This window comes from Acinetobacter schindleri CIP 107287, from assembly GCF_000368625.1.
GTDB classification, from domain to species: domain Bacteria; phylum Pseudomonadota; class Gammaproteobacteria; order Pseudomonadales; family Moraxellaceae; genus Acinetobacter; species Acinetobacter schindleri.
Window position 1 is genome coordinate 517,822 of sequence record NZ_KB849576.1, and the last position, 57,671, is coordinate 575,492.

50 protein-coding genes, 1 tRNA gene and 2 pseudogenes (2 of these 53 only partly in view) are annotated in these 57,671 nt (G+C 42.7%); 40 read left to right on the plus strand and 13 right to left on the minus strand.

The genetic code is table 11. The annotated features are described in order from the left end of the window. The 10 genes and pseudogenes from F955_RS10025 to F955_RS10070 form a co-directional block, all read left to right on the plus strand. Positions 1 to 1,092, plus strand: the 3' portion of a protein-coding gene (locus F955_RS10025; protein WP_004894100.1) for a carbon starvation CstA family protein. The gene continues 1,008 nt to the left of window position 1, outside the view; 1,092 of the gene's 2,100 nt are visible here — the last part of the coding sequence; the start codon falls outside the window, past its left edge; the stop codon is at positions 1,090 to 1,092. A 10-nt stretch (positions 1,093 to 1,102) separates the two neighbouring features. Further along, positions 1,103 to 1,405, plus strand: a complete 303-nt coding sequence (locus F955_RS10030) for a YbdD/YjiX family protein (protein ID WP_004894103.1) — start codon at positions 1,103 to 1,105, stop codon at positions 1,403 to 1,405. A 462-nt stretch (positions 1,406 to 1,867) separates the two neighbouring features. Next, a complete protein-coding gene (locus F955_RS10035) occupies positions 1,868 to 2,827 on the plus strand; it encodes an AAA family ATPase (protein WP_004894105.1) in 960 nt (319 codons plus the stop codon). Between the two features lie 10 nt (positions 2,828 to 2,837). Then, positions 2,838 to 3,743, plus strand: coding sequence for a DUF58 domain-containing protein (locus F955_RS10040; RefSeq protein ID WP_004894108.1), 906 nt, complete (start codon positions 2,838 to 2,840; stop codon positions 3,741 to 3,743). A gap of 10 nt (positions 3,744 to 3,753) precedes the next feature. Then, positions 3,754 to 5,763, plus strand: a complete 2,010-nt coding sequence (locus F955_RS10045; RefSeq protein WP_004894110.1) for a transglutaminase TgpA family protein — start codon at positions 3,754 to 3,756, stop codon at positions 5,761 to 5,763. Between the two features lie 32 nt (positions 5,764 to 5,795). After that, a tRNA-Val gene (locus F955_RS10050) sits at positions 5,796 to 5,872 on the plus strand. 677 nt (positions 5,873 to 6,549) lie between these two features. Further along, complete coding sequence (locus F955_RS10055) at positions 6,550 to 8,277, plus strand: NAD-dependent malic enzyme (RefSeq protein ID WP_004894113.1); 1,728 nt, start codon at positions 6,550 to 6,552, stop codon at positions 8,275 to 8,277. A 314-nt stretch (positions 8,278 to 8,591) separates the two neighbouring features. Continuing rightward, a pseudogene (locus F955_RS10060) lies at positions 8,592 to 9,815 on the plus strand (efflux RND transporter periplasmic adaptor subunit). Further along, positions 9,812 to 11,035, plus strand: coding sequence for an ABC transporter permease (locus F955_RS10065; RefSeq protein ID WP_005221575.1), 1,224 nt, complete (start codon positions 9,812 to 9,814; stop codon positions 11,033 to 11,035). The pseudogene F955_RS10060 and the gene F955_RS10065 overlap by 4 nt, the downstream one beginning before the upstream one ends. Then, positions 11,028 to 11,759: an ABC transporter ATP-binding protein gene (locus F955_RS10070; RefSeq protein ID WP_004894119.1), complete on the plus strand. Its 732-nt coding sequence runs from the start codon at positions 11,028 to 11,030 to the stop codon at positions 11,757 to 11,759. Before F955_RS10065 ends, F955_RS10070 begins: the two co-directional genes overlap by 8 nt. Positions 11,760 to 11,952: 193 nt before the next feature. Here the strand turns inward: F955_RS10070 and F955_RS10075 are convergent, their stop codons facing one another. After that, positions 11,953 to 12,144: a hypothetical protein gene (locus F955_RS10075; RefSeq protein WP_004894121.1), complete on the minus strand. Its 192-nt coding sequence runs from the start codon at positions 12,142 to 12,144 to the stop codon at positions 11,953 to 11,955. 424 nt (positions 12,145 to 12,568) lie between these two features. Between F955_RS10075 and F955_RS10080 the strand changes: the two genes are divergently transcribed. From F955_RS10080 to F955_RS10090, 3 genes are all read left to right on the plus strand, one after another. Continuing rightward, on the plus strand, positions 12,569 to 13,222 hold the full coding sequence (locus tag F955_RS10080; protein ID WP_004894123.1) for a YitT family protein: 654 nt from the start codon (positions 12,569 to 12,571) through the stop codon (positions 13,220 to 13,222). 988 nt (positions 13,223 to 14,210) lie between these two features. Continuing rightward, a complete protein-coding gene (locus F955_RS10085) occupies positions 14,211 to 16,448 on the plus strand; it encodes an NADP-dependent isocitrate dehydrogenase (protein ID WP_004894125.1) in 2,238 nt (745 codons plus the stop codon). A 307-nt stretch (positions 16,449 to 16,755) separates the two neighbouring features. Further along, positions 16,756 to 17,796, plus strand: coding sequence for a metallophosphoesterase (locus tag F955_RS10090; protein ID WP_004894128.1), 1,041 nt, complete (start codon positions 16,756 to 16,758; stop codon positions 17,794 to 17,796). Between the two features lie 79 nt (positions 17,797 to 17,875). Here the strand turns inward: F955_RS10090 and F955_RS10095 are convergent, their stop codons facing one another. After that, entirely contained in the window at positions 17,876 to 18,298 is a 423-nt protein-coding gene (locus tag F955_RS10095; RefSeq protein ID WP_004812288.1) for an OsmC family protein, read from the minus strand. Between the two features lie 147 nt (positions 18,299 to 18,445). Here F955_RS10095 and crp point away from each other — a divergent pair, with 147 nt between their 5' ends. From crp to clpB, 3 genes are all read left to right on the plus strand, one after another. Further along, positions 18,446 to 19,150, plus strand: coding sequence for a cAMP-activated global transcriptional regulator CRP (gene crp / locus F955_RS10100; RefSeq protein WP_004894131.1), 705 nt, complete (start codon positions 18,446 to 18,448; stop codon positions 19,148 to 19,150). A gap of 181 nt (positions 19,151 to 19,331) precedes the next feature. Then, positions 19,332 to 20,381: an NADP(H)-dependent aldo-keto reductase gene (locus F955_RS10105; RefSeq protein ID WP_004894133.1), complete on the plus strand. Its 1,050-nt coding sequence runs from the start codon at positions 19,332 to 19,334 to the stop codon at positions 20,379 to 20,381. Positions 20,382 to 20,631: 250 nt separating this feature from the next. Further along, a complete protein-coding gene (gene clpB, locus F955_RS10110) occupies positions 20,632 to 23,211 on the plus strand; it encodes an ATP-dependent chaperone ClpB (protein WP_004894136.1) in 2,580 nt (859 codons plus the stop codon). A 150-nt stretch (positions 23,212 to 23,361) separates the two neighbouring features. Here the strand turns inward: clpB and rlmKL are convergent, their stop codons facing one another. Further along, positions 23,362 to 25,566 carry a bifunctional 23S rRNA (guanine(2069)-N(7))-methyltransferase RlmK/23S rRNA (guanine(2445)-N(2))-methyltransferase RlmL gene (gene rlmKL, locus F955_RS10115; RefSeq protein ID WP_004894138.1) on the minus strand — a complete coding sequence of 735 codons (2,205 nt, stop codon included), beginning with the start codon at positions 25,564 to 25,566 and terminating at the stop codon, positions 23,362 to 23,364. A gap of 248 nt (positions 25,567 to 25,814) precedes the next feature. On the opposite strand from rlmKL, the gene F955_RS10120 reads away from it, so the two are divergent. From F955_RS10120 to F955_RS10150, 7 genes and pseudogenes are all read left to right on the plus strand, one after another. Continuing rightward, complete coding sequence (locus tag F955_RS10120; protein WP_004894140.1) at positions 25,815 to 26,141, plus strand: hypothetical protein; 327 nt, start codon at positions 25,815 to 25,817, stop codon at positions 26,139 to 26,141. 225 nt (positions 26,142 to 26,366) lie between these two features. Next, positions 26,367 to 27,383 carry an aspartate carbamoyltransferase catalytic subunit gene (locus tag F955_RS10125; protein ID WP_004812299.1) on the plus strand — a complete coding sequence of 339 codons (1,017 nt, stop codon included), beginning with the start codon at positions 26,367 to 26,369 and terminating at the stop codon, positions 27,381 to 27,383. 10 nt (positions 27,384 to 27,393) lie between these two features. Next, positions 27,394 to 28,632 (plus strand): dihydroorotase, encoded by a 1,239-nt coding sequence (locus F955_RS10130; RefSeq protein WP_004812302.1) that lies wholly within the window; start codon positions 27,394 to 27,396, stop codon positions 28,630 to 28,632. Positions 28,633 to 28,816: 184 nt separating this feature from the next. Continuing rightward, entirely contained in the window at positions 28,817 to 30,310 is a 1,494-nt protein-coding gene (locus F955_RS10135) for an OmpA family protein (protein WP_004894141.1), read from the plus strand. A 126-nt stretch (positions 30,311 to 30,436) separates the two neighbouring features. After that, positions 30,437 to 31,216 (plus strand): Rossmann-like and DUF2520 domain-containing protein, encoded by a 780-nt coding sequence (locus F955_RS10140; protein ID WP_004894145.1) that lies wholly within the window; start codon positions 30,437 to 30,439, stop codon positions 31,214 to 31,216. 137 nt (positions 31,217 to 31,353) lie between these two features. Beyond that, positions 31,354 to 32,963, plus strand: a pseudogene (locus F955_RS10145) (GMC family oxidoreductase). Between the two features lie 42 nt (positions 32,964 to 33,005). Beyond that, complete coding sequence (locus F955_RS10150) at positions 33,006 to 34,433, plus strand: coniferyl aldehyde dehydrogenase (protein ID WP_004894151.1); 1,428 nt, start codon at positions 33,006 to 33,008, stop codon at positions 34,431 to 34,433. 167 nt (positions 34,434 to 34,600) lie between these two features. Here F955_RS10150 and trmB read toward each other — a convergent pair whose 3' ends face one another. Together trmB and F955_RS10160 are read right to left on the minus strand one after the other, a co-directional pair. After that, positions 34,601 to 35,317, minus strand: coding sequence for a tRNA (guanosine(46)-N7)-methyltransferase TrmB (gene trmB, locus F955_RS10155; protein WP_004894155.1), 717 nt, complete (start codon positions 35,315 to 35,317; stop codon positions 34,601 to 34,603). 158 nt (positions 35,318 to 35,475) lie between these two features. Then, complete coding sequence (locus tag F955_RS10160) at positions 35,476 to 36,921, minus strand: SulP family inorganic anion transporter (protein WP_004894158.1); 1,446 nt, start codon at positions 36,919 to 36,921, stop codon at positions 35,476 to 35,478. A 218-nt stretch (positions 36,922 to 37,139) separates the two neighbouring features. Between F955_RS10160 and F955_RS10165 the strand changes: the two genes are divergently transcribed. Next, positions 37,140 to 37,751 (plus strand): glutathione binding-like protein, encoded by a 612-nt coding sequence (locus tag F955_RS10165; protein WP_004894159.1) that lies wholly within the window; start codon positions 37,140 to 37,142, stop codon positions 37,749 to 37,751. A gap of 72 nt (positions 37,752 to 37,823) precedes the next feature. Here the strand turns inward: F955_RS10165 and F955_RS10170 are convergent, their stop codons facing one another. From F955_RS10170 to F955_RS10190, 5 genes are all read right to left on the minus strand, one after another. Beyond that, the gene (locus tag F955_RS10170) at positions 37,824 to 38,606 is read right to left on the minus strand and encodes a thiazole synthase (protein ID WP_004894161.1); all 783 of its coding nucleotides are present in this window, start codon (positions 38,604 to 38,606) and stop codon (positions 37,824 to 37,826) included. A gap of 14 nt (positions 38,607 to 38,620) precedes the next feature. After that, a complete protein-coding gene (thiS, locus tag F955_RS10175) occupies positions 38,621 to 38,818 on the minus strand; it encodes a sulfur carrier protein ThiS (protein ID WP_004812315.1) in 198 nt (65 codons plus the stop codon). A gap of 28 nt (positions 38,819 to 38,846) precedes the next feature. Continuing rightward, positions 38,847 to 39,212 carry a DUF423 domain-containing protein gene (locus F955_RS10180; protein WP_004894164.1) on the minus strand — a complete coding sequence of 122 codons (366 nt, stop codon included), beginning with the start codon at positions 39,210 to 39,212 and terminating at the stop codon, positions 38,847 to 38,849. Between the two features lie 118 nt (positions 39,213 to 39,330). Beyond that, positions 39,331 to 40,200 carry an RNA polymerase sigma factor RpoH gene (gene rpoH / locus F955_RS10185; RefSeq protein ID WP_004894167.1) on the minus strand — a complete coding sequence of 290 codons (870 nt, stop codon included), beginning with the start codon at positions 40,198 to 40,200 and terminating at the stop codon, positions 39,331 to 39,333. A gap of 141 nt (positions 40,201 to 40,341) precedes the next feature. Continuing rightward, complete coding sequence (locus F955_RS10190) at positions 40,342 to 40,575, minus strand: sulfurtransferase TusA family protein (protein ID WP_008306543.1); 234 nt, start codon at positions 40,573 to 40,575, stop codon at positions 40,342 to 40,344. A gap of 383 nt (positions 40,576 to 40,958) precedes the next feature. On the opposite strand from F955_RS10190, the gene F955_RS10195 reads away from it, so the two are divergent. Further along, positions 40,959 to 41,174 carry a cold-shock protein gene (locus tag F955_RS10195; protein ID WP_004894173.1) on the plus strand — a complete coding sequence of 72 codons (216 nt, stop codon included), beginning with the start codon at positions 40,959 to 40,961 and terminating at the stop codon, positions 41,172 to 41,174. Positions 41,175 to 41,272: 98 nt separating this feature from the next. Next, on the plus strand, positions 41,273 to 42,424 hold the full coding sequence (gene rhlB / locus F955_RS10200; RefSeq protein WP_004894176.1) for an ATP-dependent RNA helicase RhlB: 1,152 nt from the start codon (positions 41,273 to 41,275) through the stop codon (positions 42,422 to 42,424). Positions 42,425 to 42,482: 58 nt separating this feature from the next. Here rhlB and F955_RS10205 read toward each other — a convergent pair whose 3' ends face one another. After that, complete coding sequence (locus tag F955_RS10205; protein ID WP_004812322.1) at positions 42,483 to 42,863, minus strand: hypothetical protein; 381 nt, start codon at positions 42,861 to 42,863, stop codon at positions 42,483 to 42,485. A gap of 259 nt (positions 42,864 to 43,122) precedes the next feature. Between F955_RS10205 and F955_RS10210 the strand changes: the two genes are divergently transcribed. The 13 genes from F955_RS10210 (at position 43,123) to F955_RS10270 (ending at position 56,031) form a co-directional block, all read left to right on the plus strand. Next, positions 43,123 to 43,704: a nitroreductase family protein gene (locus F955_RS10210; RefSeq protein WP_004894177.1), complete on the plus strand. Its 582-nt coding sequence runs from the start codon at positions 43,123 to 43,125 to the stop codon at positions 43,702 to 43,704. A 28-nt stretch (positions 43,705 to 43,732) separates the two neighbouring features. Beyond that, the gene (locus tag F955_RS10215) at positions 43,733 to 44,806 is read left to right on the plus strand and encodes an NAD(P)H-dependent glycerol-3-phosphate dehydrogenase (protein WP_004812326.1); all 1,074 of its coding nucleotides are present in this window, start codon (positions 43,733 to 43,735) and stop codon (positions 44,804 to 44,806) included. Between the two features lie 78 nt (positions 44,807 to 44,884). After that, positions 44,885 to 45,340, plus strand: coding sequence for a phosphoglycerate mutase family protein (locus tag F955_RS10220; RefSeq protein ID WP_004894181.1), 456 nt, complete (start codon positions 44,885 to 44,887; stop codon positions 45,338 to 45,340). Positions 45,341 to 45,369: 29 nt separating this feature from the next. Further along, positions 45,370 to 46,509, plus strand: a complete 1,140-nt coding sequence (gspL, locus tag F955_RS10225; protein WP_004894184.1) for a type II secretion system protein GspL — start codon at positions 45,370 to 45,372, stop codon at positions 46,507 to 46,509. Continuing rightward, a complete protein-coding gene (gene gspM, locus F955_RS10230; RefSeq protein ID WP_004812331.1) occupies positions 46,509 to 46,988 on the plus strand; it encodes a type II secretion system protein GspM in 480 nt (159 codons plus the stop codon). Before gspL ends, gspM begins: the two co-directional genes overlap by 1 nt. Positions 46,989 to 47,078: 90 nt before the next feature. After that, a complete protein-coding gene (locus tag F955_RS10235) occupies positions 47,079 to 48,080 on the plus strand; it encodes a quinone-dependent dihydroorotate dehydrogenase (RefSeq protein ID WP_004812335.1) in 1,002 nt (333 codons plus the stop codon). 5 nt (positions 48,081 to 48,085) lie between these two features. Continuing rightward, positions 48,086 to 48,667 carry a CvpA family protein gene (locus F955_RS10240; RefSeq protein WP_004812336.1) on the plus strand — a complete coding sequence of 194 codons (582 nt, stop codon included), beginning with the start codon at positions 48,086 to 48,088 and terminating at the stop codon, positions 48,665 to 48,667. A 24-nt stretch (positions 48,668 to 48,691) separates the two neighbouring features. Continuing rightward, positions 48,692 to 50,227, plus strand: a complete 1,536-nt coding sequence (gene purF / locus F955_RS10245) for an amidophosphoribosyltransferase (RefSeq protein ID WP_004894187.1) — start codon at positions 48,692 to 48,694, stop codon at positions 50,225 to 50,227. Between the two features lie 88 nt (positions 50,228 to 50,315). Beyond that, positions 50,316 to 52,205 (plus strand): M48 family metalloprotease, encoded by a 1,890-nt coding sequence (locus F955_RS10250; RefSeq protein ID WP_026056720.1) that lies wholly within the window; start codon positions 50,316 to 50,318, stop codon positions 52,203 to 52,205. 200 nt (positions 52,206 to 52,405) lie between these two features. Then, the gene (locus F955_RS10255; RefSeq protein ID WP_004894190.1) at positions 52,406 to 53,056 is read left to right on the plus strand and encodes a hypothetical protein; all 651 of its coding nucleotides are present in this window, start codon (positions 52,406 to 52,408) and stop codon (positions 53,054 to 53,056) included. Between the two features lie 6 nt (positions 53,057 to 53,062). After that, a complete protein-coding gene (locus tag F955_RS10260) occupies positions 53,063 to 54,031 on the plus strand; it encodes a 2-hydroxyacid dehydrogenase (RefSeq protein ID WP_004894192.1) in 969 nt (322 codons plus the stop codon). An 86-nt stretch (positions 54,032 to 54,117) separates the two neighbouring features. Further along, the gene (locus tag F955_RS10265; protein WP_212749365.1) at positions 54,118 to 55,560 is read left to right on the plus strand and encodes a M48 family metalloprotease; all 1,443 of its coding nucleotides are present in this window, start codon (positions 54,118 to 54,120) and stop codon (positions 55,558 to 55,560) included. 114 nt (positions 55,561 to 55,674) lie between these two features. Further along, a complete protein-coding gene (locus F955_RS10270; RefSeq protein WP_004894196.1) occupies positions 55,675 to 56,031 on the plus strand; it encodes a hypothetical protein in 357 nt (118 codons plus the stop codon). A gap of 89 nt (positions 56,032 to 56,120) precedes the next feature. Here F955_RS10270 and F955_RS10275 read toward each other — a convergent pair whose 3' ends face one another. Together F955_RS10275 and rpsU are read right to left on the minus strand one after the other, a co-directional pair. Further along, a complete protein-coding gene (locus tag F955_RS10275; protein ID WP_004812350.1) occupies positions 56,121 to 56,567 on the minus strand; it encodes a GatB/YqeY domain-containing protein in 447 nt (148 codons plus the stop codon). Positions 56,568 to 56,601: 34 nt separating this feature from the next. After that, complete coding sequence (rpsU, locus tag F955_RS10280; protein ID WP_001136722.1) at positions 56,602 to 56,817, minus strand: 30S ribosomal protein S21; 216 nt, start codon at positions 56,815 to 56,817, stop codon at positions 56,602 to 56,604. Between the two features lie 146 nt (positions 56,818 to 56,963). Between rpsU and tsaD the strand changes: the two genes are divergently transcribed. Further along, on the plus strand, positions 56,964 to 57,671 hold the 5' portion of the coding sequence (tsaD, locus tag F955_RS10285; RefSeq protein WP_004894198.1) for a tRNA (adenosine(37)-N6)-threonylcarbamoyltransferase complex transferase subunit TsaD. It continues 309 nt past the right edge of the window; the window shows 708 of its 1,017 coding nt (coding positions 1–708); the start codon lies at positions 56,964 to 56,966; its stop codon lies beyond the right edge, outside the window.

Sequence of the window (57,671 nt, forward strand, 5' to 3'; positions counted from 1 at the left end):
ATTACCATTGCCTGTGGTGCGATTTCCGGTTTCCATGCACTGGTTTCATCAGGAACCACACCAAAGCTGGTCAACAACGAACGTGATATCCGCATGATCGGTTATGGCGGTATGTTAATGGAATCTTTTGTGGCGATCATGGCCTTGATCTGTGCTGCGATTCTGGATCCAGGCATTTACTTCGCGATTAACTCGCCAGTCGCATTACTTGGTACTACGGCAGAAAGTGCAGCAGAAGCAGTACGAACCCTTGGTTTCGTAGTAACCCCTGAAGCCTTGACTTTGCTGGCGCAGGAAGTCGGTGAAAACTCGATTCTGTCGCGTACTGGTGGTGCACCGACTTTCGCGATTGGTATGGCGCATATCATTACCGAAATCTTCAATAGCCGTGAAATGATGGCATTCTGGTATCACTTTGCGATTCTGTTTGAAGCATTATTCATCCTGACTGCTGTTGACGCCGGTACTCGTGCCTGTCGCTTTATGGTTCAAGATACCGTAGGTATCGTGATTCCTGCAGTAAAACAGTCACATAATTTCTTTGGTAATTTATTAGGTACAGCTGTCGCTGTCGCTGGTTGGGGCTTCTTCGTTTATCAAGGCGTGGTCGATCCACTCGGTGGGATTAACAGTTTATGGCCACTGTTTGGTATCGGTAACCAGATTCTGGCTGCAATGGCACTCATTCTGGGTACCGTCATCCTGTTTAAGATGAAAAAACAGAAATACGTTTGGGTGACGATTATTCCAACTGTATTCCTGTTCATTACCTCAATGACTGCAGGCTGGCAAAAGATTTTCCACGAAAATCCGAAGATCGGTTTCCTTGCGCAAGCTGACCGCTTTAACACGGCAATTGCCAATAATGAAATTCTGGCACCAGCAAAAACCGTGGCTGAGATGCACACAGTGGCATTGTCGAATCAGATCAATGCGGGTCTATGTGCTTTCTTTATGATTGTTGCTTTCGTCATGCTATTTGCTGCAATTGGTGTGATTCGCCGTGCTTTGGCAAATCCGGAACCAACTGTACATGAAGCTGAAGCGATTTATCGCGATCCTGCTGAGATCAAACCTACAGCACATCACTAAGGAGACTGGTATGAATCTGAAATTTGCCAAAGGCGGAAAAGCGGTGATCTACAAGATCATTAAAATGACCGTCATGTCGCAAAAGGATTTAATCCTGAACCCGAAAAACTGGTCACGTATTGCGACCCTGTGGCAACGTTTGCAGCAGAGTTTCCGTTTGATGGTCGGAGTGCCTGATTATCAGACCTATCTGGAACATATGAAAAAACATCATCCAGATTTGGAAGCGATGGATGCTAAAACTTTCTATCGTCATTGTGTGGATGCACATTATCCCTCTGCTGGCGGTGGCATGAAAAAATGTCCATGTTAATGAATCAATAAAAAAAGTGCCTTTCGGGGCACTTTTTACATTTTACGAAAGCTAGAGAGATTAAATATTAGATGGTTATACAAGTCTATGCGCTGATTTATATTTATCATCAAGTTTAAACTTTATACAAATAACTTAAAAATATACTTTTAAGATATGGCTTTTATACCTGTAAAAAATATGAATAATCAATTCATTTCATAACTTTGAAAATGTAGAGCAACCCAATTAGATTGCTTGAGGCAATTTATCTTTATTGAAGGATTAAACTATATTTCAATCAGCTTCTAACTTGAGAAAAGTTAATTTCCGAGATTGAAACTTTTAAATGAACCACTTTTTATTGGATATTTCTGATGATTAGGTAAATGACTCAGTGTAAAGATATATTATTGGTCTTTAGTGTGGTTTAAATTCAGTGTATGTTAATCACAAGTATCTATTTTAATGAGAAAATTTGTGATGTGGGGCGTAAAGCAAAAAGCAAATCATGATATAGCGCACATAAATACTCAGCTTGAACAGCAAATTGCCAGCTATGCTCCCAGCATTGAAAAATTCCTTAAAGAAATTAATGCAATTGTGCTGGATAAACAGGCACAAACCCGGCTGGCATTGTGTTGCCTGATTGCTGGTGGACACGTTCTGTTTGAAGATTTGCCGGGTTTAGGTAAAACCACATTGGCAAGCAGTCTATCTCATCTTGCCGGCTTAAAGTTTCAACGGATTCAGTTTACCAATGACATGCTGGCCAGCGATGTAATTGGCATCAACATGTTTAATCAGAAAGAACATCAATTTGAGTTTAAGCAGGGTCCAATCTTTACCCAGATTCTTCTGGCAGATGAAATTAACCGTTGCAGCCCCAAAACCCAAAGTGCTTTGCTGGAAGCGATGGAAGAAGGTTATGCGACAGTCGATGGAGTACGTTATGCCTTGCCTAAACCATTTTGGGTGATTGCAACACAGAATCCATTATTCCAGAGCGGAACGTATGCTTTGCCAGAATCCCAGCTAGATCGGTTCTTGATGCGTTTATCTTTAGGTTATCCATCCCGACATGCAGAAAAACTGTTATTGCAGCAAGAATCCCGCTTTGCCCTGATTGCCACCTTGGCGCATGTGTTCCGTGAGGAGCAAATTTTAGAGCTGCAGCGACTGGTTAATCAGATCTATATCAGCGAACCCATACAGGAATATTTGCTAGATCTGGCTGAAGAAACCCGAAAAAACCGTTATGGATTATCAACACGTGGCTTATTGGCATTAAAACGGGCAGCTCAGGCACATGCTTTGATTGAGAATCGTGCTTTCGTCACACCGGATGATGTACAAGCTGTGTTTGTGGCAGTGGCTTCGCATCGTTTAGGGTTGAGTGAGGCAGAAACCTTAAATCTCATGCAGCAAGTGGCGATAAGCTAGGAGCCAGATCTTGGGAAAGTTTTGGCAGAACTGGTTAAGTAAACGTTTTCAGTTTGCACAGCAAAAACAGCTCTCACAACGTGATGTGCTGGTCTTTATCTATCAGCAGGGCTATCTGTATCTGGTACTCATTTTCATCACCTTTATTGCAGGTGTAAATTATGCCAATAACCTGACTCTAGGTTTTTGCTTTCTGATCAGTGCCGTGCTGTGTATCAGTTTTTATCTGACTTTTAAACAGCTGCACGGATTGAGTATCGAACTGCTTACAGATGAAATCGGGCAGGTGGGACACGACCTGAATCTACATTTCCATTTTCAGCAACCAGTCGCGCAATCACGATACCTGTATATTCAGGCAGGTGAACAGCTTTATAAGGTATTGGTCAATCAGACCAGGCAAAAATTTAGCCTTTCCTTTTATGCTGAACAGCGTGGAAAGTTTGTTTATCCAGCAATCCAGATTTATTCAGTCTATCCTTTTGGACTGGTAAGAGCTTGGACCTATCTTTATCACCAGCGCTTTGCATGGGTAGCACCGAAAGCCCAGTATTCGACTGCTGAAAATAAGCAGCATTTGCCAAGTTTTGAGCCAGAAATGGATGAGTTTCGAGAACTACGAAGTTATCAGGCAGGGGAATCATTGCAGGCTGTTTCCTGGAAACAGGTAGCCCGTGGGCAGGGTTTATATATTAAAGTCTTTGAACAATATCAGAACCAGCACAGTATAGAGATTCATTATGCACATATGCCAAGCCCATCACATGAAGAAAAGCTGGAATGGATGATGGGGCTGATCGAACAATGTGAACAACAGCAATTGGCCTATAGCCTGCATTTGCCCCATGTAGAACTGGCTTCAGGTTATGGCGCTGAACAGATGCATCAGGCCAAACTCTTATTGGCACAGGCTTAAGAGGATAGACATGATGAATGCAAATATCCGCACAGCCATTTTGCTCAGTCTCAGTTTAATTCTGGTTGTACAGGTGAGTTATTTGCCTGCAGGACTCAGCATCATCTTTGCCCTGATGCTGGTATTGCTCTGGCTGAATCTGAGAAAGCAAAAGACTTTTCCTAAAAAATGGACCCTGTTGCTGACAGTCGTAGCACTTGCAGTTATTTATTTTACGCATCAAAGTTTTTTGGGTGTAGATGCAGGTGTTGCCGTGCTCTCCACTTTCTTATTTGCCAAGGCTTTTGAAACCCGTACTAAACGTGACCTGATTATTTTATTTAACTTTGCCCTGTTTGTGGCGGCGAGTACTTTCCTGTATAGCCAGTCTTTTATCATGGCTTTTGGGATTCTGCTGTGCTTACTAAGCTGTTTCATTGGCTTATATCGTATTCAGGTAGGTGAATTTGAGCAGGATTTACAGGCTCAGGAGAACGCATTAAAACAAGATGTTAAACATGTCGGCAAATTTGTACTCTATGCACTGCCATTTTTTATTTTACTCTTTATCTTTTTTCCACGTTTGCCACCGATGTGGCATATCCCCATTCCTGAAAATAAAGGGGTCACCGGAATTAGTGACAGGATGTCTCCGGGGGATATTGCACAGTTATCTCAGTCGAGTGCATTAGCATTTCGAATTATAGGCGATGTAAGCAAGCTACCTCCACGTGCAGAATTATACTGGCGTGCCTTGGTATTAGATGAATATGATGGTCAAACCTGGACCAGTAGTGCAATCAATCAGCAGCCACAAATCCGCCAACAGAATGATTCTGCCTCATTGGCATCGGGCTGGGATTATCAGTATTTGGCTTCAGATCCGTCCGTACTCTGGGTGATGGGATTGGATAAATCAGTCCCTTTAGAGCGTCGTTATTATAACCGTTATGATTGGGGAATTGTACCGCGTCGTTTAACTCAGCGCGTGGAACCTGTTCAGCTTCGCTGGGTAGGAACAGAAGTAGAGCAGCCTAATTTAAATACTAACTATCTGCAATATATAAATACCCGAACCCCTGCTCAATATAATTCTCAAACTCAGGCACTGGCGGCAAATTTAGTGAAACAGAGCGAGGGTAGTCAACAGCGCTATATCCAAAATGTGTTGAACTGGTACCGGGCGAATAATTTTGTATATACCTTAACTCCAGGAACATTAGGCCAAAACCGGGTGGATGAATTTCTGTTTAATGCGCGCCGTGGTTTCTGTGAACATTATGCCTCCAGTTTTGTCATGCTGATGCGTTATGCAGGAATACCAGCACGTGTGGTCACGGGGTATCAAGGTGGTTCACTCGCACCTGATGGTAAGAGTTGGGAAGTGCGCCAGATGGATGCGCATGCCTGGACTGAAGTCTGGGTGAACCAGCAATGGCAGCGGATTGATCCTACTGCCATTATTGCCCCACAACGTATTGATAATGGTATGCAAAACTTGATGTCTGAAAATTCAGCAGTTTTAGGTGAGGGTAGAACATGGACAACACAGCAATATCAGTTTATGACCAAGTTGAGGATATGGAGTGACTATGCCAGTTATCAGTGGCAAAGTAAGGTGGTCGGTTATAATGCAGATTCACAACGCAGCTGGATGTCTAAACTTGGCTTGAACTCTGCTTATGCAGCTGTGTGGATACTTATAATAGGTATTGCATCTTTGATCGCATCTTATTTCTTATGGATTTATATTCAAAAGCGAAGACAGAATTCACCATTCGAGCTAGCCATAGAGCAGCTTAATCGTTCCCTGCTTATTCAGATGCGTAAGCAACCGGCTGAAACATTTAAACAGTGGATGCTTCGAATATCAGCTTCCTTAAGCTCAGATCAGGTTACGTCTTTTTATGAAGCTATACAAATCTATGAGAGAAATCAATTTTCAGCTTATAAGCCTGACCAAAAGGATATTAATAAATTCAGATACTTGCTTAAAAAATGTGCATATACACTGAAAAATAAAGGAAAAAACTTGTCTTAAGATTCAAAAATTTATAATATGCGTAACATTCTAGGTGTATAGCTCAGTTGGTTAGAGCGCTACGTTGACATCGTAGAGGTCTCCAGTTCGAGTCTGGATATACCTACCAAAATTTTAAAACTTCTAAATACTATAACATTTTTTATTTTAAGCCTTTTTATATAATCTAATTTAGTCATATATAAATTCTTCTTTTATTATTCTGATTTTGCTATTTCCTCTCTAAGCATTAGGTTTTTTATAGATTATTTTTTAGATAAAATCTTCAACAAATTATAAATTATTACTAATTCCTTGCTTATTAGAAACAATAACTTATTTCATCCTTAATTATAATTTCCTGTTTTTTTTGAGATTTTTTTAAAAAATAATAATTTTTCTCTATTTAATTAAGGCGAATTTATGCTTCTAAAGCAATAATTAAAAATATGAGGATATGTAAAATTTAATAAAATAATGTATTAAAAATAGAACTGGTTAATATATAGTCATTAGCGCAAAATTTCTATTTGATTTGAATCTGTTTTTAACTTATTAAATTATTTTATGTAATTGATTTTATTGGTTTATAAGCTTGAGTATTTTTTTGATATTACCTAATTTTAAAAAAGAAAAACATAGGATCTTTTAAAGTATGCATAAAAAATAATTTGTTTGCTGATATTTTTGTAAGACATTAATTTACTAAATACTCATTTTATTAGTATTAATTATTAAAATATCTAAAATATTAGAAATAGCGATAAGATAAAAATATAGAACTTATTCAGCTATTTTTAGAGAGTTATGCCAAATTCCAGAAGTGAGTCAAGTAAAGTGACTAAAAATCAGATAGAGAAACGTCCTCTTTATGTGCCATACGCAGGATATACGTTACTTGAGCTGCCTCTTCTAAACAAAGGTTCTGCTTTTACCGAAGAAGAAAGAAAGAGTTTTAATTTACATGGGCTTATCCCTCATGTCATTGAGTCTATTGAAGAACAAAGTCAACGTTCTTATCAGCAATACTGTTCTTTTAATGATGATATTAATAAGCACATTTATCTGCGTAACATTCAAGATACCAATGAAACGCTGTTTTATCATTTAATTGAAAATCATTTAAGTGAAATGATGCCCATCATTTATACCCCAACGGTAGGCGAGGCATGTCAGCGCTTTTCAGATATTTATCGCCGGCATCGTGGGATATTTATTTCCTATGCTGACCGTGAGGGCATTGATCAGATTTTACATAATGTCAATCGCAGAAATGTCAAAGTCGTGGTGATTACAGATGGTGAGCGGATTTTAGGTTTGGGTGATCAAGGGATCGGAGGAATGGGCATTCCGATTGGAAAATTAGCCTTATATACTGCATGTGGGGGAATCAGTCCGGCTTATACATTGCCAATTACGCTGGATGTGGGAACCAATAATCAACAGCTCTTAAATGATCCGATCTATATGGGCTGGCGTAAACCGCGTATTAGTGGCGATGAGTATTTCAATTTTGTTGATCAGGTCATTCATGCCGTTCAAAAAAGATGGCCAAATGTCCTGATTCAATTTGAAGATTTTGCTCAACATCATGCGATGCCATTATTAGAAAAATATCGTGATCAAGCATGCTGTTTTAATGATGATATTCAAGGGACGGCTGCAGTTGCAGTGGGTAGCCTGATTGCAGCATCACATGCTTCTAATAAACAACTGAAAGACCAAACCGTAGCTTTCCTCGGAGCAGGTTCTGCAGGATGTGGTATTGCGGAGCAGATTGTTGCCCAGATGGTAGCAGAAGGATTAACGGATGCTCAGGCACGTAAACGTGTTTTCATGGTGGATCGTTTTGGTCTGATTACAGAAAATCAGCCAAATCTTTTAGATTTCCAGCGAAAATTAGCTCAGGATCCAAAAAATATCGCCAAATGGGCAGATGCGGAAAGTACGATTTCATTACTTGATGTAGTGAAATTTGCGAAACCTACAGTTCTTATTGGTGTATCTGGACAGCCGGGCTTATTCAGTAAAGATGTCATTACAGCGATGGCTGAGCACTGTGAGCATCCGATTATTTTCCCATTGTCTAATCCAACTTCCAAAGTGGAAGCGGTTCCTTCAGATATTATCCAGTGGACAGATGGGAAAGCATTAATTGCCACAGGTAGTCCATTTACACCCGTCAATTATCAGGGGGAGATTTATAACATTTCGCAATGTAATAACTCCTATATTTTCCCTGGGATTGGATTAGGTGTAATTGCATCTGGAGCGAAGCGAGTGACCAATAATATGTTAATGGCCTCAAGTAATGCATTAGCTGAATGCTCACCGAAATTGAAAGATCCGAAAGCAGATTTGTTGCCTGAATTGGATCAGATTCAGCAGATTTCCAAGGTGATTGCATTAAGAGTTGCGCAAGCGGCAATACAAGATGGGGTGGCTCCTCAGGCAACTATAGAAACGTTGAAAGAAGCAATTGAAGCGAATTTCTGGAAGCCTGAATATCGTCGATATGAGCGGGTTACATTTTAATAGGTGATCAGTTTATAGGAACTAGGTGCAAGGGTTTATAAGTAATATGCTTATGAACCCTTTTTTGAGTAGCTAAGACGATGATCTTCATGAGTAATATTTTCTTGCTTTATAATGTCTGATACAAAAAATGAATCTGGGCAGATTCAAAAAGAATAATTTTACAGTTTAATTGAAACTATGAAAGAATGTTAAATAAACTGGTATATGAAATCATCATAAAAACTTGTTATAAATTAAAGATTACGAAACAACTAAATACTTCTACACCTTTTTAATTGAATATGCAGTTAAAAATCCTCGGAGATGTCCATGTGCGTGCTGCCCGCTATAAAATTCTGATTGTTATATTACTGGTCCTGATAGCGGGTTTTGTACTTTTGCGCTGGTGGAAAGGACCGGAATTGCCGAGCTATACCTTAAAGGCGATGCCATTAGTACAAAATGTAGTAGCAACAGGACGTGTGGCAACGGTATCTCGTGCTGACATTGGCAGTGAGCTTGCTGGTGTTGTGCTGGAACGACGCGTTCAGGAAGGTGATCAAGTTAAACCAGGCGATCTGTTGGTCGTATTGAAATCAGATGAATTGGCTGCCCAGGTGCGGCAGGCAGAAGTTGCACTGACCGAATTAGCCACAAGTCGACGTCCACAGGCCGCAGCAGAATTAGCCTCGGCCAAAGCTCAACTTGAGCAGGCCAGCCGTGAAGCCAACCGTCGACGTAATGCCGAGCCAGGCATTCTTTCGGCTGAAGAAATTGAACAGGCAGTCGAAGCGGAAAGGGTCGCACGCAATAACTTCGAAACCGCACGACTCAAGGCAGCTGCATTGGCACAGGGACAGGTTGAAGAAGCCTCATTGCGCGAGCAGCTTGCAGTTGCTAAGGCTCAACTGGACAAAACCAAAATTCGTGCGACGGTCGCAGGCACAGTACTGACTCGCGATGTAGAGCCGGGTGATCTGGTTCAGCCAGGACAGACCTTATTTACTATTGCCATTAATGGCAATACCGAAATTCGCGTTCCATTGGATGAACGTAATTTATCGCGACTGGCTTTAGAGCAAAAAGCAACGGTGATTGCTGATGCCTATCCCGAGTACACTTTCCCTGCATGGATTAGCTTTATTGCTCCAAGTATCGATCCGCAACGTGGCACAGTTGAGCTTAAACTTACTGTAGATCCGGTACCTGATTTTCTACGTCAGGATATGACGGTTTCAGTCAATGTAGAAACGGGTCGCCGCGAGCGAGCTTTAGCCATACCTAATGATGCGCTTACCGGTCTTAAAGGAGATAAAGCGACAGTACTACTGGTACGCAATGGTAAGGTTCAACGTCAACAAGTCACATTAGGCTTGCGTGGTCTGGATCGTGCTGAAGTAATTTCAGGTTTGAAGGAGGGTGATCAGGTACTGGCTAATCCGGACGCTTCTTTAGAAGATGGCGCATGAGTGCGGATAAAACCGCAAAATATCCTAACTGAAAATCCTGCCAATCAAAACAATACTAAAAACGAAATACCGGTGAAACTCGATTGAAAAACTTTTTCGGACGGCTATGGACCGAATGGAAAATTGCGGTCAGTTTCTTACGTGAAGGCCGATCACAATCCATCATGATCACTGTCGGAGTCGCAGTGGGCGTGGCTGTGATTGTATTTATTACAGCATTGATTCAAGGTTTGCAATCCAATCTGATTGACCGGACTTTAGGGACCCAAGCACATATCCGTTTATTGTCTCCAGATGAAGTCAATCAGGTCGCGCCAACCAAAGAAGGTATTATTCAGCTTGTATTGGAAGATAAGCGCGCACAACGTTTACGTTCCATCAATAACTGGCAGCAAATTGTAACGACACTGGATCAATTGCCCGTTCTGACTGCAGTATCACCTGTTGTTTCTGGACCGGCTCTGGTCCAGCGTGGGGATGCGATCGAATCTGTTGCACTGGTTGGGATTGATCTGGAACGTTATCAGCAGATTATTCCTTTAAAAGAATACTTACAGAGCGGTCAGTTAAGGATTGGTGCGGATGATGTCGTGATTGGCAGTGAATTGGCTAAAGATCTTGGTGTGCAGGTAGGGAGTAAATTACGGCTGGATACCGGGCAGCAAGAAAGTACCTTGGTAAATATTGCCGGGATTTTTGAGTTAGGGGTGCGTGAACTGGATGCACGCTATATCTATCTGGATTTGAAACAGGCACAGTCTTTGTTGCTGTTGCCGGGTGGGGTGACGGTAATTGATCTGCGGGTAACGGACCTTTTTCAGGCAGATCAGATTGCGGATCAGGTAGGACGCCTGACGTCCTTGCAGGCTGAAAGCTGGATTGAAACCAATGCGCAGTTGATGAATGCGATTTCCTCACAAAGTCTCTCGACCAATATGATTATTATTTTCGTCGCCGTTTCAGTCGCTTTTGGTATTGCCAGTGTCATGTCAGTTAGCGTGGTGCAACGAACCCGGGAAATTGGAATCTTACGCGCGACTGGTGCAACCCAAACACAAATTTTAAGAGTATTCCTGTTTCAGGGGGCGATTTTTGGGCTTATCGGTTCGGCAATCGGCAGTTCTGCCAGTTATGGCCTGGTATGGATTTTTAATAATTTTGGCCCAGGCCTGTTTTATATTCCAGTACCTATTGAACTGGTACTTCTAGCACTGTTATTGGCAACTTTGACCGGTGTACTGGCAGCCGCTATACCAGCACGTCGTGCAGCAGCCTTGGACCCAGTGGAGGCGATTCGTCATGTCTGAGCAGTTTCAAGAAGTTTTGCGTTTAGAGGCGCTGCGAAAATCTTATAATATTGGTCAACCAAATGAAGTGGAAGTTTTGCACGGTATTGACCTATGTATTGAACGTCAGGATTTTGCTGCACTGATTGGTCCTTCAGGTTCAGGAAAAAGTACCTTATTGAATATTCTGGGATTACTGGATCAGCCGAGCAGTGGTGAATTATATCTGCTTGGTCAGCCGACCAGTAAAATGACAGATACAGAACGGACTGCACTACGAGGCAACAGTATTGGCTTTGTTTTCCAGTTTCACCATCTGATTCAGGCATTTACTGCACTTAATAATATTTTAATGCCATTAATGTTGACCCACGGCAGACCCGATCAACAGTCAATTGATCAGGCACGTGAATTACTGGCAGCAGTTGGACTGGAAAAGTTTGCTGATCGTAAACCGAATGAGCTGTCTGGTGGACAGCAACAGCGTGTTGCGATTGCTCGTGCATTAATTACCAATCCAGCTTTATTACTGGCAGATGAACCCACCGGAAATCTGGATACGCAAACTGCGGAAGAAATGTTTGCGCTATTTCGTAAGGTGCATCAGGAACGGGATTGTGCCGTACTTTTAGTCACTCATGATCCGCGTTTATCAGCTACCTGTGATCGTACCATCAATCTGGTCGATGGCCTGATTCAAAGTGATACCAGAATGCAAAGGGTTGAGAAAGAACCGAAGCAATGACTCATTCATTCATCATTATAAGAACATGACTATTCTGATTTTGGTGATGTCGCTCATGTTCTACAATAGGATGAGTTTTTCAAAAAGTATCCAAAGCAGAGGGACAGCTCTGTATTTTCAGGATTTTTCAGGGGGTAGGGTAGTTCAAGCCAAATATAATGCTAAAGGCCTGCAATACCATAAAGATGATTAGCTAGGGATTCTCATCTTCTTCATCCTCATGTCTTTGACGGATCTGGTCGCGTTTAACTTGGGGATCTTTATCTATACCTAATTGACCACGTTGAATTTCCAGATCCTGCTTTTCTTGCGGGTCTAATTCCTCCTCAGGAAATTCTTCGTTCAATGCTTCCTCAAGTTCTTTGTTTTCATCTGGATTTGCCATAAGAGTTTACCTACTTCTTCATGAATCACGTTATTGGATGTTCTTCCTATTATAAAAACCGAACCTCCCAAGTCTGTTGTATTTATAGCTCGGCTGATTTAAAAAATTGTTGCCAATGTAAGTGATTTTAATGACTCGCTAATAATCCTAATAAGTGCTTTATAAATGTTAATGCTTGTTTAGAAGCATTAGTTCACAATTTCTTTTTCTCCTAGACAGATCAATGTATTAATCTAAGTCTAGTGCCAAATATCTTATGACATAGAGAATGATAAATTTTATATAAAAATCAGTTTTTGGTGCCTGTTGCTGGCAAGCAAATTGCAATAACAACATACCGTCAGGTTCTGTGCCAGAAGTGCAGAGCCTAAATTAAACCCTCGGCTTCGCCACAAGCGAAAAAGAGTTTTAAAGGTTAGCGTATATGGCAATTCAATCTAATCCTCGGGTGATTTACCCGACGCGTCATCCTGCACCGCAGGAGACCAGAAAACATACTGCGTTTGAAGACCTACAGGCCTTATTCTCAGGTTCTCTGTTTGTCAGTATCTGTATGACCATGTTTGCTCAGGCGGGCTTATTGACCGGCAGTACCGCAGGGCTTGCCTTTGTGCTGCATTACGCCACAGGCTGGTCTTTCAGTCTAATCTATTTTGTGATCAATATCCCTTTTTACTGGTTCGCCTGGAAATATATTGGCAGGGAATTTACGCTCAAGACTTTTATTTCTGTCGCTTTACTCTCACTGATTACCTTTATTGCACCTCGGTATTTGCATATTGATTATCTGCATCCAGCTTTTGCCGCGATTGCAGGTGGCTTTCTGATGGGAACCGGTGTGCTGTTCTTGGCCCGACATAAATCCAGTCTCGGTGGTGCAACCATCATTTCCCTATATGCACAGGAAAAGTGGGGTATGAAAGCAGGCAATGTACAGATGGTAATTGACTGTATTGTGGTGCTACTTGCACTCTGGATTGTGCCATTTGATAAAGTGTTTTGGTCAATTCTGGCAGCAGTGATCATGGGAAGTTTTCTGGCGATTAATCATCGACCGGGACGCTATAAAGGGCATTGAATAAAAGACAGGATTGGAAAATAGCCTAAGCATTAATACTGATTCATAAATCTAAAAAAGAGCAATGAACAACAAGGCCTGTTGCTCTTTAATATTGAATCAAACCACGTCCATCAGAACATGATCGCTAGGATGTGTACTGATAGCTAACTATATTTAACTTTACTTGAATTGCTTTAATTTGCTATCTAAATGCCTTTCTTTTACTGACTTCTTTCCACCTTCAGTTTTGTAGCCGACGGCTTTTTTATAACAAATATCTACAATAATTTATTGTGTTAAAAGTAGAGCAACACCCCTTATGAACATCTCAAAATTACAATCTTGGAGTAGATTACTGATAAATAAAAAAGTATATTTTTTAGCTTAAATTTGCCGATTTATTTATCTAAAAAACTATGATCAGAATAAAATTAAAAACAGTAAAATCATCATTTTCGCTAACATATTCAGATTTTGTTTAAATTGACCAAGATGTTTCAAGTAGTCTGTCATTAAGTCCAACACTGAACAAATCTGTTCATCGTTTTTTTGTCTCTTTTAATAGTTAAAAACTTTGATTGCCCTGAAATAGGGCTAAAAATGATGATGATGAATAGTCCATTTGACTTTTTAAAGTATAGGTACTTATAAAAAAGCTATTTTCTATACGGTGAATAAACTAAGTAAACTTAAGGATTCATTAGAAATTAACAGCTCTAAAAAAACTATATATTAGAAAAACTGCTAAATATTCTTTAAAAATAGGCAGAATAAGAATAATAGATTTTTTGTATATGAAAGATGAGTAAATTGATTGGATTATAATCAATAGAAAATTGCAACAAATTGTATAATTTTTCAGCAAAATCACAACTTGAAATGATATTTCGTTGACTGTAAAGCAAGGAGATACGATACTCTCAAGGTTTAATGCAAACATATCGGTTCACAGGGTCTGAGTCAAAAGCTTGATCCTCAAAACTCTATCAAACGCAAGGGGCTATATATGGCTGGTGGAAAGTCAACAATCATTTACACACTGACCGACGAGGCGCCATTGTTGGCGACCTACTCGCTACTGCCGATCATTGAGACCTTTACTAAGCCTGCTGGCGTTGAGATTGTCAAAACTGACATCTCTGTTGCAGCACGCGTGCTCGCAGAATTCTCAGACTACCTGACTGAAGAACAGAAAGTAGCTGACAACCTTGCTGAGCTAGGCCGTCTTACACAAGATCCAAGCACAAATATTATTAAACTACCTAATATCAGTGCTTCTGTAGCTCAGTTAACAGCATGTATTAAAGAGCTTCAGTCTAAGGGCTATGCAATTCCTGATTATCCAGAAAACCCAACTACTGAAGAAGAAAAAGCACTTAAAGCACGTTTCGGTAAATGCCTCGGTTCTGCTGTAAACCCGGTATTACGTGAAGGTAACTCTGACCGTCGTGCCCCAACTGCCGTTAAAAACTACGCGAAAAAACACCCGCACTCTATGAGCGAGTGGAAACAGTGGTCACAAACTCACGTTTCACATATGGACGAAGGTGACTTCTACCACGGTGAAAAGTCGATGACTTTAGACCGCGCACGTAACGTGAAAATGGAATTAATCACTAAGTCTGGTGAAACCATTGTTCTTAAGCCAAAAGTTGCGCTTCAAGACGGCGAAATCATCGACTCAATGTTCATGAGCAAAAAAGCGCTTTGCGACTTCTATGAAAAAGAATTAGATGACTGTAAAGAAGCAGGCATCCTGTTTTCTCTACACGTTAAAGCGACCATGATGAAAGTGTCACACCCGATCGTATTCGGTCACTGTGTGCGCATTTACTACAAAGAAGCGTTTGAGAAACACGGTAAACTGTTTGATGAGCTAGGCATTAACGTAAACAACGGTATGGCTGGCCTTTACGAGAAGATTGAAACACTTCCGACTTCTTTACGTGAAGAAATCATCCGTGACTTACACGCTTGTCAAGAACACCGTCCAGCGCTTGCAATGGTTGATTCTGCGAAAGGTATCACTAACTTCCATTCTCCAAACGACGTAATTGTAGATGCTTCTATGCCTGCAATGATTCGTGGTGGTGGCAAAATGTGGGGTGCTGACGGCAAACCTTACGACTGTAAAGCAGTAATGCCTGAGTCTACTTTCGCACGTATTTACCAGGAAATGATCAATTTCTGTAAATGGAATGGTAACTTCGATCCACGTACAATGGGTACTGTACCTAACGTTGGTTTGATGGCACAAAAAGCTGAAGAATACGGTTCACACGACAAGACTTTCGAAATTCCTGAAGCAGGTATTGCGAACATCACCGACCTTGAAACAGGTGAAGTGTTGATGTCTCAAAACGTGGAAGAAGGCGATATCTGGCGTATGTGTCAGGTGAAAGACGCACCGATCCGCGACTGGGTAAAACTTGCTGTAACGCGTGCACGTAACTCTGGTATGCCTGCAATCTTCTGGCTTGACCCGTACCGTCCACACGAAAACGAACTGATCAAGAAAGTTCAAACTTACTTGAAAGATCATGACACTGACGGTCTAGACATCCAGATCATGTCTCAAGTACGTGCGATGCGTTATACACTTGAACGTGTTGCTCGTGGCCTGGATACTATTTCAGTGACTGGTAACATCCTGCGTGACTACCTGACTGACTTGTTCCCAATCATGGAACTGGGTACTTCTGCGAAAATGCTTTCTATCGTGCCATTAATGGCGGGTGGCGGCATGTACGAAACTGGTGCGGGCGGTTCTGCACCTAAGCATGTACAACAGCTGGTAGAAGAAAACCACTTACGTTGGGATTCTTTAGGCGAGTTCCTGGCACTTGCTGTTTCTCTAGAAGAAATGGGTATTAAAGAAAATAATCCACGTGCGAAACTACTTGCAAACACACTTGATGCTGCGACTGGTAAATTGCTTGACAATGACAAGTCTCCATCACGTCGTACTGGCGAGTTAGACAACCGTGGTAGCCACTTCTACCTGGCTAAATTCTGGGCTGAAGAGCTTGCTACACAAGATCAAGATGCAGAATTGAAAGCGAAATTCGCGCCTATCGCACAAGCCTTGGCTGAAAACGAAGCGAAAATCGTTGAAGAACTGAATACTGTTCAAGGTAAAACTGTAGACATCGGTGGTTACTACGCAGTTGATCCTGCGAAAGTAAATGCTGTAATGCGTCCAAGTGCGACATTGAACCAGATCATTGAATCACTACAGGCTTAATTAGAAGCTGGACTGACTATCAGCTTAGTGAACTGAAATAAAAACCGGTGCTTAGGCACCGGTTTTTATTTACCATGATGAAAACTAAAGGGATGCTTTATTGTCGAAGCATCAGCCTTTAGAGCTATAGGTGAAATGAATAAACAGCCATTTCATATAGATAAGAAGATGGTTCGTTTTGAACGCCCCAAAAATTTAGCTTGAACACCCGATTAAAGGTATAGACAATATAATGAATATATTGAAAGAATTAGATTAATACTCAGTCTGAGTAATTGCAGGACTCAAATGTCGAGGAGGTGTCTGAATGTCATATCAGTTCATCCAGCCTATTCAGGGAGATCGTTTCGACATTGTGGGTGATATTCATGGTGAGATCGACGCCTTAAACAGTCTCTTACATGTCATGGGCTATAATCTTAAAGGTGAGCATCCAGAACAGCGTAAGCTGATCTTTGTGGGTGATCTTTGTGACCGTGGGCAAAACAGTGTCGCAGTAATTCAGCAAGTGAAGATTTTAATGGAGCGGGGCCATGCCTACTGTGTGCTGGGCAACCATGAGCTGAACCTGCTAAATCAATCCTATCGTGAAGGCAATGGCTGGTATTTTGGCTCACCGCATATGGATGACCATAAATCTTTTTACTCTGTACCTGCTACACCACAAGACCAGCTGTGGATTCTACAATTTCTGCAAACTTTGCCCATTGCACTGGAATCAGATCAAATCCGGGTTGTGCATGCCTGCTGGGATACACACTCCATTCAACAACTAAAAGCACTGGACAAGCTGCATTTACTTGAAGCCTATGAACATTTTGTCCAGCAGACCCAGCAACATATTACTGATGCAGGTATTACAGAACAGGCATTCCAGGAAGCAGATCAGTTTCGTGAAGCGCTCACTGATCCGAATAGCGATATTCCTTGGCTGAAACATTTGGCACAAAAGGAATGGATTGAGCAGATGTATAATCCCATCAAAGTGTTGACCTCTGGTACCGAATATATGACAGATAAGCCCATTTATGCCGGCGGCAAGTGGCGTATGAAAGACCGTCTGCCTTGGTGGGAAGATTATCAGGAGGATATCCCCGTCATTATTGGTCATTACTGGCGTAAATTTGACTCGGCTGAAGTGAAAGCTGGCCTGTTTCAGCAGATTAATCCGCTACAGTGGTTTGGGTATAAGCAAAATGTGTTCTGTGTGGATTATTCAGTCGGGAAACGCTATCTAGATCGGCAGCAGCAACGAGAATTTTCAAGCAAATTAGCAGCTCTTAGATGGCCTGAAAAGCAGGTGATTTTTGAGGATGGTTCAACTTATTCGACCTCTCAATCTGTCTAAATGGTGTTGGTCTGATATCAAATAACAGATTAAAGAAAAAGCGGTCTGAGGGACCGCTTTTATAACTAGATCAGCCGGATTATTCAGCTTCAATAATTTCAAAATCGTGCGTAATTTCCACACCGCCATCAGACAGCATTTTACTGGCTGAGCAGTATTTTTCGGCAGAAAGCTCGACAGCCTTAGCCACTTGTTTCTCTTTAATGCCTTTACCTGTCACCACAAAATGCAGGTGAATCTTCGTAAATACCGCAGGAATAGTATCGGCACGTTCCGCATTGAGTTCACAACGAACATCGGTAATATCCTGACGTGCCTTCTTTAAAATGGTGACAATATCAAACGAAGCACAACCACCCAAACCGGTTAATAGAAGTTCCATTGGACGAGGGCCACGGTTCTCACCACCATATTCTGGCGAGCCGTCCATGACGATACTGTGACCACTTTGCGTTTTTGCTTCAAAAGCAACATTCTCTAACCAATGAACGCTTGTTTGCATTGCAACTACCTAAAAAAAGCTATAAATTTACGAAGTAACTGTACACTAACATAAATTGGGTTGATAAGGAATTTCATTCCCACTGTGTGACAAGTTCACATTAGGTCTTGTGCGATCTAAAAATTATCCTTATTTGGAACTGCTAGCATGACTTCAAACTTTTCACAATTAAGCACAGATGCACTTTCTCCGGGGCAATTGCCAGAATCCGTGAAGGCATTATTAAAACGTGCATATATCAACCGTTACCCAAAACGTACAACGATCGTTGATGCAGGAACAGAATCTAAATCTTTATATTTGATTCTGAAGGGGTCTGTATCGATCATTCTTCGTGAAGATGATGAGCGTGAAATTGTCGTGGCGTATTTGAACGCGGGTGACTTTTTTGGGGAAATGGGCTTATTCGAAGCAAATCCACAACGTACTGCAGAAGTGCGTACGCGTGACGTTTGTGAAATTGCAGAGATTAGCTACGAAAACTTCCATGAACTGAGCAAACAATATCCTGACTTGAGTTATGCGGTATTTGCGCAATTGGTTCGCCGTCTGAAGAATACGACACGTAAAGTAACTGACCTGGCATTTATTGATGTTTCTGGTCGTATCGCACGTTGTCTGATCGATCTTTCAGCTCAGCCTGAAGCGATGATCTTGCCAAATGGCCGTCAGATCCGTATTACCCGTCAGGAAATTGGCCGTATTGTAGGTTGTTCCCGTGAAATGGTCGGTCGCGTACTGAAAACTCTTGAAGAGCAAGGCATGATCGAAACAGATGGTAAAGCAATTCTGATCTTTGATGCCTCACTGGAACAGAACGAAGTACCAGCTGAAGATGATTCAGAAGAATAAGCTGCAATTTTGAGAAAAGGGCAAACCTTCGGGTTTGCTTTTTTTATAGCTGCGGAAAATCCAACATCACAAATAAGAACAAACTTCTTAGAAAAGATGATTTCAGCCCGTCGCTTTCCTTCTATACTCTATGTGTACTTTATTATGATAAGTCAAACCTAGAATAGACAGGGAATTATTCATGCAATTCAAACCACTTGCAGATACCGGTATTTTACTTCCAGAAATCTGTTTAGGCACCATGACCTTTGGTGAACAAAATACCCAGGAAGAAGCTTTTGAGCAGCTCGATTATGCACTGGATCAAGGACTGTATTTCTGGGATACCGCAGAAATGTACCCGGTACCACCAAAACCGGAAACCCAAGGTGCGACAGAACGCATTATCGGGAACTGGATTGCATCACGTGGCGGTCGTGACAAACTGTTTTTAGCATCCAAAATCGCTGGTCCATCACAAGGTGGTAGTCATATCCGTGATGGACAGACCCGTTTTGGGGCAGATGAAATTTCAGCGGCCATAGACCAGTCATTGTCACGTCTGCAAACCGATTATATCGACTTATACCAGTTGCACTGGCCGCAACGCCCAACGAATTTCTTTGGTAAACTCGGTTATGGCAATGCTGAAGCGGCCGAAGACCGTGCAGTGACGGATCTCGAAGAAACCCTGACCGCCTTGCAATATGAAATTAAAAATGGCCGTATCCGTTATATCGGTCTGTCGAATGAGACCCCATGGGGGACGATGAAGTTCCTACATCTGGCCGAGAAACTGGGATTATCAAAATTTGTCAGCGTACAGAATCCATATAACCTGCTGAATCGCACTTATGAAATCGGTATGTCAGAAATTGCCAAATACGAAGGTGTTGGCTTGCTAGCATATTCACCACTGGCATTCGGATATCTGACGGGTAAATTCCGCAATGGTGCGCGTCCAGCCGATGCCCGTGTGACTTTATTCTCGCGTTTTAGCCGTTATAGCAATCCGGAAAGTGAATGGGCGGTGGAGCAATATGCACAACTGGCAGAGCAGCATGGTCTGACCCTGACTCAATTGGCATTGGCATTTATTAAGCAACAGTTCTTTGTAACCAGCACGATTATTGGTGCAACTAATCTGGATCAGCTAAAAGAAAATATTCAGGCTTTTGAAGTGGATCTGCCTGAGGAAATACTGAAAGGCATTGAAGCGATTCATCGTCAGCAGCCGAATCCGGCACCATAATTTTTATAATTTTATTCCAGAAAAGCCTTTATTGATAAAGGCTTTTTTATTTCACATGATTAAGTTTGTGGCTGAATAAAAATTCTTCTTTGTTCACTTGAAATATGATTTGACTATACCAATATTATTATTAAAGACTGCCTGATATTTATTTTAAGTTTTTGAAAAATATATATAAATTTATTTGAAATTTATGTGCGTGCTCCCATATATGAATTAAGTTAAAAATTTGTTGTGAGGAATAACAATAATGCGCTTTGAAAAATTTACAAATCGCCTGCAGCAAACCCTTTCAGATGCACAATCCTTGGCAATGGGTAAGGACCATGCTTCTATCGACGGTATTCACATTCTGGCAACTTTGTTAGATGAATCATCCAATATCAGTCTGCTGCAACAGGCAGGTGCGAACTTACGTGATTTGCAGACTAAACTGCAAACTGCGCTGAGTAATGCACCGACTTTAAGCCAGTCCACCGGTGATATTAACCTCAGCCCTGAAGCAGCGAAAGTTCTGCATCTGGCAGACAGTTTTGCCCAAAAAGCAGGGGATGAATTCCTTTCTACTGACTGGGTATTGTTAGCATTAGCGGAAACAGGCAAAACCAAATCACTTTTAAGTGAAGTAGGTGTTAAAGCCGAGACCTTAAAACAAGTTATTCATCAAATTCGAGGCAATGAAAAAGTCATGAGCAATAATCATGAAGATCAGCGTGACTCTTTAAATAAATACACCATTGACCTGACTGAACGCGCATTACAAGGCAAGCTAGATCCAGTGATTGGTCGTGATGATGAAATTCGCCGTACCATTCAGGTCTTGTCACGCCGTACTAAAAATAACCCGGTTCTGATCGGTGAACCTGGTGTCGGTAAAACTGCAATTGTAGAAGGTCTGGCACAGCGTATCGTGAATGGTGAAGTTCCAGAAGGTCTGAAAGGTAAACGCGTTCTATCACTGGATTTAGGTTCATTGCTGGCTGGTGCCAAATATCGTGGTGAATTTGAAGAACGTTTAAAAGCTGTTCTGAAAGACCTGGCCAAACATGAAGGTGAAATTATTCTGTTCATCGACGAGCTGCATACCCTGGTGGGCGCAGGTAAAGGCGATGGTGCCATGGATGCCGGTAACATGCTGAAACCAGCATTGGCACGTGGTGAACTGCGTTGTGTGGGCGCAACGACCCTAGATGAATACCGCCAGTACATCGAAAAAGATGCAGCCTTGGAGCGTCGTTTCCAGAAAGTATTGGTGGATGAACCAAGTGTAGAAGATACCATTGCAATTTTACGTGGTCTGAAAGACCGTTATGCGACTCACCATGGTGTACAGATTCTAGATTCTGCGATTATCGCTGCGGCTAAAATGTCACACCGTTACATCACTGACCGTCAGTTGCCAGACAAAGCGATTGACCTGATTGATGAAGCAGCATCTCGTATCAAAATGGAGCTGGACTCTAAGCCAGAAGCTTTGGATAAACTTGAACGCCGTTTAATTCAGCTGAAAATGCAACTGGAAGCGGTGAAAAAAGATGAGGATTCGGGTGCCAAGTCTGAAGTGAAATATCTAGAAGATCAGATTGCTACTGTTGAGAAAGAGTATAGCGAGCTGGAAGAAATCTGGCGTGCAGACAAAGCGCTGGTTGCGGGCAATAAAGACATTCAGGTGAAGCTGGATCAAGCCCGTATTGCGCTAGAGAAAGCGCAGCGTGAGGGTGATCTGGCAGAAGCGGCACGTTATCAGTATGGCGTAATTCCTGAGTTACAGAAGCAACTGGAACGTATTGAAGCAGCTGAAGAAAGTGAAGCACCAAAATTATTGCGTGACAAAGTCACTGACAATGAGATTGCTGAAGTGGTCAGTGCTGCAACTGGTATTCCAGTGGCAAAAATGTTGCAAGGTGAGCGTGACAAACTGCTACATATGGAAGAATTCCTGCATAAACGTGTCGTCGGTCAGGAAGAAGCTGTCGTGGCAGTGTCGAATGCAGTCCGTCGTTCTCGTGCCGGATTGTCTGATCCAAACCGTCCAAGTGGTTCATTCCTGTTCTTGGGTCCAACCGGGGTGGGTAAGACTGAGTTGACCAAAGCTTTGGCGAACTTCCTGTTTGACAGTGATGATGCAATGATCCGTATCGATATGTCGGAATTTATGGAAAAACATTCTGTCAGCCGTCTGGTTGGTGCGCCTCCGGGCTATGTCGGTTATGAAGAAGGGGGTGTGCTAACTGAAGCGGTACGTCGTAAACCCTATAGCGTGGTGCTGTTTGATGAGGTTGAGAAAGCGCATCCGGATGTATTTAATATCTTATTACAGGTATTGGATGATGGCCGCTTAACGGATTCACAAGGTCGTGTGGTGGACTTCAAAAATACCGTGATCGTGATGACTTCTAACCTGGGTTCAAGTGATGTGCGTGAACTGGGTGGTGGTGCGACCCGAGATGAGGTACGTAGTGTGGTGATGAATGCAGTGTCGGAACACTTCCGTCCTGAGTTCATTAATCGTATCGATGAGATTGTGGTGTTCCATTCACTGGAAAAAGCCCAGATTCGTGGTATTGCTGATATCCAGTTGAACCGTTTACGTCAACGTCTGGCAGAGCGCGACTTGCGCTTATCCGTGGAAGACAGTGCTTTTGACCAGTTGATCGATGTAGGCTTTGATCCTCTATATGGTGCGCGTCCATTGAAACGTGCGATTCAGCAACGTATAGAAAATGGCCTGGCGCAAAACATTCTTGAAGGAAAATTCAATCCGGGCGATACCATTGTGGTCAGCGCTGAAAATGGTGAACTGGTCTTTGAGAAAATGAAGCTCAACTAATCCAAACTGATCGGAAAAGAAAAACCCAGCCTAGGCTGGGTTTTTCTTTATGGCATTTACTTCTTTCATCGCACCACTTTTCATTTCTCCCTCTGCGAGAAAAAGAAAGAGGGTGTAAATCCTGATGAAAGAAATTAATTCACTATTAAATTACATTTTTGGATGAGTGATTTTCCATGCACGGTGAATCTTCTGATTACGCTTGAAATCAGGACCGATGGTTTCATGGGTGATTTCTTCCACATCAAAGAATGCCAAGATTTCTGCATCCATTTCAAAGCCACGATAATTATTTGAGAAGTAGAGTGTACCTTCAGTGGTTAAACGGTTCATGGCACGTTTAATCAAAGATAAGTGGTCACGTTGTACGTCAAAAGTACCGTAGAATTTCTTCGAGTTTGAGAATGTCGGTGGATCGATAAAGATCAGTTCATACTGCTCATGACCTTCTTTCAGCCATTCGAAACAGTCAGATGCAAAGAACTGATGTTGCTCATCAGCATGATCTACAGTCAGGCCGTTCAAGACGAAGTTTTCTTTTGACCAGTTCAAATAGGTATTCGACAAATCCACACTCGTCGTACTTGCTGCACCACCCAGTGCTGCATGTAAACTTGCCGTAGAGGTATAGCTATACAGATTCAGGAAATGCTTACCTTTGGCCTCTTTAGCAATACGTAAACGCATTTGACGGTGATCGAGGAACAGACCGGTATCCAGATAATCGGTCAGGTTGACCAGAATCTTGGCTTGACCTTCCTGCACGATAAAACGTTTAGACGCCGTGCTTTGTTTGGTGTACTGGTTTTTGCCTTCCTGACGAGCACGGGTCTTGATAAAGATCGCATCACGACCTAAACCTGTCACAGCACGAATCGCCTGCAAAGCCAGGTTAAAACGTTTTTTAGCTTTTTCAGGATCAATTTTTTTCGGTGGGGCATATTCCTGAACGTGCAGACGCTCACCATACAGGTCTACTGCGATATTAAAATCAGGTAAGTCTGCATCATACAAACGTAGACAGTGAATATTTTCTTTCACCGCCCATTTTTTCAGAGTTTGCATATTCTTGGTCAGACGGTTGGCAAATTCCATAGCACCTTCGATTGGCTCGAATTGCTGTGGTTGCCAGCTTTCCAGGAATGGACGTACCACTGCAGCCGGTTTAACTGTACCGAAACGGATATAGATCGGTAATTTACCGTTCATCAGGCGTAGAATTTGCGGATCATTGAACGCCAAGACATCCGCCTGTTCAACTTGTGACGCAATCACTGCTGCTTTTTGATTGGGGAAATTCTTTTGCAGCAGATTAGACAAACCTAAGTACAACGCACGGTTAGAAGCCTTGTCACCTAAACGCTCACCATAAGGCGGGTTGGTCACGAAGAATACTTTCTTGCCTTCGGCCTGGAAATCAGGCCAGTCATTTAAGGTACGTTCTTCGATCATAATCTGGTCAAGCGCTGATTCAAAACCTGCCGCAATGATATTTTGCTTGGTGGCTTTTACCGCTTCCCAGTCAGCATCGAAGGCATAAAATTTTGGTAATGGATTTTCCAGCGCAGCTTTATGACGTTCAGCAGCTTCGGCTTTAATACCCATCCACAGTTCATGATCATGACCATTCCAGCCGTTAAAGCCGAAACGACGTACCAGGCCTGGTGCACGATCAGTCAGAATCATTAAAGATTCAATAATAAAGGTACCTGAACCACACATAGGATCAACCACGATATCCGGGTTGATGTCTTTCAGGCCACCTTTTTGCAGGATCGCTGCTGCCAGGTTTTCTTTGATTGGTGCTTCAGTCATAAAGCGACGATAGCCACGTTTATGCAGCGAATCACCAGAAAGGTCCAGACAGTAGGTATGGGCTTTTTTACCAGCCAGAATATACATAGTGATTTCTGGCTGTTTGGTATCGATACTTGGACGTTTACCCACGGCTTCCATAAAGGAATCCACGACACCATCTTTAGCACGCAAAGTGGCAAATTGGGTATTGACCTTGATATCACGTTCGACATGCAGACGAATTGCGAAGGTACTTTGTGGTGCAAAAATTAGTGACCAGTCAAAGCTGATTGCACCTTCATAAAGCTCTTCAGCCACATCACGCGCATCATGGGAGAATTCAATTTCATGTGTGTGGATTGGCATCAGGACACGTGAAGCCAGACGCGACCACATACAGATGCGGTACGCATTTTCCAGTGTACCTTTAAAGGTCAGACGACCCGGGAAACGTTCAATATCCTGAACACCTAAACCTTTGATTTCTTCTTCTAATAAGGTTTCCAGACCATCGGCACAGGTGACCCAATAATTGCTTAAACGTGAAGAGGTATTCATAAAATAGAGAGACCGGAAAAGAATAAATAAAAACTGCGCTCAGTTTACCGTATTTTGCCTTTTAAAGCTTTTGAAATTGTTTCGATTGGCTTTGAAATTTCACCTGAACAAGCCCGCTACAATGAAATAAATATTAAATACATGATAAGTGAATCAAATTGGTATGGAAATTGCTCCTTATACAAAATGAGACTGTAGCCACTGGGGAGGGGCTACAGTCTCATTTTTTAAATAATTGGGGGTTTAAAATGGTAAATGGGGATAGCTTTTCAATTGCAACTTTAATTTATGCGCGTTTAAGACGTATTTCCGGTCGTGTAATTGATGCAATCTACCTGTCTGAAAATAAAGACTATGCAAAGCATGTGATTGAGCTGGCTATAGCAACTCAAGATGAGGAGTTATCACGACTGGTAGAAAAATTAAGACAGGTTTTCGATCTGTCTATGGATCAGGATGAATCTCTAACAGATACAACTCAGCATGTTCAGGATGACTGGATTGTAGTGGAACCGACACAAGAAGATATTCATCGCGCCCAAGTTGCCCATCGTTATATTGGCGCATTGCGCTAAGCTGGTTATGAGTGCAGATGCACCAGACTGATGCACTCATTTTTTTGCATGCAAAAAAATAGCAATCTGAGAAAAAGGTTAAATTATCTTATTGAAAAAATACATAGGAATTTCAAAATCAATTTTTATTATCAAGTCGGTTTTTGTACAAGTAGCCGATTTCCCAAGTGCGAACAGAAGTGAATCTCTGTATAATACGTTGACTTAACGTATAAGGAATCTCTCATGCACTTGGCTGCATTGCATACACCGAGCCAGATTCAACTCAATAAAGAAGGCAATCTAAAACACTTCTTGACTATCGAAGGTCTTTCTAAAGAAACTCTTACAAAAATACTGGACACTGCGGCGTCCTTTTTTAATGACCAAAATCAGCTCATTACCAATAATTTGCTCGAAGGGCGAACGGTAATGAACCTCTTCTTCGAAAACTCTACCCGTACTCGTACCACTTTTGAAGCAGCTGCAAAGCGCCTTTCTGCTAACGTTCTTAATATCGATATCGCACGTTCAAGTACCTCTAAAGGTGAAACGCTGCGTGATACCTTGTGGAACCTTGAAGCAATGGCAGCGGACATTTTCGTGGTACGTCATTCATCTTCTGGTGCAGCGCATTTTATTGCCAAAGATGTCTGCCCAAATCTGGCCATCATTAATGCGGGGGATGGCCGTCATGCCCATCCAACCCAAGCCATGTTAGATATGCTCACGATTCGCCGTGAGACTAAAAAGAATTTTGAAGATATTTCAATTGCGATTATCGGTGACATCAAGCACTCACGTGTAGCGCGTTCGGATGTCGCAGCTTTGCAAACCTTGGGCTGTAAAGATATTCGTGTTATTGCACCCAATACTTTACTTCCTTATGGCTTCGATGATTACGGTCCAGAAGTTCGTTTGTTCAATAATATGGAAGACGGCATCAAAGACTGCGACGTGATCATTACCTTACGTATTCAGAACGAGCGGATTGATTCACCAGCGCTATCTTCACAGGCTGAATTCTACAAAATGTATGGCCTGAATAAAGAACGTCTTGCCATGGCGAAACCCGATTGTATCGTGATGCATCCGGGTCCAATGAACCGTGGTGTAGAGATTGATTCCAGTATCGCAGATGGTCCACAGTCAGTGATTCTGAATCAGGTGACCAACGGGATTGCAGTACGTATGGCGGTGTTGGCACTTTCAATGCAGGGCCAGCTCCAGGAACAAGGTTTGATTGAAGCGATTGCGGTATAAGGAATAAGTCATGTCTATTGTTAAAATTGAGAATGTTCGAGTTCTAGACCCAATCGAAAAAACTGACAGTGTACAAACAGTTTATCTGGAAAATGGTAAGCGTATTGCTGAAACTGCAAATGTGTCAGAAACGATTAATGGTCAAGGTAAATGGCTGATGCCTACTATGGTCGATCTGTGTGCACGTTTACGTGAACCTGGTCAGCAACAGCATGGTACCTTGAAATCTGAAGGCAAGGCAGCACGTGAAAACGGTATTCTGCATGTGTTTACGCCACCTGATTCAAAGCCAATCGTACAGGACAATGGTGCCTTGATTCATGGTCTGGTTGAAAAAGCCATGCTGGATGGCGGCATCTATCTGGAAGTGATTGGTGCGCAGACACAAGGTTTAAATGGACAACAGCCGGCAAATATGGCGGGTCTGAAAAAAGGTGGTTGTAGTGCTGTATCCAATGCCAGCGCGCCGTTTGCCAATGATGATGTAGTCCTGCGTACCCTAGAATATGCAGCAGGTCTTAACCTGACTGTAGTGTTCTATGCAGAAGAACCGCAAATTGCCAAAGATGGCTGTGTGCATGAGGGTTTTATTGCATCACGTCAAGGTTTACCAATGATTCCGGCACTGGCAGAGACTGTCGCGATTGCTAAATATCTGCTGATGATTGAAGCGACTAAAGTGCATGCACACTTTGGTTTGTTATCTTGTGGTGCTTCGGTTGAGCTGATCCGCATTGCCAAAGAAAAAGGTCTCCCAGTAACATGTGATGTGGCGATGCATCAGTTACATTTAACTGATGCACTGATTGACGGCTTTAACTCACTGGCTCATGTTCGTCCGCCATTACGTTCTGAATCAGATAAAGAGTTACTGCGTCAAGGCGTGAAGTCTGGAGTGATTGATGCGATCTGTACCCATCACGAACCACTCAGCAGCTCTGCAAAAATGGCGCCGTTTGCAGAAACTCAGCCTGGCTTTACTGCATTTGATACCTTCCTTCCATTTGGTTTGCAACTGATCAAAGAAGGTCTGTTTAGTCCATTGGAATGGGTAGAGAAAGTGACGATTGCACCTGCCAAGGTCGCTAAAATGCAAGAGCGCTGGATGAATGAGGCAGGTTGGGTGCTGCTTGATCCTGAAATAGAATGGACTTTGACGAAAGAGAGCATTGTGTCACAAGGTAAAAATACACCATTGATCAATCAAAAGGTTAAAGGAAAAGTTTTACAAAGCTTTGTGCCAGCATAAATCAGTTCCTGATTGTTTTTATTAAAGTCAGCTGCGGCTGGCTTTTTTTATTTTGGTAAACATATCATTAACTAGCACTATTGAAATGTTATGATTTTCATACAACTATTTACATTTTCTAAAAAGATCGGGTCTTAAACTGAATAAATATTAATCATTAAAAAATCAAAAGAATGGTGACTTTATGAATGACGACCTGATTCAACGATTAAAATATCATGTTACTCCGAGGGTGCTGCAAGGCGAAACAGAATATGTTGCTGCCAAAGAGCAGGCGCTGGCGCAATTTTATCCTATTTTCCTGAGTATATTGCGTGTGCATCCGGAACAGGCAGAAACTCTCAGTCAGCAATTAAATCCAAAGATTAGTGAATTGTTCACAGAAAAACCTGAAATCAAACAACGTCTGCTCGAGCATCTGGCCAGCCTGTCCGATAGCGTGCCACAAGAGCAGCTTGAACAGACCTTAAACCGTTCGATTAAACCAACTATTGAGTATCTAAAAACAGAAGCTGATGCATCTAATCCTGATGCAATTAATTATGTAATTGAAACCAATAATGATTCAATTCAAAAAGCGTTGCCGACCTGGGCATCACAGCTGTTACTTGCTATAGGTGCATCGCCACTGGTTGGCCATCATCCAACACCTGTACCGGGAATTGATCCTGAACCTGTTGAACCAGCGATTCAAAAAGAAAGAAGATCACGTTTTTTAATTCCGGTCATTGCCTTTATTATCGTGGCTGCTTTAATTATGTTCTTCTTCCGAGGCTGTACACGTGATGATGATCCAGATGATATCCGGGATATGCAAAATGCATCTAAAGCAGTCGCAACTGAAACTGCATTTCTAAAATTAAGTACTGGAAGTGAGGGGCAGATTACTAGCTGTCAGGTACAGATTAATGATCCTCAGTATATGGAAATTCTACAAAACGAGATCAAACAGATTTTTAATTATAATATCGGTTGCGGTTCAGAAAATAATGATAATTACCATTCTGAATTCACCGATCAGGATACGATTCCATCTGTATTAAAAGCAATGCAGGGTGTGCCAAATGTCAGCTTGCATTGGGAAGGAAAACAGGTTTCTGTACAAGCCGGGAATTCAGCCGATGCTGAACGTATTGCAGGTGAAATTCGCCAGCTAGCAAAAAATATGACGGTCATTACCCAAAAACCTATTAGTACTGCAAAGGCGATTAATACGCCGAGCAATGAAGCTGAAAAAGTCTTGGCAAGTATGCCTATAGAACAAATCCAAGCCTTAGATGTTGCGACAGCTTTAAATCTGCAAGCAATTAACTTTGCTCCAGGTTCAACTGAAATCCCGACCATCAACCAGTCGATTCTGGATCAGACAGCAGCTTTAATGAAACGTGCGCCACAAGTTCATTTACGAGTGATTGGTCACACAGATGCTCAAGGCGATGAAGAACTAAATAAACAACTTTCTTTACAGCGTGCTCAGGCGATTGTTAACTATCTGGTAAAACAGGGGGTCGATCCTGCCCAGTTGAATGCGATAGGTATGGGGCCGGCTCAACCCAATGCATCAAATGCTAAAGATGTAGACCGTTATAAAAACCGTCGTATTGCCTTTGAAGTCATGAATACCAATACCGGGACTGTACGTGCGGTCGATGACCAAGGTGTAAAACAGAAGGTGTAAATTTAAGACTAAAGAACGGTTTATTTAAATAGCCTATTTAACTAGATTGATCAAAATGAAAAGGACGAATTGCTTCGTCCTTTTTTTATTGGCATGCTGTGCGCAATTGATCAGGAATATGAGTAAATGCGGATTACTATCATCGGGGCAGGGCGAGTGGCTTATCATCTTACCCGTGTATTGTCAGTACAGCATGAGATTGTGCAGATTTATAGCCGGACCTTGGAAAAAGCACAGCAATTGGCAGATCAATTCCAGGCACAGGCAATTGAAAAGCCTGAGCAACTGGATAATCGTGTGGATCTGGTCATTATTGCGGTTAGTGACCAGTCAATTGCCATGGTTATTGAACAGATTCATCCATATTTACCGAATAACCTGATCGTACATACTTCCGGCAGTACTCATTTAGATGTGCTGAAACAAATCCATGTACGTGCTGGTGTATTCTATCCATTACAAACCTTTAGTCTGGAACGTGAGATTAACTGGGAAAATACACCTTTATTTATCGAAGCACATGATCGCGAAGACCAAAATATCCTTCAAAATTTAGCAACTAGCCTAAGCGGTAGAGTTTATTCGTATAGTTCAGCGCAACGCCTAAGTCTGCATTTAGCTGCAGTCTTTGCATGTAATTTTAGTAACTACTGTTACGACATGGCCAAACAGGTAGTCGATGCACAGCAAGTGGATTTTGGTCTGCTTTATCCATTAATTCTGGAAACAGCAAATAAAGCGACACAGAATGATCCACGCCAGATGCAGACAGGTCCTGCTATGCGGAGAGATCAAAATATTCTGAATATGCATCAATCCATGCTGGAACAGTCACAACGTGGTGATCTGGCAGAAGTATATGCCTTGATGAGTCAGCAGATCCTGCAACGCCATCAAGCTTCCTGAACCTGAAAAATATATAGGTAACTGAATTGCATGCAGATTTCTCGATCAAGCATCGAGTTTAATTCTGAATATCAATTGTTCTATTTTCAGAAAATATCTTAAGTTGAGAAGATAATAATGAAAATGGAACAATAACAATGCAACAGGAATTTGACTACATCATTATTGGTGGAGGGAGCGCGGGATGCGTACTGGCCAGCCGTCTCAGTGAAGATCCCACTATTTCTGTCTTTTGGAAGCAGGTGGGCATGGCAATGCCTGGACAGTAAATATTCCGGCAGCCTGTGTCATGAGTTTACCAACCAAAATTAACAACTGGGCTTTTGAAACCGTTCCACAAAAAGGATTGAATGGACGTAAAGGTTATCAGCCACGTGGTAAATGTCTGGGGGGTTCCTCAGCAATTAATGCCATGATTTATATCCGTGGCAATCGTGCCGATTATGATGATTGGGCAGCACAAGGCTGTACTGGCTGGTCTTATGATGAAGTACTGCCATATTTTATCCGATCTGAGAATAACCATCGCATTCAGAATGAATATCATGGTAATGCAGGCCCTTTACATGTATCCGATGTGCAAACAGACAGTATTTTCCATGAGCGATATTTACAGGCAGCACGTGAGCAGGGCTATCCAGTGCTGGATGATTTTAATGGTGCAGAGCAGGAAGGCTTAGGGGTTTATCAGGTGACTCATGATAATGGTGAGCGTTGTAGCGCAGCTCGAGCTTATCTGTTTCCACATTTGAATCGTCCGAATTTGACCATATGGACTAAAGCCACCACGCATAAAATTATAATCGAACAAAAAGCGGCAGTTGGGGTGCAGGTGCAACATGCGGGTCAATTAAAAACGTTACGAGCACGACAGGAAGTTTTGCTCTCGGCAGGTGCTATGCAATCTCCACACCTATTGATGCTATCTGGAATTGGTGATGCTGAAGAACTGAAACAACACGGTATCGAGCTCAAGCACCACTTGCCAGGGGTTGGAAAGAATTTTCATGATCACCCCGATTTTATTTTCGGCTATAGCGTCAAGGAATTTGCCGGAACTTTCGGGATATCCATGTCAGGTTCACTGGATATGTTTAAGCAGATTGGGCGATATCGCAGTGAACGCCGCGGCATGATTGCGTCTAATTTTGCTGAATGTGGAGGATTCATTAAAAGCTCGCCAGCACTGAAAATTCCCAATCTGCAACTGCATTTCGTGGTGGCATTAGTGGATGACCATGCACGTAAGTTCCGCAGAAACCACGGTATTTCCTGTCATGTCTGTTTATTAAATCCACGCAGCCGTGGTTCAATTAAACTGAGCGGGCCAAATATTCATGATCCGCTATTGATTGATCCAAATTTCTTGAACGATGAACGCGATTTGGATGATCTGGTCCAAGGCTTTAAACTGACACAAAAATTGATGCAGTCACCATCGCTTTCCAGTCTGTATAAGCAGGATTTATTTACTGCGCAGGTAAAAAATGATGAGGATATTCGGGAAATCCTGCGCAATCGGGTAGATACGGTGTATCACCCAGTCGGTAGTTGCAAGATGGGCGTTGATGATATGTCTGTAGTCGATCCTGAATTATGTGTCTATGGCATTCAAAATCTGCGGGTGATTGATGCTTCAGTCATGCCATCGGTCGTGAATGGCAATACCAATGCACCAACAATTATGATTGCAGAAAAAGCTGTGGATCTGATCCAGGCAAGACAGCAAACATCGAAAGTTGCTTAAAAATATGAGAATTTCTTTTTACAGAATAAATAGGGACCGTATATGACGTCATGGGAACAAGGTGCAAACCTAGATATTACCAAATACATGCAGGATATTTTCCAGCAGCAGCGCCAGGCATGTTTGCAAGCAGCATATCCAGACTATGAGCAGCGTCAACAGCAACTTAAAACACTATATCAAATGGTGGTGGAGCATCAGCATGAGATGGCTGCTGCTATTAGTCGGGATTTCTCGAACCGGAGTCTTAACGAAACCAAGCTGTTTGAAGTGCTGACCAGTTTGAATGGACTGAAACACAGCTTGAAACATCTGAAAAAATGGATGAAGCCGAGTAAACGTCAGGTTGGTATTCTGTTTCAGCCAGCCACGGGTTATGTGATGTATCAGCCGGTAGGCGTGGTTGGTATTGTGGTGCCGTGGAATTATCCGCTTTTCCTCGCCATAGGTCCTTTGGGCCAGGCCTTGGCTGCGGGTAACCGGGTCATGCTGAAAATGAGTGAATATACCCCGGAATTTTCCAGTCTGTTTCAACAGCTGATTGCCCGTTATTTCCCAGCTGACCAGATTGCTGTAGTTACGGGGGATGCACAAGTCGCGCAGCAATTTACTAATTTGCCATTTGATCATTTGCTCTTTACTGGCGCGACTTCAATTGCACGTCATGTGATGCATGCGGCGGCGGAGAATCTGACCCCAGTCACACTGGAGCTCGGCGGTAAGTCACCTGTTATAGTCGCGAAAGATGCTGATTTACAGGAAAGCGCACGCCGTCTGGCTTTTGGCAAAACCATGAATGCCGGGCAGACCTGTGTAGCACCAGATTATACATTTGTGCATCAGTCACAAATCCAAGCTTTTATTGAAGCTTACTTCGATGCTATTCGACAATTTTATCCAAATAGTATTTTAAGCAATCCGGATTATACAACCATCATTAATGATCGGCAGCTTGCTCGATTACAGCGATATATTGAGGATGCTCAGGCCAAAGGTGCACAGTTGCATCAGATTGAACATGGGGGAGATGGGCGCCGTTTGCCGCACCTGGTCCTGACCAATGTTCATGACGATATGTTGATCATGCAGAATGAAATCTTTGGCCCACTTCTACCTGTCATTGGCTATGAGCAGATGGATGAAGTAATTAACTACATCAACCAGCATGACCGGCCATTGGCACTATATTATTTTGGCTATAACAAAGCTGAGCAACAAAAAGTATTACATGCGACACATAGCGGTGGAGTTTGTCTCAATGAAACCTTGATGACGGCAGGTATGGAGGATATGCCCTTTGGTGGGATTGGCCCATCTGGAATGGGACATTATCATGGACATGAAGGCTTTAAGACCTTTAGTCATGCCAAGTCGGTATTTAGCCGTCCAAAATTCAGTTTGATGAAGCTGATTTATCCACCGTATGGCAGTTCGATTTTAAAATTGATTTATCGTATCTTCTTGCGTTAAAGTGAGTAATGCCTAGGAAAAATTGCCTGGCATAAAGATGATCAATCTATTTTTCTTTCTAAAATTGATTTCAGATATTCTGATCGCGATCATTCATTAATTCGAAGATAAATTCTTTTCATAAAAAAGCGCTGAATTATCAGCGCTTTTTTTGGATTCCTCTTGGATTAAGAGATTTTCTTAAAGATAAAGTCATTAATCTTGTGACCGGCTTCAATACCACGACGCTCGAATTTGGTTTGAGGACGCCAGTCAGGACGAGGATAACTGTTGCCTTTACCTGCCAGGTTTTCCAAACGTGGACGCTCTTCAAGCACTTCCAGCATCCATTCAGCATACGGTTCCCAGTCAGTCGCAGCGTGGAATGTACCGCCGAGCTCTAACTTTTGTTCAACCAATGGCATGCGGTCGTGTGATACGAAACGGCGTTTGAAGTGACGTTTTTTCTGCCATGGATCAGGGAAATACAACTGCACCGTGTTGATACTGTTATCCGGCATTTCACGTAGGACTTGAATTGCATCGGCATCCAGGACACGCAAGTTGGTTAAGCCTTCCATACCTGCTTCATACACACATTGTGCGATGCCAGGTACGTGCACTTCAATACCGACAAAATTACGTTCAGGATTGGCTTTGGCCATCAATACCAGTGAACGACCCATACCGAACCCGATTTCTACAGTCAATGGACGTTCAGGGTGCTCAAAATGCTGACGCAAATCACCCACCGGATATTCCAAAATTAAGTGACCATATTGTTCAAGCGCAGTACGTTGAGAGGTATTTAATGGCGCTGAGCGGCGCATAAACGTCACAATTTCACGGTGCTCGCTTAAATTGTCCAGCTCCACGACTTGCTGGTCTAATTGATCGTTCGACATAACTTTGGCAAATCTAAAAATTCAGAATGCGGTATTTTAAGTCCTGAGCGGAGCAAGTCAAACTTTTCTCAGGAATTCACTACTAAAAACTGGCATTGAGCTTATTCCTCAGAAAAATAAAAGGGCCAATTGGCCCTTTTAAATCATATGAATGATGATCAGGTTTGATAACGGTCGACCAAAGTACTGCTGGCTTCATTCAGTCCAGTCACCTGAACATCAATTCCTTGGGCTTTAAATTTCTGTACGACGTTATTGAACATATTCACAGAAGTGACATCCCAAATATGGGCATGGGTCAGATCAAGTTCAACAACTGCCAGGTTTTCCTTAAAGTCAAAGAACTGATAGAAACGGTCTGAACTGCTAAAAAAGATCTGCCCGGAAATCACATAACGACGAGAACGTTCATCTAGCAAATGAGTATATACGTGAACCGTATTTTCCAGTTTGTTGATAAAGAACAGGGCAGACAATACCACGCCGATTAACACGCCTAATGCCAGGTTATGGGTCACCAAAACTACCAGCACAACAGTAATCATCACCACATTAAAAGCAAGCGGATGCTTGTTAAACTGCTTGATAGCACCCCACTGGAAGGTGGTAAATGACACCATGATCATAATGGCTACCAGTGCTGCCATCGGGATATAAGCCAGCCAATCTTTTAGAAATACCACTAGGCAAAGTAGGAACACGCCTGCCACAAGCGTAGACAGACGGGTACGTGCACCAGACGAGACATTGATAATCGACTGTCCAATCATGGCACAACCGGCCATTCCACCCATAAAACCGCTGACGATATTGGCCATACCCTGACCACGGCATTCCTGATGGCGGTCACTTTCAGAATCGGTGACTTCATCGACTACAGTGGTGGTCATCATGGTTTCAAGTAAACCGACAGTGGCCAAAGTCGCTGAATAAGGAAAAATAATTTGTAGTGTTTCAAAGTTCAGCGGAATTTCTGGAATCAAGAAAACTGGTAAGGTATCTGGAAAATGTCCTAAGTCACTCACGGTACGCATATCTGATCCGAGGACAAGAGCCAGACCGCTGAGGACGATAATACAGATCAGTGGAGAAGGGATGGCTTTACCAATTTTCGGAAGATAAGGAAATAAATAGATAATTGCCAAACCGATCGCAACAAACAGATAACCGGTCACATCCATTTTTTGCATTTCCGGGATTTGCGCAACAAAAATCAGAATCGCCAAGGCATTCAAGAAGCCATAGACCACTGATTGCGAAACAAAGCGCATCAATTTGGCAACTTTAAATGAACCGGCAATTACCTGAATAATCCCGGTTAATATAGTGGCAGCCAGTAAGTATTGCAGACCATGCTCCTTGACCAAAGTAATCATGAGGAGCGCCATCGCACCAGTTGCTGCCGAGATCATTGCTGGGCGACCACCGAAGAAGGCAATAGATACCGCGATACAGAAAGATGCGTACAGACCGACTTGAGGATCGACGCCAGCAATGGCAGAAAACGCAATCGATTCTGGAATGAGGGCTAATCCGACCACCAGGCCAGCCAGAACATCAGTGCGGATATTGGAAAACCATTCTTCTTTTTTCAGACTTATCACAGAATTTCATCATTTCACTTTTAACCCCGCGTATCTTAATCGTCCTGGTATAAAAATCCACACAAGAATGACTTGAAAATGTCTGGAATATACTCAATATTGAAGAAGTAAATGTCTTTTGGCGGCAGTTACGCTTTTTTGCAATTTACAGGTTTGATCACTTGAAAGTTTGTTAGAAGCGATTTAAAACATTGAGAAGTAGATAACAAGGATCAGAAATGAAGCTTTACTATGCACCTGGTGCATGCTCGTTGGCAGCACATATTATTTTAAATGAAATTAATGTTGATTTTGATTTGGAACGTGTTGATTTAAAAACACATAAAACTGAGAAAGGCACAGATTATTACGAGATCAATCCAAAAGGCTATGTTCCAGCACTGGAAATTAACCCGGGCCTGATTCTGACTGAGAACGTTGCGATTCTTCCATTTCTGGCACAACACGATCCAAAACAAGATTTAATTCCTCCATCAGGTATGGGACGTGCCAAAGTCCTGGAATGGTTAGGTTACCTAAACTCAGAATTACATGATGCTTATGCGGTATTCTTTGGTGCGCCAATGGATGAGGAAGCCAAGAAAAAGGCGTATGCAGAAATTGACCGCTTATTAAGTTACATTGATAAAGCCATTGGTGGATCAGACAATGATTACCTGGTGGATGATAACTTTGGACCAGCAGATGCTTATCTGTTTGTACTTACTAACTGGTCAAATCATATCGAACACGATTTGACACCTTATAAAAATATCATTCACATTCGTAATAAAGTCGCAGAGCGTCAGTCAGTACAGATTGCTATGCGTGATGAAGGATTAATTCCTTAATACATCGTAGCAAATCAATAAAGGACTCGATTGAGTCCTTTATTTTTGCACTTAATTTTCTTATCAACGAGTTTATTTAAAGAAATAACCTGTCTCAGGCGAGCTGGCATTCGCCATACGCTTATGTGGCATGCGACCCGCTAAGAATGCTTCACGACCAGCTTCTACTGCTTTACGCATAGCAGATGCCATTAAGACTGGATTCTGTGCTGCTGCAATGGCTGTATTCATCAACACGCCATCACAACCGAGTTCCATCGCAATTGCTGCATCACTGGCTGTGCCGACACCAGCATCGACCAGTACAGGCACTTTGGCATTTTCCTTAATGATAGAAATGGTATGAGGATTCAGAATTCCCAGACCTGAGCCGATCAAACTTCCCAAAGGCATGATCGCAACACAACCCATGCTTTCCAGTTCCTGCGCCACGATTGGATCATCTGATGTATACACCATAATTTCAAAACCATCATCAATCAGGGTGCGTGCTGCTTTTAAAGTTTCAGTGATATTTGGATATAAGGTTTTTTCGTCACCCAGAACTTCCAGTTTTACCAAGTTATGACCATCCAGCAGCTCACGTGCCAGCATACAGGTGCGTATAGCACTGTTAGCATCAAAACAGCCAGCGGTGTTTGGCAGAATGGTATATTTTTCGGGTGGAATCACGGATAGCAGATTTGGCTGGTCAGGATGCTGGCCGATATTCACGCGACGGATTGCAACCGTAACAATTTCAGCACCACTCGCCTGAATCGCCTGATCTGTTTCCTGTAAGTCTTTATATTTTCCTGTACCAACCAACAGACGTGACTGGAACTGGCGTGAGCCAATTTGAAGTAAATCTTGCATAGTATTTCCGAACCTTAGCCGCCACCGACAGCGTGAATAATTTCGATTTTGTCTGCCTCACAGATTGGCGTTGCTGCCAGTCTACTTTTGGGAACGATCATTTCATTGACTTCAACGGCATAGCGCTTACCTTCAAGCGCAAGGTGCTGAACCAGTTCCATTAAGGTGGTGCAGTCAGTCTGTTGTTGTTCGCCATTGATATAGATGTTCATTTTGGCACCCTCTGAATGTGATCAGTTCTTACTTGATGTATTTAAATGCATTCCAGGCCAGGGTCAGCCAGCCTGCAATCATCAGTGCGCCTCCGATCGGGGTAATTGCACCCAAACCACGCGGTAAACCAAGTGCCATAATATAAAGTGAACCACTGAACAGTAAAATGCCCAATTGAATCAAAATAAAACTTGGTTTAATCGGCAATTGTGGAATCACTTTTGCCAGAATGCCTAACAGCAACAAGCCGAGCGCATGATAGAAAAAGTAATCGGTTGCAGTCTGCCACCAGCCAAGCTGTGCTTCAGTTGCACGTGCTTTCAAGCCATGCGCACCAAAAGCACCCAGCATTACTGCAAGGGCCAGATTAATCGCTGAAATTGCAATCCACATCTGAACTGATCTTCCTGTAAATTTTGCGCTTAACCTTAGCATAAAAGTACGGGCTGAAACACCGTATTAAAAGACAAAAAAGCCTTCACATCTGAAGGCTTTATACAGGACATGAAATCTAGTTGGAAGACATCGCAACTTTAATTTTTTCCATGGCATTCTTTTCCAGCTGACGAATACGTTCGGCAGAAACGTTATATTCTGCGGCAAGCTCATGCAGGGTAGATTTTTCATCATCCAGCCAGCGACGCTGCAAGATGTTACGTGAACGGTCATCTAGTTGTTCCATGGCATCGTGCAGGGCGGCTGTACTTTGTTCTTCATAGTCTTCATTTTCAATCAGACGTGCCGGATCATAACGGTTATCTTCCAGATACAGCGCTGGAGCGACATGACCTGAACCTTCATCGTCATCATCACCTGAAGCTTCAAATGCTGCATCATAGGCAGTCAGTCGCCCTTCCATTTCCAGAACCTGTTCGGGGGTCACATTCAGGTCATTGGCAATTGATCGAGCCTCATCTAATGTCAACTTTTTAGATGACTTTTTCAGACTACGCAGGTTAAAGAACAGTTTGCGCTGAGCTTTAGTTGTCGCAATTTTGACAATACGCCAGTTACGGATTACATATTCGTGGATTTCAGCCTTAATCCAGTGCACGGCAAAGGAAACAAGACGAACACCCATATTCGGGTCAAAGCGTTTAACCGCTTTCATTAAGCCAAGGTTACCTTCCTGAATCAGGTCACCTTGAGGCAGGCCATAACCTGCATAACTACGTGCAATATGGACTACAAAACGCAGGTGAGACATCACCAGCATTTTTGCTGCATCCAGATCTTGGTCATAGAAATATCGGTCTGCCAACTCTTTTTCTTGTTCGGCAGTTAAAATAGGAATCTGATTGACAGTACTAATATAAGCACCGAGATTGACACCTGGCGCCGATAATGACAGGGGCATCAATTGATTGCTGCTGTCACTCATGTGTTCTCCTTGAGGAATAACGGGATCATTCCCAAATCTAAGATTTATGTTAATCCAATCTCCAGTCAAATGATGGATATTTGGGTAGAGATATGTAAACTTTTATACGAATGTGGAGATAAATAGTTTAATTGAAAATTTTTAAGATTCAATTATGTAGTGAAACTCCACGTCAGAAATTTGTTGCATATCATACTTCAGCTGATTTAACTCACAGTAACGCGAAACATCAATCTGGCTGTGTGGATCTGATGATTTCAGCAGAAAGGTTTCGCCGGGATGGCTTTTCAGGGCACGCTTTAACATCAATAACGGCATAGGGCATGGTTTACCTATGGCATCGACGGTGCGAATCTGATCTGCGTTGTCAATCATTTCCGTAATATTCATTCGACTTTAAAAGGGGTCTAAATATTAGCAAATAGGATGCCAAATCCCAACTTTTTTAAAAAAATATAAACGAAATAATAATTAAAAAAACCTTATGCAAATTTCTGAAAAAAATAGCGAAATCAATTAGAACAAACCTAAAAAAAGGCTATTAATTGTTATAAACCCATGTTAAGCTCGATGAGTTAGTGGGATTTTAGATAAACAAATTGATTGTTTTTCGTCCTGCAAATAAATGGATGTAACCGGGATTTTGTTAATAGTTTTACAGAATGATTACAAGCTTAAAAATAATATTTTCAAACTTGTTTGCTCTGCTGTTTGCAACACCGGGTGGTCCTTCTTTTCGGTACAATGAGGATTAACTTATGACAGTTGCTCGCGAACAAGGCGTAGTTAAGTGGTTTAACGATACTAAAGGCTTCGGCTTTATTCAACGCAATGGTGGTGATGACGTATTCGTTCATTTCCGTGCAATCCAAGGTGACGGTCACCGTTCACTTCGTGATGGCCAACGTGTTGAATTCAGTGTTGTAAAAGGCCAAAAAGGCTTCCAGGCTGAAGAAGTTCAACCATTAGACTAATCTTCGGATTAAGCTAATAAAACGCCCCAATATAAATTGGGGCGTTTTTTGTTTATACTGTCTGTATCTTAGTGATTATCTATTTAGAGCACCGCTTTATGTCATCTGGTTTTGAAACCTTAAATTTACATCCTAATCTAAAACAAGCGATTGATGCTTTAGGCTTTTCTTCTATGACGCCTATTCAGGAGAAGGTTTTAAAATTCACATTGGCAGGTCACGATGCAATTGGTCGTGCGCAAACGGGTACGGGCAAAACAGCGGCCTTCCTGGTGAGTATCATCAATGATCTATTGAATAATCCTGTTCAGGAACAGCGTTATCGTGGTGAGCCACGTGCACTGATTCTGGCACCGACTCGTGAACTTGCACTACAAATCGAAAGTGATGCGCATGAGCTGAACAAGTTTACTGATCTGAGTGTCGTGACGCTGCTTGGTGGTGTGGATTTTGACAAGCAAAAAGCACAGCTCGATAAGGCACCTGTGGACATCATGGTTGCTACTCCAGGTCGCTTGATTGACTTTGTTGAACAAAAAGAAGTTTGGTTAGATCAGATTGAATTCCTGGTGATTGATGAAGCAGACCGCCTGCTGGATATGGGCTTTATCCCTTCAGTGAAACGTATCGTACGTTTCTCGCCACGTAAGGAACAGCGCCAAACTCTGATGTTCTCGGCAACTTTTAGCTATGACGTATTGAATCTGGCACAACAGTGGTTATTTGAACCCGTAACGGTTGAAATTGAGCCAGAAAAGAAAACCAATGCGGACGTTGAACAACGTGTATATATGGTTGCCAAGGCAGATAAATATAAACTGCTACAAGACATTTTGCGTGATGAACCGATTGAGAAGGTCATGATTTTTGCCAACCGTCGTGATCAGGTGCGTAAACTCTATGATCATCTGAAACGTGACAACTATAAAGTGGTGATGCTTTCTGGTGAAATTGCCCAAGACAAGCGCTTAAAAATGCTGGACCAGTTTAAAAATGGAAAACACAATATCATGATCGCAACTGATGTAGCAGGTCGTGGTATTCATGTGGATGGTGTATCGCATGTAGTGAACTTTACCCTGCCAGAACAGTCTGATGACTATGTACACCGTATTGGTCGCACTGGACGGGCCGGGACTCGTGGTGTCAGTATCAGTTTCCTGTCGGAAGACGATGCGTTCTATCTTCCAGAAATTGAAAAAGCGATTGGTCAAAAATTACCATTGACCCGCCTGGAAGGCTATTGCTAATTTCCAGTTCGTAAAAAAACCGCTCATTGAGCGGTTTTTTTATCTAGCTAAAAATGCTTTAGTTAGACTGGCAACGGAAAGTCAGGGTAGTTTGGTAATCATCATCTGAATTAATGCTATTGCCTGTACCTGCAATATTACCAAGTACTGTGGCAGCAGCCTGAATAATCTGCCCAGTCTGCTCATCTACCACGCCTTTCAGTGCGCCATCATAGGTGGACTGTTCATCTACAATAATAGCTGTTGATCGTGAACCACAAGTTTTAGAGGCGGCGTTCACGGCATTATTTTTGGCAATGACTTGGGTCTTACCTAATCCGGTGACTTCAAATTGATTATTTTCTTTGCGGATTGCAGTTGTGTTGGTTGGATTAGTACTACACGCAGTCAGAGCGAGTGCAGTGGCAATAGCTGCACCCATTGTTAATATTTTTGTCATGTCTAAAAACCCGTCAAGATCAGATAATCGTATAATTAATCACATAATCATCTTTAGAATCTGTACAGCATGTATAAATTTGGAAATTTTCAGTATTAGCCATGTCATTCTCGTAAACGCTATTTAATGATTGTTATCAGAAACGAAAACAGTGAGCTAAATGTATCTGAGCAAGAAGAATAAAAATGAAGGATATAGAGAATCCCAAGATGAATATGCTAATCTTGAATACAGTTTTTAAGTATAGAAATACAAGGCAATGACCGAATCAACGATCGAAATCGTTCATCAGAATATTCATCAACGTCAATCTATTGGTCAGCTGATTGCCCCGGCACCCAATGCTGAACAGCTGGAAATAGCCTTTCAGGCTGCGCTGACTGCGCCAGATCACCACCGTTTAAAACCTACTGAATTTGTAGTTATTCCAGATGATAAGCGTGAAGCTTTTGGTGAGTTATTGTCTCAGGCATTAATCGATCTGGGCCAAACTGAAGCTGCTCAGATTGAGCGGGTAAAACATCATCCTTTCCGTGCACCTTTACTGGTTCTGGCTTTGACCCGTTTAAAAGATCATCCCAAGGTGCCGCATTTTGAGCAGATTCTGAGCTCTGGTGCCGCAATTCAGAATTTCTTATTGTCCCTGCAAGCTCAAGGTTTTTCGACCATGTGGCGTAGTGGCGCTGTAGTAGAATCGTTATACTTTAAACAGGCTTTAGGAATTTCAGGTGATGATCTGGTTTCAGGCATCATTTATATTGGAACGGCGGCAAAAACTATTGCGCCACGTGCAGAAATCCATACAGAAGCATTTGTCAGCCAGTGGAATCCATCACATTAATTTGGCTAGATAAGGATATTAGAAACACATGTCAGAATTAAAATTTTCAGATCTGGTTGAACCTGTAGAAATTGATCGTAAGACTGCGTTGCGAATTACAGTGTTGGGTGGTGGTAGTTTTGGTACAGCAATGGCAAATACTGCAGTACGCAATGGCTGTGACACCATGATCTGGATTCGTGATGAAGCCACGGCTGCGGATATTAATGCCACGCATATGAACAAGCGTTACCTGCCAGATTTTCAGCTCGAGCCTGCATTATTGGCAGTTTCTGATTTAGAAAAAGCAGTACGTGATCGTGACATTATTCTGGTGGCAATTCCAAGCCATTCTTTTCGTGATGTGCTGAAGCAGATTAAGCCTTTTATTAGCTCTCAGGCCGTGATTTCACTGACCAAAGGTATTGAAGCGAAAACCTTTAGTTTTATGAGTGATATCATCCGGGAAGAATTACCTGAAGTGCCATATGGTGTACTTTCAGGCCCGAACCTGGCGAAGGAAATTGTGGCGGGCCAGCCAGCAGGGACTGTGATTGCAAGTGATTCTGAACTGGTGCGTTATGCAGTACAGCAAGCTTTGCACAGTGCTTTATTCCGTGTCTTTGCCAGCGATGATGTGCATGGTGTAGAGCTTGGTGGTGCGCTGAAAAATATTTATGCAGTCGCAATGGGTATGGCAGCCGCCTATAACGTCGGTGAAAATACCAAGAGTATGATTCTGACCCGTGCCTTGGCAGAAATGAGCCGTTTTGCGGTGAAGCTTGGTGCGAATCCATTAACCTTCCTGGGGCTGTCGGGTGTAGGTGATCTATTCGCTACCTGTAATAGTCCGTTAAGCCGAAACTATCAGGTTGGTTATGCGCTGGGTAAAGGCAAAACTCTGGAACAGGCAACTACTGAACTAGGTCAGACGGCGGAAGGGATTAATACTATTGTACAGGTAAAAGCACGTTCAGAAGAACTGGATGTATACATGCCAATTACCTGTGCCTTGTATGCTGTGATCTTTGAAGGTGCACCGCCGATGAGTATTGCAGTGTCTTTAATGAAAAATGGTCATCGCAGTGATGTGGAATTTGTCTTGCCACATCATCAAGTCTGATTTATAAGTGATGGAACTGTATGATCAGTCTCATATTATGACCTGATCAGCAGCTTGAATGAACGAATAGGGAAATGTATGCAACTGACACTCGTACGTCATGGCGAAGCAGCTCCACCGGTAAATGGTAACGACACCAAGCGCCCTTTGACCGAACGTGGACATCTACAGGCAGAACAGACTGCTCAATACCTGAAAGACATAGTTAAACCTGAAGTCTTTGTAGTGAGTCCGTTGCTTCGTGCTCAGGAAACTCTGGCACATTTGCAGGCTTTCTATAAAGATGTACCGGTGGTGATCTGTAATGCCATTAAGCCGGATGATGATGCCAAAGTGGCTGTGGAGTGGTTGTCTCAGTTACCGTATGAATCAATTGTCGTGGTTTGCCATATGAATGTGGTGGCACATATTGCTTCCATTCTGACAGCGGAGTCTTTCCATCCTTTTCATTTGTCAGAAGCTCGCATTTATGATCAGGCAGTGATTGCAGCAGGTTTATCGACACAGTTAAAAAGCTTTATTCCAACAGTATAAAAAACTATTAAAACGGCAGAACACAATCGATGTTGTATTTATGGATGCCAGAAGCCAATGGGGTTTGGCAATGGTCAGATGGGGAATTCTGGAAAAGTGCAGATACACTTGAGCAACTGATTCAGGAAATCCAGGGGCAACATGGGGTAGAGGCAACGGTCTTTTTCCCGAGTCGTCATGTGCAGATTTTGCAGCAGAGCATGTCCAAAGCCCAATATAAGAAAATGGGGCAGGAGGCAATCAAGTATCTGCTGGAGGAATATGTCATTCTACCGGTTGATGCGATGAAGGTGCTTCATCATTTTCAGCAGCCCGATCAGCTCAGTGTATTGGGAATTTCCAATTCAACTGTAGAAACCATGCAGCATGTATTGAACCTTCTTCCGGTCAAGGTCACGGCATTATTGCCAGATTTTCTGGTCCTGCCTGTTCCAGAAGAAAATCAACGTGTATTGGCGGAACTTGCTGGGCGACTACTGGTTCGCGAATCGGAATATGTGGGTCATTCGGTGGATGACCTGAGTCTTTATCTGGATTATCAGCCTAAAGATGTAAATTACAAGGTGAGTAACCTGAATGACGCTCAGCTGCGTAGTCTGGAAGCTGTTGTTACCCATGATCAGGTTGAGTCGTTTCAGTACAGCCTTCCCCAGCTGAAAAAAGCCAAACAGCATCCTTTTAATGTCTTGCCTAAAGCCAAGTCAGATACGCCAGTTTCCGGTTACTGGAAAGCCTGTGCTGCTGTGTTTTTGGGTATTCTGGTGCTGCAGTTTAGTTATGATGCTGTGCGCTGGTATCAATATAAAAAGATTGCCAATCAAACTGCTTCTCAAGCGATTGATCAGTTCAAATACTGGTTTGGTCAGAACTATCCTGTAAACGAGCAGAATATCAAAAGCCAGTTTGAAGGGCAGATGCGTTTAAGTCAGGTGGCGAATACTCAGGCTTTTGATCTGATTAGTCGGGTGGGGCCGGTATTAATGCAAAACCAGATTATTGCGCAGCGGGTCAGTTATGATACTTCAAGTCTGAATATGGATCTGCAGGCGAACTCTTCTGATGCATTAAGCACTTTGACCCGTCAGCTGACACAGCAGGGTTTTAAAGTTGAACTGGGTAATGTACAGGCCAATGGTGCAGGTGCGATCGGATCGGTGAGAATACAATAATGAAAATGCTCGACAATATTCAAATCCGGCTGGACCAGCGCATTGAACGCATTACAGATTATCTGGATAGCCTGAGCGCCCGTGAACGCTACATGGTGATCTTTACCACAATCTTTGTCATCGTGGCTGCAGTCGGTTCGGCACTATTTTATATGCACAGAGCTGCGGATACCCAGCAAAAGCGCCTGAATACCTTAAAAGATACTTTAGTGTGGATGCAGAGTAATGCAGCGACCATGAAGCCAGCAGGCGATCTGCAATTAGATGCCTCAGAAAAAGTGCAGCGTGCTGCCCAGCAGCAGGGGTTGTCGGTTTCATCCCAGCAGCAGGAAGGTAAAATTTTACTCAATGTCAGTCATGAAAATTATTCTGTACTGGCTAATTTTCTGACCCAGCTGGCCCAGAGTGGCTTAACTGTTGAAAAAATGGAACTTATCAGTGATGCCGGACAGATTAAATTAACAGCGACTGTCCTATAAACGGTAAAAATAAAGATTTGCAAAGCATGGTTTTTTTACCGGGCTGTGACTATAATATGCCGACTTAAAAAGCAGTAGACTTTTCTAGATATGTTGTATTCTCTAGCCCGCCCTTTGTTGTTTTCTTTAGCACCAGAGCGTGCACATGAGCTGACACTATCACTGTTGAAATCCTCCCATGCCATGGGGATGATGCGTCAAAACGTTGCTTCTAAACCAGTGACCTGTATGGGAATCGAATTTCCGAATCCGGTAGGTCTGGCGGCAGGGTTGGACAAAAATGGTGCCTATATCGATGCCCTTGCAAGTCAAGGCTTTGGTTTTATTGAAATCGGTACTATTACCCCGCGTCCTCAGCCCGGTAATCCGGAACCCCGACTGTTCCGTCTGCCAAAAGCGAAAGCCATTATTAACCGTATGGGTTTTAATAATGAAGGCGTGGACAAACTGATTGAAAATGTTAAAGCTGCAAAATTCAAAGGTGTTCTGGGGATTAATATCGGCAAGAATGCTGTAACTCCGGTTGAAAATGCAGTTGATGATTATTTAATCTGCCTGGAAAAGGTATATAATTACGCTTCCTACATTACTGTTAATATTTCCTCTCCCAACACAAAAAACCTGCGTAGCCTGCAAAGTGGTGATGCGCTCACCGAGCTGCTGGAAACGCTAAAAAACCGTCAGCTTGAGCTTGCTCAAGAAAACCAGCATTATGTACCTCTGGTCTTGAAGGTTGCACCAGATCTTGAAGCTGAAGATATTGCATTTATTGCCCAGCAGTTGCTGCAATTCAAGATTGATGGTTTGATTGTGACCAATACGACCTTGTCTCGTGAAGGTGTTGAAGGTCTGGAGCATGCTGAAGAAGCAGGCGGTTTGTCGGGTGCGCCGGTCTTTGAGAAAAGTACGGCATGTTTAAAAGCCTTTGCAGATGTGTTGCAAGGACAAATTCCATTGATTGGTGTGGGTGGTATTCTTTCGGGTGCCGATGCCGCTGCCAAAAAGCAAGCTGGTGCCAGCCTTGTACAAGTTTATAGTGGCCTCATATATACAGGTCCGACACTTGTAAAAGACTGTGTTGAAGCATTCTGAATTCTATGACTGCCATTGACATCTTTTTACTGTTTATACTGCTCATTGGAGGGCTAAACGGTTTGCGTCAAGGATTTATTAAAGCCTTTGCGAACTTAGCTGGCTGGATTTTTGCGCTCATTGTAGCAGCGAAATATTCAACACTACTTGCGCCTTCCATGACTGCTCTCAGTACAGATCCAGTGGTACAAAAAATTGCAGCATTTGCTTTCATCGTCCTGATGATTGTGGTTTTGACCTGGATAGTAACCTTCTTGCTCAACCGGGTGATGAAAACCCTGAAACTGGGACCTTTAAACCGTCTTGCAGGTGGGGTGTTTGGCAGCCTGAAAGGGCTGCTGATTGTTCTGATCACCATGCAGGGAATCGGGCCGTGGGTAGAAAGCTCACCACACTGGAAACAGTCCAAAGTAATTCAGACTTTGCTTCCTTATGCGCCATGGGCGACCCAGATGTCCAAAGATGCTGCAAACGAGGCCCTACAACATATCAAGTCGGAAGATTCCAGAAAATCTTCAGATGTATCAGCTGAGCCTGCTGTAAAGAGCAAATCATCAGCTGAGTCTACGAATAATCCTTTTTATTAATCCTAGCTTGTCTGCGAGGTTGCTATGTGTGGAGTGGTTGGTATTGCTGGTAAATCAGCTGTTAACCAAATGTTGTTTGATGCATTAACGATGTTACAACATCGTGGACAGGATGCAGCTGGGATTGTAACTTGTCATGAAGGTCGCCTGTTCCTTCGTAAAGATGTTGGTATGGTGCGTGATGTATTCCATACCCGTCATATGCGTGCATTACAAGGTAATTACGGTATTGGCCATGTGCGTTATCCAACTGCGGGTACCTCAAGTAGTGCTGAAGCGCAGCCGTTTTATGTGAACTCTCCTTACGGGATTACGCTGGCACATAACGGTAACCTGACCAATGCTGAAGAAATTCATGATGACCTGTTCAAGACTGACTTACGTCATATGAACACCGATTCTGATTCAGAAGTTCTGCTCAACGTATTTGCGCACGAATTGCAGAAGCGTGGCAAACTGGTACCGACCTCTGAAGATATCTTCCATGCCGTAACACGCGTGCATGAGCGCTGCAAAGGTGGTTATGCAGTTGTTGCCATGATTACAGGTCAAGGAGTGGTTGGTTTCCGTGATCCTAATGGTATCCGTCCGTTGATCTACGGTTCGCGTGAAACTGAAAACGGGATGGAATATATCATCGCTTCTGAATCTGTAGCGATTACAGCGTTGGGCTTTAAAGTTGAGCGTGATATCGAGCCAGGTGAAGCTGTTTTTATTGACTCTGAAGGGAACTTCTTTACCAAGCAATGTGCTGAAAAGCCAGAATACCGTCCATGTATCTTTGAATATGTGTACTTTGCGCGTCCAGATGCAATCATTGATGGTATTTCAGTGTATAAAGCCCGTCTGAAAATGGGTGAGAAACTGGCCCATAAAATCCTGCGCGAGTGGGGTGATGAACATGATATCGATGTGGTCATTCCAATTCCAGATACATCACGTACTTCTGCGCTTGAACTGGCAAATACGCTGGGCGTGAAATTCCGTGAAGGTTTCATGAAGAACCGTTATATTGGTCGTACCTTCATTATGCCTGGTCAGCAACTGCGTAAAAAATCAGTACGTCAGAAGCTGAACCCGGTTGAGCTGGAATTCCAGGGTAAAAACGTTCTATTGGTCGATGACTCAATTGTTCGTGGTACTACGTGTAATGAAATCATTCAGATGGCGCGTGATTCCGGTGCGAAAAAAGTATTCTTTGCGTCTGCTGCACCAATGGTGAAATATCCAAACGTGTATGGTATCGATATGCCAGCCAAATCTGAGTTGATCGCGTCTGAACGTAGTGTTGAGGAAATTCGTGAAATTATTGGTGCTGACCGTCTGATTTTCCAAGATCTGGAAGATCTGAAAGATGCAGTACGTACCAAGATTGTACCGAACCTGCGTGAATTCGACTGTTCTGTATTTGACGGCGTATATGTGGCTGGTGGTATTGATGAAGCATACCTTGACCAGTTACAGCAAAAGCGTAATGATGGCGCCAAAAAAGGTGACAAGTTTATTGATGTAAATATCGATGCAGCATCAGTAGACCTGACTGGCGTGCGCGAAGTCTAAGTCTTTAAAATCATGAAAAAAGCGGGAATTTCCCGCTTTTTTCATTTATGATTGGGCAAAGCTAGAACAATGTGATCAGGGTGAAGCATTGAAAAGCGTAGGATATGCGTTTATCAAGAATAAAAATATGCTATGGCCAGCCAGTGTCTGTCTGATTGCTGTGCTATTGACGATAGCAATTATTAATACTGTCGTTGGTTTACTGGTCTATTATTTTGATCCTGCTCAATCTATTTATTGGCATGTGCTGAGTCCTTATCTGATTGCTCTGGTCGGTTCGATCATGGTGGTGTCAGTACTCTATGAATTTTATGTCTTTCGTGCTGGTGGGTATTCCTTGGCACGGCAGATGGGTGCACGTCGCCTGAGTCTGATTGAAAGCGTACCGGAGGAAAGCGTCGCTCTGAAGATTGCTGAACAATTGGCAGATACTTTTCTGATTGAGCCTCCTGCGGTGTATGTTTTGCCTGATGAGGTCGGGGTCAATGCACTGACTGCCGGTTTTAACCCGGGAAATACTGCCATTATTCTGACTTGGGGGGCATTGCAAAATCTGGATGAAATTGAACTGTATGGTTTATTAAGCCATGAGTTTAACAAGATTCTTTCTGGTGAAGCGGCAGAAAATACCCGGCTCAAGATTCTCTACAGTAGCCTGACTACTTTTAGTCAGTGGGGCAGTAAGATTGCCAAACGGGGATTCTATCGGAATGGTATGCCGGCAGAAAACAAGTTTGAGACTCTGTTTGTGGGTATTGGTGCGGTGATCTGGCTGATTGGTAGCTTAGGCGTGCTGATTACCCGTTTCATTAAATATATTTCGCTCGGTGGCAGAACTTTCAAGAATGATCAGAAAACCCGTCGCCTGATTCAAAATGATGCCAATGTACAGACTTTGCTGCGGATTTATGTGCATCATTCCGGTTCACAGATTCATAGTGAATATGCAGAGTCGATTTCACATATGTGTTTTGCTAACTCACTCAGTCAGCAGAACTGGCTGAATATTCATCCCAGTATTGAGCAGCGAATCTATGAAATGAATCCCTCCCTTATTCAGGATCTGCAGCTTGAAAACCTAAAAAAACTACAAAATCAGCCTTTATTTAGTCTGTTTCGGTCACTCGAAGAAATGGCGGTCACAAGTGCAGCTGCTTGGAGTTCGCCACAGCCATTGCCTTTACTACGTCTGTCGCCGATCAGTTTTGCAATTAAAGATGCGGTTAAACCACTGAATCCGGAGAATCGTGCCAATACGCCACGACCAGAGCTAATTGAACGCGCATTACAAACTGCAACTGGGTCACGAGAGGTCATGGTTGCAATTCTGATGATCCGGCAATATCGGGAATTTATTCCCACCGATGCTGAAGTCAGTCGGGCCATTGTAGATTCATTGTTAAATCTGGACGGGCGTGTGCATATCTCGATTTTTCAGCAAGCCTGCAAAAATATTGGTGGCATGCCGACCACGGTAGCACGACAATTCGTAATGAAACTGGCACGAATTATTCAGGAAGATGGTGAAATTGGTCTGCTAGATGCCTTGTTGCTTGAATGTGTGAAATATGAGCTGAATCTACTCCCCCTACATACCCCGACGGCACTGGAAGAAGTTAAACCACAAATCGTACGCCTGATTGATGCATTGCTGCATGTACAGCAGATCAATAGTGATAATCAGCTGGATGTTCGCGAGCGTATTTTAAAACGTATTCTGACTCAAAAAGAACTGGAAATGTATACCGAAATTTCAGATGAGCCGATTGATCTGGCTGAAATTCTGAATGATATTTCTGGCCTGTTACTGCGTGATCGACTGAGTATATTGGGCATTGCGGAAATCTGTCTCTGGAATGATCGGATCATCACTCAGGATGAATTTGACGTGATGGAATTACTGTATTGGCGTTTGGGTTTTGAAGTAGATGAAATTGTGGATCAGATGCAGAAAAAGAACAGCATCATGATTATTTAATTCAGACTTGAAAGTATTTATTAACTCACGCATGATCTTTAAATAATGTTTGAACCTGCATGTAAACAACCCGAAGAGAATGACTAAAATCAAATTTGCTACAAATCAATTGTAATGTACAGTGAAAAATCCGAAAAAGTTCGGCAAAGGAAATGGATTCCCGCTAAAATATTCAGCCTGAAATAGGTGATGAAGACAAGATGATAGGGCATCAGCGTGACATACTGGCGACACTAGGAATTGATATCTGGATTCCTCGGGCGGAGCCGTGTCAATCGCACCAGCCGGCGCTTTGGCGTGACCAGTCACAACCTGAAGTCCTGAGTGAAATCATCCTTCCTGAGCTTAAAGCTGAAGCCTCAGTGATTGAACGTTCTGTCGTATCTGCACCTGTAGAAGTGCCTGCGCCAGTCGTTATAATGCCAACAATGGAAATACAGCCGCAGCCAGAACTGGTACATGAGCTTCGCGAAATTGTTGAGGTCGCGCCTTTTAGCCTGCAGGCATTAAGTCTTGCGCACTGTATCATTGTCATTGATGCTACGAGCTTAACTGAAGATCAGCAATTACTGTGGTCGAATATCCAACGTGCAATGTTGGGTGAGTTTGCAGAGCTGAACTGGCCATTTCCTTGGGATAATGTGCAGGATGGACGCGGCGTGGAGTCTTATATCCAGGGTTTTCTGGATGGCATGAGTCACGATAAAAATATTATTTTTCTTGGTACTGTTCCACATCTTTCAAACAGTAAAATTACCCAGTTGGCCTCCCTGCAGGAGATGCTGGATCGGCCAATCCTTAAAAAGCGACTCTGGCAGTTTATGCAAAGTAGGCCTGTCAGCATGGAATAAATAAGCATGAAGCAAAAAGTTGTTGTATTTAGTCAAATTCATCCAGAGATTCAAGCCAAACTCGAACAACAATATAATGTGGTATATATCCGGCCCAAGCTGGGTGATGTCAATCAACAGATTTTGCAGCATGCACAAGATGCAGATGGCATGATTGGCGCAGGACGACTGCTCAATCGAAATAATCTGGAAACTGCGACTAAACTAAAAATCATCTCCAGTGTCAGTGTTGGCTACGACAATTACGATCTTGAATATTTAAAAGAAAAGAAAATTTATCTCACTCATACACCACATGTGCTCACTGAAACCACAGCTGATCTTGCATTTACTTTACTCATGGCCGCAGCGCGTAAAGTAACTTATTTAGATCAATGGACCAAGCAAGGACAGTGGCAGCGTACCGCCAGCGAAGCAGAATTCGGGGTAGATATTTTTGGCAAGACTTTAGGAATTATTGGATTAGGTCATATTGGCGCAGCAATCGCGCGACGTGGCTTTCATGGCTTTAATATGAATGTGCTTTATCATAACCGTCGTGAAAAGCTGGAGCTGGCGCAAGGCTTAAATGCAGAATATTGTGATTTAAAATCCTTATTACAGCGTTCTGATTTTGTGGTAGTCGCAGTGGATTTAAATGCAGATTCCAAAGCACTTTTTGGTGCAGAAGAACTGGCATTGATGCAGCGGCATGCAGTCTTTGTGAATATTTCCCGTGGTTCAGTTGTCGATGAGCAGGCACTGATTCAGGCTTTAAAAAATCGTCAGATTTTTGCCGCAGGGCTGGATGTCTATCAAAAAGAGCCATTGCAAGAATCAGAGCTATTTAAACTTGATAATGTGATTACCTTGCCGCACGTAGGTTCGGCAACTGCGCAAACACGTCAGCGTATGGCAGAACTGGCATATCACAACCTGGTGGATGCTTTGCAAGGACGTGTACCACGCTATGTAGTTGACCCGCATTTTAAATAATATTAAATAACATTTCCTTGCGTTTATGCCCTTTTTTCAATGGTATATTCAAGCAGGTTTCGTAATCAGGCTTAGAGATTTATTCATTGAAACGTTTGGTTTTGGCTTGTGGATTAAGCGCATGTATGGTGATAGGGCATACCGCTTCCGATACTTTTAACACCCAGTCTAGTCAGTTTACTGTTCCAGAAATTGGAGCAGGTGTAGGGCTGATAGATCAGCAAAAAGAGCGCATGATTGGTGAAAAGGTTTATCGTCAAGTACAGAAACAATTACCTGTGGTGCAAAATCCCTGGATGGAAGACCAGTTATTTTCAGTGTTTTCACATATTCTCAGCCAGACTCAATTACAGCAACCAATTGGCCTGGTTGTGGTTAATGATCCCCAGATTAATGCTTTTGCTGTGCCTGGTGGCTTATTTGCCTTAAATATGGGATTACTCAATTCAGCGCGTAATATGGATGAAGTGGCCGGTGTGATGGCGCATGAAATTGCACATGTCACACAACGTCATTACAGTCGATCCCAAGAAGCATTTAAAGGACAGGGATTATTAGCACTCGCGGGAATCCTGGTCGGAGCCTTAGTGGCATCGCAAGCAGATGGCGATGCGGGTGCAGCCGTAATGATGGGCTCACAAGCAGCTTTAATGGATCAGCAGCTTTCTTATAGTCGTAATCAGGAACGTGAAGCAGATCGGATCGGTATGCAGTATATGTATGCTTCGGGCTATAACCCGCAGAGCATGGCTGATTTCTTTGAGGTGATGCATCGTTCAACCAGCCGTTTAAGCTTTCTGCCAGATTTCTGGTTTACTCATCCCTTAACGACTGAGCGTATGAGTGAGGCGCGTTTACGCGCCAATCAGATGCCGAAAGTTAAACCAAAGCTGATAGACCAGAATTTTGAGATTATTCGTTGGTATAGCAAAGTACTGTCCCGTCAGACGACTGAGCAGCAATTAAAAATTTTAGCAGGACAAAACAGTTTTGCAGGGCAATTGGCACTCACTGCTTACTATCTGCAACAAGGTGATGAGGATAATGCACAACAGGCATTAGACCAGGCAAAAAAGCATAATCAGATTCATCCTTTGCTGGTGCTGTTTCAGACCGATATTTATCTCGGGAAAAATCAGCTGGAGCCAGCTCTGCGTAGTGTGCGTTCTGCAGCATCCATTATGCCGGAAAACCGGGCACTCAATTATAAATATGCAGAAGTATTGATCCGTATGAAGCAAACCGATCAAGCCAAGATGATCGTGCAACGTTTCCTGAATGCGAATTCACGTGATTTAAGTGCCTGGCGCTTAATGCTGTCAGCAACCAATGCCGAGCCTGTATCTGAGATTAAAACCATTAATGTGCTGCGTTACCGTGCTGAAGTGGAATATTGGACGGGAAATGAGGAGGCAGCTATTAAATCCTTACTACATGCACAGCGAGTTAGTAAGAAGAATCAGTCATTGTCTGCAAGTATTTCACAACGTTTAAAACAGATGCAGCAGGAACGAAAATACAAGATTTAATCTTCTCATAAAAATTACTTACTAAAGCTGTGAACTACATCAACCTCTGTGCTTTATTTCAAGTTTGCCTTGTACTATGCTGAGTTGCAAATGAAAGCACATGAGAAAGCATGAATGAAAAGAACATTGTTGTGCCTGTTTCTGGTTTGGGGAATATCACATAGTTATGCAGCGAGCACTAAGGATTATGTGCGGGCAGTAGAGCGTATCAGCGATGAATATCACCAGCAGTCACGAGATTTTCTGCGCAGTTTAAATCCACAACAACAGAATTTAACTGCAGCACAACAGGTGGAATTTTGTGGGATCGTCAGGCGTTATGTAGATCAGCTTTATCAGGCAACTGATAAAAATCGTGATGCACTAGACTTTCAGCTACAAAAACTGACACGGCAAGATATTGTGGATCAGGTGAAATCTTCAAAAATGATGCAATTACTGCAAAGCAAAAATGTAAATTGTAATTTGTGATTTATTAAAATTAAAAAAGAAATTTGGATTGCTAAGAACTGGCTAGCAATTAAGTCAGTTCAACGCAAATAGAGATTTAAAGCAGGGGATTATGCCAGTTTAGCTTTGATTTTAGCTGAAACTTGTGCAGGATCGGCGCGCCCGGCTATGAGCGGACGCAGAGAATTCATCACCTTACCCATATCTTTCATGCTAGTAGCTTCTTGCGCTGTAATCGCTTGCGCAATGATGGAATCAAGTTCTTCCTCAGTCATAGCTTCTGGTAGAAATTGAGATAGAACCTCAACTTCGGCTTGTTCCTTACTAGCTAAATCTTCTCGACCAGCACCTTCAAAGGCTTTGATCGATTCTTTACGTTGTTTAATTTGCTTTTCAATGACCGCAAGAACCTGAGCATCGTCAAGTTCTTTGCGCTCATCGACTTCGATTTGCTTAATTGCCGCCTGAAGACTACGAATTACCGTTAACTTAGCCATTTCTTTAGCACGCATTGTTGCTTTCAAAACTTCAGTTATTTGGTTTTTTAAAGTAGTCATTTATTTAGTCCAGGCAGTCAATCACAAATTAATCTTAGTAAAGGCGAGTAGTACGTACTGATTCGCGAGCCAGTTTCTTCTGGTAGCGTTTAACAGCAGCAGCTTTTTTGCGCTTACGTTCTTGAGTCGGTTTTTCGTAGAATTCGCGCTTACGTACGTCAGCAAGAACGCCCGCTTTTTCGCATGAACGTTTGAAACGACGGATAGCTACGTCTACTGGTTCGCCTTCTTTCAATTTAACTTGTGGCATGAAGAATCCTCATTAAGTTATGGATAAGATCAGGGCCGAATTGCCCTTGATCACAAGTGAAGGTCAGTATTTTACTCATTTACATCTCATATCACAAGTCTATAATAGTTGTCGCAATTGATTTGATACAGGTTATAGGCAGTTTAATGATCGTTTTAGGCTTAGAAACATCGTGTGATGAAACAGGACTCGCGCTTTATGACAGCGAACTGGGTTTGCGCGGCCAGGTTCTGTACAGCCAGATTAAACTGCATGCCGAGTATGGTGGTGTAGTTCCCGAACTGGCTTCGCGTGACCATGTGCGTAAGTTAATTCCGCTCATGAATCAGCTGCTTGAACAAAGTGGCGTGAAAAAATCTGAAATTGATGCAGTGGCATATACCCGTGGACCGGGCCTGATGGGTGCGTTAATGACGGGTGCATTGTTTGGTCGTACCTTAGCCTTTGCATTGAATAAGCCAGCGATTGGTGTACATCATATGGAAGGTCATATGCTGGCACCATTACTTTCGGCAACGCCACCGGAATTTCCGTTCGTGGCTCTTTTAGTGTCAGGCGGCCACTCGCAGTTGATGGCCGCTTATGGCATTGGTCAATATGAGCTCCTTGGCGAGTCGATTGATGATGCGGCTGGTGAAGCTTTTGATAAAGTCGCGAAAATGATGGGCTTGCCCTATCCAGGTGGTCCGAACATTTCTAAACTGGCGGAGCAGGGCGATCCGAATGCATTTCCTTTTCCACGTCCAATGCTGCATCAAGGCTTAGAGTTTTCATTTAGTGGTTTGAAAACTGCAGTTTCTGTGCAAATGAAGAAATTAGGTGATGAAAATCGTGATGCCGATATTGCAGCCAGT

Coding starts and splice junctions, on each gene's coding strand:
- rpsU (WP_001136722.1), bottom strand. CDS start 56,817: ATGCCACAAGTTAAATTGAAAGAAGGCGAACCAGTAGACGTAGCTATC.
- F955_RS10205 (WP_004812322.1), bottom strand. CDS start 42,863: ATGACAAAAATATTAACAATGGGTGCAGCTATTGCCACTGCACTCGCT.
- F955_RS10260 (WP_004894192.1), top strand. CDS start 53,063: ATGAAGCAAAAAGTTGTTGTATTTAGTCAAATTCATCCAGAGATTCAA.
- F955_RS10190 (WP_008306543.1), bottom strand. CDS start 40,575: ATGATTGACAACGCAGATCAGATTCGCACCGTCGATGCCATAGGTAAA.
- F955_RS10170 (WP_004894161.1), bottom strand. CDS start 38,606: ATGCAAGATTTACTTCAAATTGGCTCACGCCAGTTCCAGTCACGTCTG.
- F955_RS10270 (WP_004894196.1), top strand. CDS start 55,675: ATGAAAAGAACATTGTTGTGCCTGTTTCTGGTTTGGGGAATATCACAT.
- F955_RS10105 (WP_004894133.1), top strand. CDS start 19,332: ATGCAATTCAAACCACTTGCAGATACCGGTATTTTACTTCCAGAAATC.
- rhlB (WP_004894176.1), top strand. CDS start 41,273: ATGTCATCTGGTTTTGAAACCTTAAATTTACATCCTAATCTAAAACAA.
- F955_RS10215 (WP_004812326.1), top strand. CDS start 43,733: ATGTCAGAATTAAAATTTTCAGATCTGGTTGAACCTGTAGAAATTGAT.
- F955_RS10120 (WP_004894140.1), top strand. CDS start 25,815: ATGGTAAATGGGGATAGCTTTTCAATTGCAACTTTAATTTATGCGCGT.
- F955_RS10075 (WP_004894121.1), bottom strand. CDS start 12,144: ATGGCAAATCCAGATGAAAACAAAGAACTTGAGGAAGCATTGAACGAA.
- F955_RS10195 (WP_004894173.1), top strand. CDS start 40,959: ATGACAGTTGCTCGCGAACAAGGCGTAGTTAAGTGGTTTAACGATACT.
- F955_RS10140 (WP_004894145.1), top strand. CDS start 30,437: ATGCGGATTACTATCATCGGGGCAGGGCGAGTGGCTTATCATCTTACC.
- F955_RS10135 (WP_004894141.1), top strand. CDS start 28,817: ATGAATGACGACCTGATTCAACGATTAAAATATCATGTTACTCCGAGG.
- F955_RS10150 (WP_004894151.1), top strand. CDS start 33,006: ATGACGTCATGGGAACAAGGTGCAAACCTAGATATTACCAAATACATG.
- F955_RS10090 (WP_004894128.1), top strand. CDS start 16,756: ATGTCATATCAGTTCATCCAGCCTATTCAGGGAGATCGTTTCGACATT.
- rpoH (WP_004894167.1), bottom strand. CDS start 40,200: ATGAGTGACAGCAGCAATCAATTGATGCCCCTGTCATTATCGGCGCCA.
- F955_RS10125 (WP_004812299.1), top strand. CDS start 26,367: ATGCACTTGGCTGCATTGCATACACCGAGCCAGATTCAACTCAATAAA.
- F955_RS10095 (WP_004812288.1), bottom strand. CDS start 18,298: ATGCAAACAAGCGTTCATTGGTTAGAGAATGTTGCTTTTGAAGCAAAA.
- F955_RS10030 (WP_004894103.1), top strand. CDS start 1,103: ATGAATCTGAAATTTGCCAAAGGCGGAAAAGCGGTGATCTACAAGATC.
- gspM (WP_004812331.1), top strand. CDS start 46,509: ATGAAAATGCTCGACAATATTCAAATCCGGCTGGACCAGCGCATTGAA.
- F955_RS10130 (WP_004812302.1), top strand. CDS start 27,394: ATGTCTATTGTTAAAATTGAGAATGTTCGAGTTCTAGACCCAATCGAA.
- F955_RS10220 (WP_004894181.1), top strand. CDS start 44,885: ATGCAACTGACACTCGTACGTCATGGCGAAGCAGCTCCACCGGTAAAT.
- F955_RS10240 (WP_004812336.1), top strand. CDS start 48,086: ATGACTGCCATTGACATCTTTTTACTGTTTATACTGCTCATTGGAGGG.
- trmB (WP_004894155.1), bottom strand. CDS start 35,317: ATGTCGAACGATCAATTAGACCAGCAAGTCGTGGAGCTGGACAATTTA.
- F955_RS10080 (WP_004894123.1), top strand. CDS start 12,569: ATGGCAATTCAATCTAATCCTCGGGTGATTTACCCGACGCGTCATCCT.
- clpB (WP_004894136.1), top strand. CDS start 20,632: ATGCGCTTTGAAAAATTTACAAATCGCCTGCAGCAAACCCTTTCAGAT.
- F955_RS10045 (WP_004894110.1), top strand. CDS start 3,754: ATGATGAATGCAAATATCCGCACAGCCATTTTGCTCAGTCTCAGTTTA.
- rlmKL (WP_004894138.1), bottom strand. CDS start 25,566: ATGAATACCTCTTCACGTTTAAGCAATTATTGGGTCACCTGTGCCGAT.
- F955_RS10035 (WP_004894105.1), top strand. CDS start 1,868: ATGTGGGGCGTAAAGCAAAAAGCAAATCATGATATAGCGCACATAAAT.
- F955_RS10085 (WP_004894125.1), top strand. CDS start 14,211: ATGGCTGGTGGAAAGTCAACAATCATTTACACACTGACCGACGAGGCG.
- F955_RS10165 (WP_004894159.1), top strand. CDS start 37,140: ATGAAGCTTTACTATGCACCTGGTGCATGCTCGTTGGCAGCACATATT.
- F955_RS10210 (WP_004894177.1), top strand. CDS start 43,123: ATGACCGAATCAACGATCGAAATCGTTCATCAGAATATTCATCAACGT.
- F955_RS10275 (WP_004812350.1), bottom strand. CDS start 56,567: ATGACTACTTTAAAAAACCAAATAACTGAAGTTTTGAAAGCAACAATG.
- F955_RS10055 (WP_004894113.1), top strand. CDS start 6,550: ATGCCAAATTCCAGAAGTGAGTCAAGTAAAGTGACTAAAAATCAGATA.
- F955_RS10235 (WP_004812335.1), top strand. CDS start 47,079: ATGTTGTATTCTCTAGCCCGCCCTTTGTTGTTTTCTTTAGCACCAGAG.
- F955_RS10255 (WP_004894190.1), top strand. CDS start 52,406: ATGATAGGGCATCAGCGTGACATACTGGCGACACTAGGAATTGATATC.
- crp (WP_004894131.1), top strand. CDS start 18,446: ATGACTTCAAACTTTTCACAATTAAGCACAGATGCACTTTCTCCGGGG.
- F955_RS10070 (WP_004894119.1), top strand. CDS start 11,028: ATGTCTGAGCAGTTTCAAGAAGTTTTGCGTTTAGAGGCGCTGCGAAAA.
- F955_RS10180 (WP_004894164.1), bottom strand. CDS start 39,212: ATGTGGATTGCAATTTCAGCGATTAATCTGGCCCTTGCAGTAATGCTG.
- gspL (WP_004894184.1), top strand. CDS start 45,370: ATGTTGTATTTATGGATGCCAGAAGCCAATGGGGTTTGGCAATGGTCA.
- purF (WP_004894187.1), top strand. CDS start 48,692: ATGTGTGGAGTGGTTGGTATTGCTGGTAAATCAGCTGTTAACCAAATG.
- thiS (WP_004812315.1), bottom strand. CDS start 38,818: ATGAACATCTATATCAATGGCGAACAACAACAGACTGACTGCACCACC.